Source organism: Bacillus sp. TE9106W (assembly GCF_054062215.1).
Genome location: NZ_JBSSFA010000016.1, coordinates 1 through 57,671, shown reverse-complemented (window position 1 = coordinate 57,671; position 57,671 = coordinate 1). Strand labels below are relative to the sequence as shown.

Here is a 57,671-nt window from a genome sequence, read left to right as displayed (position 1 = left end):
TTTCGAATATAATCCGTTACACTCATCCCAATATACCTTTGAAAAATACGATGAAAATGATACATCGATACTGCACTGTGAGATGCTACTCTTTCTGTTGTAAGCTCCTCATGTAAGTGATTCTCTATATATTCAATAGCTTTTTTTATCATCTCTTTATATTCTTCATGCATTTTAGTCCCTCCTCACAATTTCAATTTACCATATACATACAAATTTTTTTTGATTTAAATTGCGGATTAACCCTTGTAGCTACAGGATAATAATTTATTTTCAACACATACATAATTACATGATTTTGGGAAAAACTTGTATAGAACGAATTTACATAAGGAGGAATTTTCGATGAGAACTCTACTATCAGTTTTATTAACTCTTATGCTAGTACCTGCATTAACGGGATGTAAAGCTCCTGCAAAAGAAGATACAACTTCGAATAAGAAAACGACTGAAGAAGCAAAAAATGAAGCTCCTGCAGATTTAAAACTTAATTTTAATGAATTTAGTTTAGATGCAGACTATCAAGATACGAAGAAAGACTACGAAGCTGATTTTAAAAATGTAGCGGCTGATAAGAAAATGGAAGCAAAAATTGAAGATCATAAAGCAGATGTAAATTTAACAGGAGACGAAGCTATCACAAAATTAAGCCCACTTCTACAAGAATTAAAATTTGATAAAGATACTCCTGACCAAGAAGTAATCGATCAAGTCTTAAACGTGTTCAAACTTGATAAAGACTATCAAAAATTCGAGTTAGAAGTTATCTTCTCTGATGGAACGAAAAAAGAATATAAAAGAGAAATAAAATAAAGAAGTAGGCGGTTGCCTACTTCTTTATTTTTACATATCTTAAATCTGGTTTAGATCCAACATAATATTGAAGTCCAGATACTGATTCTTTTTGTAAATAAGAATCAGAAGGGAATATAATTGGGATTAACGGTGAATCTGTAAACATAATATCTTCTGCTTTATGCAATAAGTCAAAACGTTTATCTTCGTTTTGTTCAACTTCGGCTTCTTTTACTAAAGCATCAAATTCTTTATTATGCCATTTTGCATAGTTATTCGGACCATCACCTGCATATAAATCTAGTTTAGTAATTGGATCTAGTAAAGAACCTCCCCATCCCATATAAGCTAATTGGAAATCACTTTGCTTATATGTATCGATGTAACTCTTCCACTCTTTATTTTCTAACTTAATATCTACGCCAAGATTTTTCTTAAACATTTCTTGCATTGCTTCTGCTACTTTTTTATGTTGTGTATCTGTAGTGAATTTCAATGTTACTGCAGGTAATGTAGACCAACCTTGTTCTTTCATACCCTCTTCTAATAATTTTTTCGCTTCTGCCGGATCGAATTTAACATAATCGCCTTTTTCTTTACGGAAATCACGACCACCTTGTGTTTTTGCTCCTTCTGGAACGAATGCATATGCTTCTTGTGCATTATTCTTATACAGTTTTTCAACGATAAACTTACGATCAACTGCTAATGAAAAGGCTTTACGCACTTTCGCATTTGTGAATGGCTCTTTTTCTACATTAAACGAATAAATATAAGATGAGAATCCTGCAACACGCTTATATTCTTTATTTCCTTTTTCTTTCTCAATCATCTCTTGTGGTAAACCACTTAGTAAATCTAATTCTTTTGATTTGTACAATTGGTACGCTGTTTTAGAGTCTGGAATAATGCGAAACTCAATTTCTTTTAATGTCACCTTTTTATCATAATATTCTTTGTTTTTTTGCACTGTAATAGCTTGGTTATGCTTCCATTCTTTTAACGTGAATGGTCCGTTCGTAATTAACTCTTTTGGATTTGTTTTTAATTTATTATTATCATCAATTGATTTTTTAGATAATGGAATAAATAATGAACTTGCTAGCTTTTGTTTAATAGAAGAAACAGGGTGCTCAAGTGTTATCTTTAATGTTTGAGGATCAACAACTTGAATACCAACTTGGCCTTCTTCACCTTTTCCAGTATTATATGCCTCTGCCCCTTTAATAAAATACATTTCTGTAGCATTCATAGAACCCGTTTTCGGATTTAATAATCGCTTCCATGCAAATTCAAAGTCATTTGCTGTAATAGGAGAACCATCTGACCATTTAATATCTTTCTTTAAATGAATTGTATACTCCGTTCCATCAGCATTTACTTCTTCTTTCTCTGCTAATTCATTTTGATATTTCCCATCGCTATCTTGCGTATATAAGCTTGAGAATAAATGTCCAATTACATAACCTGACGTGCTATCTGTCGAAATAGCAGCATCAAGAGTATATGGATCACTACTAATATTCGTTACTAATCGATCTCCTTCTCCCTTACCAGCACTTGCTTTTTGCGTCTCTTTCTTACCGCAAGCGACAGAAGTAATTGCTAATACGGTCATAATGACAAACAGTAAAAACTTCTTCATCTTACATTCCCCTTTACCCTGAAATTTTTGGTGTTGATGCTAATAATGTTTTTGTATAAGAATGTTGTGGATTACGGAATACTTCGTCCGTATTTCCAAATTCAACAAGTTCTCCCTTATATAAGACAGCCACCTTTTCACACAAGTAGTGAACCATTGGCAAATCATGCGCGATAAATAAATATGTATAGCCTTGTTCCCTTTGAATCTTTTGTAGCAGATGTACAATTTGAATTTGCAATGAAACATCTAACGCTGAAATTGGTTCATCAAGAATCAATACTTCTGGCTCACACAATAACGCTCTTGCAATAGCAATTCGTTGACGTTGTCCTCCGCTAAATTCATGCGGGTAACGATTAATATATCGTCTATCTAATCCAACACGCTCTAGCGCATCACCTGCGACTTTATCTTTCAATCCTTTATCACCGAGTCCGAATGAAATATATCCTTCCGTTACGCTATCGCATACTTTCCAGCGCGGATTTAATGCTGCTGTGGAATCTTGAAAAATAAACTGTACTTTCTGTAAGAAATCACGCTTATGAGCTGCCTTCAACTTGTGAACGACTTGACCGTTATAATCAATTTCACCAGACGTTGGGCTCTCGATCCCAGCTATGAGCTTACCAAGTGTTGTTTTTCCTGAACCACTTTCTCCAATAATGCCAAGCGTTGTTCCTTTCGGGATCGCAAGTGATATGTCTTTTAACGCTGCGATTTCTTTATTTTTACTTCCATACGTTTTCGTTACTTGCTTTACAGTAATTAAATCTGTCGTCATGAGACATTCACCTTCTCTTTTGATTTCGCTCTATCATGCTCTAGAACATGCTGCCAACAATGTGAGCTATGCTCCCCAGAATATGTTGTTCTCTCCGGGAAACGATGAATACATTCTTTTATTGCTACTGGGCAACGATTGACAAAAGGACAACCAAAGATATTTAATGTTTCAATAGAAGGTGTCGTTCCTTCGATTGCACGTAATACTTTTTCGGAATCATCCATATTTGGAATTGCTTGTAATAAGCTTTTCGTATATGGATGTTTAGGAGAACCTATTACTTCCTGTATTGTTCCTTTTTCAACAACACGTCCTCCATACATGACAACTACTCGGTCAGCCACTTCACGTACAAGTGCCAAATCATGTGTAATCAACAAAATACTCGTATTTTGTTTTTCTTTCCGCTCTTTTAATAACCCCATAATTTGTTTCTGAATTGTTACATCTAATGCCGTTGTAGGTTCATCTGCAATAACAAGCTTCGGATGACACGCAAATGCAATCGCTAAACAAATACGCTGCCTCATACCTCCACTTAATTGATGTGGGTACTGTTCAAAACGTTTCTCTGCTTCATGTATCCCTAAAGCATTTAATAAATTAATCGCAATTTCTTTTGCCTCTTTTTTCGATTTCTTTTCGTGCTGCAAAATCACTTCTGTAATTTGCCTTCCCACCTTCATCGTCGGATTTAAAGATGAAAGTGGGTCTTGAAAGATAAACGAAATATCTTTCCCACGAATTTGATTCCATTCTGATTCTTGTAAATTAGTTAAATCCTTTGACTCGAAAGATATATTTCCATCATCAAATTGAATTGATTCTTGATTTAAGCCGATAATAGATTGCGCTGTAACACTTTTTCCTGAGCCACTCTCTCCTACAAGTGCCACTATTTCACCTTCGTTAATAAAAAAGGAAACATGTTTCACAATCGCTTGCTTACTATTCTCTTTTTCAACGGCTAATGTTACGTTTTCTAACGATAAGACTCGCGCCATGTTTTTTCTCCTTTCGATTACGTTTTATGATTTTCGGATCAATTGCATCTTGCAAACCATCACCAATTGCATTAAATGCGAACATGATGAGTGCAATCATGATTGCTGGGAAGAAAAGTTGCCACCATTCTCCGCTTAATAATGTCCCAAGCGCATCATTTGTCATTGTTCCCCAGCTTGCCGCTGGTGATTGTACTCCCAGTCCGATAAAGCTTAAAAATGATTCTGAGAAAATAGCTGCTGGAATTGTAAATGATAAATTTACGATAATAATTCCTGTTAAGTTTGGAATTAAATGTCCATATATAATTTTCATATGAGATGTACCTAATCGTTCTGCTGCAATAACAAATTCTCTTTGTTTCAAAGACAAGACTTGGGCCCGAATGAGACGTGCCATGCCAATCCACCCCGTTAACGCAAGAGCGATTATAATTGTAAAGAGTCCCGGTTTCATAACGATTAATAGTAAAATAACAATTAGTAAATATGGGATGCCATATAACACTTCAATCCCTCTTATAATCCACTCATCAATTAACGTTCCAAGACGATTACGCCCTCTTACATATCCACTAAAACCTCCGATTAGCACACCAAGCCCTATGTCTAGAGCTGCTGCTACTAATCCAACTGTTAGTGAAATTTTCCCGCCAGCCCAAGTACGCGCCCATATATCTCTTCCCAAATCATCTGTTCCGAACCAATGTTCACTACTCGGTGGTAAGTTTGTTGCCTCTTTTACCTGTTCACTCGCAGTAAATGGCGTTAAACTTTCACCAATAAGTGAGAAAACAATAATGAGTAATAACGTCACTGATCCTAAAACTGCGATTGGATTCGATACAAACTTACGAAACACTTCTTTCTTTCGGCTAATCTTTTGCTGATCTTTATTTATCGTTAATTCTTTTTTCTCTTCATTCGTTAATAACTGATTATTAATTTCATAAGCCCCCATCTAAACATCCCCCTCCTTACGTAATAGAACGAATACGCGGATCAACAATACGATGAATAATATCTGTAATAAAAATACATAAGATTAAAAGTGCACTATAAAAAATGGTTGTTCCCATAATCACTGGATAATCTCGATTAAAAATACTATCTACAAAATATTTTCCGAGACCAGGAATTGAAAAAATCTTTTCAATAACGAAAGTACCTGTTAAAAGTCCCGCCATTAACGGCCCAACAAATGTAAGTACTGGAACAATTGCATTTCGAAGAGCGTGTCTTATAATAATCTTCTTAATCGGTATACCCTTTGCTCTCGCTAGCTTAATATAATCACTCTGCAAAACTTCGATCATATTAGAACGAACAAATCTTGTAATAACCGCGATTGGTCCTAGTGCTAATGCAAAGGATGGCAATACCGTATGTTCGAAGGTGCCCCAAGACGCTACTGGTAAAAGTTCAAACTGTATAGCGAATACTTGTATAAATAATGGTGCTAAAATAAAACTTGGAATAGAAATACCGAGAATCGCAAGTAAGCTCACACTATAGTCAATTACTTTCCCATGATATAGAGCAGCAAATGTACCTGCAGCAATTCCGACTAATAATGAAATAATAAGTGCTTGTAAACCAATAATCGCTGATGGACCAAATCCGGTCGTTATAATCTCTGATACACCTTGCCCCGTCGACTGAACGGATTCACCAAAATCAAAATGAACTACACCGTCTAAATAAGCAACATATTGATTCCATAACGGTTCATCAAGGTGATACTTCGCCCTCATGTTTTGGATCACTTCTTCAGGAAAGATTTTTGCATCTGATGAAAATGGATCTCCCGGAATAATATGCATAATTAGAAATGTCACTGTCGTAATAACCCATAGTGTGAACACCATAACCGATAATTTTTTAATTACATACACTTCAATAACCCCCTAAACACATATATTTACTTAGTTTTATAAACGTACTGTTTCCATTACTCCCTTTTCTCTTTTTAGAATACAAAAAGCCTTGATCCTAAAAAATAAGATCAAGGCTTAATAAACAAAGGCCCATCACTTATCTTTCAAGACTTGCTTGCTGGAATTAGCACGGTGTTCATCTTGCAGAACCCGCTGCTGAGGTGTCATAGGGCCAGTCCCTCTACCTCTCTGGATAAGTAAATTGCTATATTATTATTTGGTTCAAATTGTATATTTCGAATTATAATTCTGAAAAAATGAAAAGTCAATCAAATTGGATATATTTAGAAAAATCAGTTTTTTGATAGTATATTTATCTAAATTACAGTTTCTCGCTTATAATAAAAAAAAACGATATTAAAGGAGTTATATGATGGATCCCTTACTTCTAGCAACTATAGGATTACCATTAACAATCGTTATACTTGTTATCATTGGATTTTATAAACTTTTCATTAAAAAGAAAAGCATTACCTCTTTTTACACACCCTTTGATAATATTACCGGACAAACAATTTCCGAATTTCACGAAGAACAGAAGGTATTAGTATCTGAGGATGAAGACGGCGATGGCAAGAAGAAAAAATAACCTTGCACAGGCAAGGTTATTTTTTCGTTTCTGCTTGAAAACGTTTATAGTATGTCGATGCTGTTGAAAAATTAATTTCTATATCCCGAATTAATGATGAGTCTTCTTCTTTAGCTAGTTTCTGTAATTTTTTTATCGCTTGTTCTGCTTCATTCAAGAAACCGACATATAATTCGTGCTCTTGCTCTTTGGATTTCGGTACACGGATTTCTTTACGTATATGATCAATATCCTCTAACATGTTCGTTGTTACCTTTTGCACGTCTTCTTTATATGTAGCATTTGTTATTTCCTTACCGCCCTTTTCTTTTGCTATTTCCCATAACTGTAATGCTTTATTGATTTCTTTATTTATCTTCATATCGTACTTTTCATGTACTTCACGATACACTTTCATCTCTTCTGTTTGCTCAGTAGACTGCTCTACCTTTTCTTTCGGTTCTTTCGTATCTTTACTTCCATTACATCCTGCTAGAAGGATCATACTTCCCATTACAGCAATACCCAAAACCTTCTTCATCTCTTCTTCTCCTTTTATCTACAGCTACTACTCATTATAGTTTCTTTTATCTCCACTTGTTATTATACCGAGAACACCCTACTTTTTACACTTAAGACGACATCGTAATATATATACCAACATGTTTGTCACAGTATCGTCACTTTATACAAATAACTTTTGCATCACCTTACAACACTGTATGAGTTATTTCAAAGAAATGAAAGAAGAGCTGATTCAAAAAATATTTGAATCAGCTCTTCTTTATACATTAAACCTCTAAATCTTGTCTTGCTTGCAGTTCAAACTGCTTTTCACTTCTTCTGGCCATAAATAAATAGCATAGTACCGCACCAATTTCACAAAGGGCTATTACAACACCCATCGGTAATGCGGTGTTGCTTCCACCAATACCTACTAGAGGTGCAACAAGCGCTCCTGAAATGAACTGTAATAAGCCTAATAAAGCTGATGCTGTTCCTGCAGCTTGTTTTTGATTTCTCATCGCTAATGAGAACCCAGTTGTTGAGACAACCCCAACACTTGATACAACAAGGAATAATGAACATAAAACACCAATTAACCCTATTCCTAATAAGATTGTTAGTAGTAAAGATAAACCACCAACAGCTGCAATAACGATACCAGAGACAAATAATGTCTTCTCATTCACTTTCCCTGCTAAACGACCCGTAACCTGACTCGCAATAATAATACCGATACCGTTGATTGCAAAGAATAAACTAAATTGCTGTGGTGATGCTCCGTATATGTTCTGCAACACAAATGGTGAGCCCGAAATGTATGCAAACATTGCCGCCGTTACTAATCCTTGTGACAATGCATATCCCATAAACAAACGATCCTTTAACAGTTTTCCATACGTCGCTAACGTCCCTGACAAACCGCCTGTTTCTCTTTCTTCAGGAGGTAATGTTTCACGTAATACGAAAGTAGCTGATATTAACATAAATACACTTATTGCTCCGAGAACGATAAAGACACCGCGCCACGTTGTGAACTGTAATAATTGTCCCCCTATAATCGGTGCCAAAATAGGTGCTGCTCCGTTTACTAACATAAGCAGTGAGAAGAATTTCGTCATTTCAGAACCTGAATACATGTCACGTACCATTGCACGTGATATAACAATTCCGGCTGATCCTGAAGCTCCTTGTAGGAAGCGTAATAACACTAAAGTCCAAATAGATGGTGCAACAGCACAAAGTAAAGAAGAAGCAACATAAATAATAAGAGCAATAATAAGAGGTTTGCGTCTGCCGTAAATATCACTAATTGAGCCAACAAATAATTGTCCTACTGAAAGCCCAAGCAAACAAGCTGTTAATGTAAGCTGTGCTAGAGATGCACCCGTTTGCAAGTCATCCGTTAACTTCGGTAACGAAGGCAAATACATATCAATAGATAACGGCCCAATTGCCGTAAGTGTCCCTAATACAAGAATCATCCATAACCTGTTTGTCTTTACAGGCTTATATATTTCCTGATTAACTTCATTCACTTTTTTCGTTCACCCTTTCCTATACATACTAAATCGTAACAATTATAGTTACAACATACAAATACGTCAAGTATAGCGCATTTCCCTGTTTAATTTTGTAAAAAAAAGCGATAGAATCTCTATCGCTTTACTTGTTCAAATTACTATTTGTAAATTTAGATACGGAAGACATCGCCTCTCCTGTATCTAAATATGTGATTTGAATTGGATCTCCCACTTCTGTAAACATAGCATATGGGAACTTTTTCGCAGGTATCATAAACACTTTTTGTTCGTTCTCCAACAGTACATAAACAATTGTATTTTCACCTGATTTTTCTTTATATACACGTTGTACAACGCCTTCTTTTTGTGCCTCTTTACCACTTGAAGTTGGTCTAAATGAATCTCCACTTCCGCTCAGCGCATTTTTATAGTTCTCAAGTGCTTCTTTTTGCGTCGAACCTGTTGCAAATATTTTCGCATTGGAAGCATAGATAACAGTATGGGCACGTACTAACCCTCCGTCATCAATAACAGGTACAATCCAAGAAGGTTTACCGTACACGTTATAAATAACCGGCATCGTTCCATGCCACTTTTCTCTCTTAAAGGAATTATCCACGACTTCCGAAGCAGCCGAACCATCCATAATTCCCTTTACTTCTTTTCCATTATAGTAATACAACTTACCTGTACGTGCATCAATGAGTGAGTAACCTAACGCAGAATCTACTCCTTCTTTCGGAGAAGTGAAATCAGTAAAGTAATATAGCGTTCCATCCTTACCGAAGATCGGTGTAACTCCTTCTTTCGTTCCCCACTCAGTCGGAATCTTCATATCAGTTTGCGAGAATTTCGTATTCCAAAATCCGTGAATATATTTACCGAAGTACGTATTTAACGTAGATGCAGTCTCGTGATTTAATACGCCATCAACAAATTTAGGTGCCTTTCCTTTATCGTATCTTTTCACTTCACCTGTTTGTGCATCTACTACTACAACGCCCTCTACATCAAACCCGGATCTTCCTGAAATGAATTCACCGTACGTCATTGTATAATACGGTTTTCCTTTATCATCAACTTCAAATTTAGGTTTCCCTTTAAAGATTAAATTTGGTTCCGCTTGCCTTACCACACGCTCTAAATTATTTCCGAAAAACATGCTTGGCACGTATTTCATTTTATAACCGAGGTGCAGTTTCGCTTCTGCATCAGGATTCGTACCTGACATCGTTACGTACCCTGGAATTGTCTCCGCTTTACGTGCTTTAAAAAAGCCTGAAACTTCAATCGGTGCTACATATAAAGCCTCACCATTTACCATTTGTGGCGTTAATTCTCCTAGCTCAAAATAAGCTACTTTTGGAATATCCCCAAATACTTTTTTCATCTTATTCTCCGCTGTCTTTGGCGGCACTGTAAACGGCTGATCATTTTCAGTAAATGGCTCTGAAATATCTTTCTCTACCTTTACAACAGAATCATATTTCGTTTGCGAGATTACTATATCGTGCAAATAACCAAAGTAGCCGTAACTTGCAAGTAAAACAAACATTAGAAGTCCTTTTAACGTACCTTCTAATTTTCCTATTTGATCTTGTGAAAATAAAACAAGCCCAATTAAAATTGCTACTGCAACAGAATAATGAGTAAGAATTGAATCTGCTCGATCATCGATTAACCAAAAATATTCATAGATTGCGATACCTATCCAAAATAAAACTGGAATAACTAAAATGGATGATTTCTTACCCTTTACAACCTTCTCATCCCCTTTCTTATCCACTGCTCGAAGTTTACTACCGCTTCTTCTTGTCCATGGAATCAAAAACAAAGTGAGAATAGCTAAAATTAAAAATTTCATCAAAGGCAATGTCCCCTTTTCTTTTGTCTTCCCCTTTAGTATAACAAATAAAGGTTATTCAGGTAAAAATGGGAATGGTTATATTTTTTTACTACTTAATACAACTCCACTCACTACATATAAGATAGATGCTATATAAAAAATTGTACCAATCGTAAAGAAGTCTACTAAATATCCCGTTGCAATAATCGCAACTGCTCCACCAATCGATGTCCACACATGATATTTTCCAATCTCATAACCAGCATTTTCTTGTACAACTTTTCGTGCTAACGACGTCTTCTCCGTATTACGCTGCACAGCCCCTAAAACTCCCATTAAAATTTGAAGAATGTATACATGCCATACTTCTGTTGCAATAGGAAAACAAAGCATTAATATTGCCATGGACCAGGCATATATAATTAATAATTTTTGATCGCCTACTCGATCAGACAGTTTTCCTACTAACGGGTATACAAGTGCTGAAGTTAAGGCAAATAAACCATAAGCCCAGCCAAACTGCGAGAAGCTATTTCCAACATTCCGGAGCAATAGAATGTAAAAAGGAAACACCATACTTCCCGCCATCATAATAATGCTCTGTGAAGCTATAAATCTTCTATATGTCATTTCGTATACTCCCTATAAAATAAATTCACAAATCTCTCTTTTGGATCCGCTTCTTTTTTCTTCCCAAGAAATTCTTCTATACGAGGGTATGCTCTCTTTAACTGCTCTTTCGTTGGATAAGGATAATACGGTAAATAATAACTACCGTTATGCTTTAACGTAACATCAATCATCTTCTGAATAACATCCTCTGTTTTCTTTATCTCATTTTCAGAACGTCCTTGATTAATTAAAAGAACCAGTGCAAACATATCATCTTTCGCATAGGATAAAACTGCATTTTCATTCTTTTCCACGTAACGAATCGTAATATTGAGCAAATTAAACTCTTCTTCATTTAATACGTTACGTAAATCATCTATGTATTCCGTAAAAGAATCTATAGGCACAAAATATTCTTGTAACACCTCTGTCCTATTCGGGTTTTCATATTCCATAAAGGCACTATCTGACCTCATAACATTATTTCGCGTCTCATACTTTCCATCTGTACGTTCAAAATAACTTCTTTGTATATCCCAAAACGTATTCTTTCCCCAATCACTGTAGCGTGATAATCCAAGTAAAAATTTCGGCGCTGCTATAATAGTTTCTTCTTTTAGTTCACTATACTCTTCCCTCATATTTTGATTTTGTGCCAATGTATAATCTGTCACATACATTTCTCTTAAGAATGAATTTGGAGCAACAGAAATACGAGCTAAGTGCATACGAACATTAGCATCTTTTTTCACTTTTTCTTTGAAATAAGACGTGTATTCTTTATAATTTAGCATTTTCGTATGCGTTTCATATAATTCATCATTTGTTAACTTTAAAGTCACATCTAAAATGACACCAAATAACCCATAACCGCCAATGACGTAAGGAAATAAATCCGCATTCTCTTCTCTACTTACATTACGTACAGTGCCATCTGCCATTAGTAATCGAAATGATTCGACTGTATCAATCAATGCCTCATGACGAATATCACGACCATGTACATTTACACTTAATGAACCACCAACCGTAAAAATATTTTGCGATTGCATCACCTGAACAGCAAGACCATATGGATTTACTTTCTTCTGAATATCATTCCACGTGACGCCGCTTTGAACTGTAATGCGCTTCTTCTCTGGATCAAATTCCAATATTTTATTATACCCTTTCATATCAAGCATCGTACCATGTGGATAGTATGTCTGTCCGCCTTGGCTATGTTGCATACCAGCAATAGAAATTTTCTCTCCAGAAACATTTGCATCTTGCACTAATTGTATTAACGAGTGCTCATCAGTAGCACTTTCAACACGTTTTATTTTTGTCGGAAGCAATTTACCTACATCACTCATAATAGGATGATCGAGTTGTTTTTTATATGTATGTACAGACGTTGCAAGCAACACTGTATATGCTACAATGACCACCACTATCTTTCCTTTTTTCAAATGACACTCTCCTCTTCTACACCTTTTCCTCTTTATATTGTACCTATTTTCCTATGAATAAAGAATACAAAAAAGGGGGACCTTATTTTAGGTCCCTCCTTATCAAAACTGTTACTTTGCTGCTGGCAATTGTATTGGGTCAAACTTTTCATACGACGTATATTTTGCGTTCGTAATAATGTGTGCTTTATCCTTGCCATTACTACTCATAATCATGTCTATCTTTGCTGATTCATATTTAAAATCTTTTGTAATGATATATTCTGCATCCACTTCTTCTATCTTCGCATTTTGTGCTTGTAACATTTTCTTCTGCGTTTCATCCATGCTAGTTAACATACTTTCTGTTTCTTGCCCTTTTAATGTAAATTTCAGTTTATATTTATCTCCGCTTTTCTCCATCTTCATTTTATCTAAAACTACTTCCGGTACTTCTAACTTATCTATAATATCTTGAGTCGCTTTCATTCCACCAGCGTTTAATTGCTCCTCTGGTACGGTTATAACTTCTCCTGTATTAGGGTTTTTTACCTCACCAGCAACTTTACCATCCACAGTATACACTACAACATCTGTACCGGAAATATTCATTTCAGAACGAGAATTCTTTGTCTTTGGCTCTAATTGCATCTTAGCCTTTACTATATCCATCTCTGTTCCCTCAGCTTTTACCCCTACACCATATGTCATCGTTACATGTTCTTCATTTTTAAAAGCTTCATTCGTTTTCTTGAAAACATCTTTCGCCGTTAATTCCTTTTCTTTTTGAACGGATTCTTTTTTCGGCTCATCCGTCTTTGCTGTTTTCTCATTACTACACCCTACCCCTAGACTGATTGCAAGTACTAAACTTGAAACAAAAATAATTTTTTTCATACTGTTGCCCCCTTTCCCAAAATAATATCACCTCTTTTCCTATGAAATCTATATAATTTTTAATCTATACTCGCTATATAGCGACATGTTTAATAAAGATCTTAAATATGATGTAAATAACGACAACTCATTTCAGGAGGACATTATGAAGGCGATCATTTGCACACAGTATGGACCACCTAACGTTCTTCAGCTTCAAAATATAGAGAAACCTATACCTAAAAAGAACGAAGTATTAGTTAAAATTCACGCAACAAGTGTATCGACTGGAGATTGTAGAATACGCGGATTTAATAGCCCTCTATTATTTTGGATTCCTATGCGACTTATATTAGGACTTAGAAAACCGAGAAACCCTATACTTGGCGTAGAATTAGCAGGAGAGGTAGAAGATATCGGGACAGATGTAACTCAATTTAAAAAAGGGGATCAAATTTTTGCATTAACAGAACTCAATCTTGGTGGTTATGCCGAATACACGTGCGTGCATGAGAGTGGATTAATAACATTAAAACCTACCAATGTAACGTATGAAGAAGCGGCAGTTATTCCTTTTGGTGGAACTTCAGCGTTGCATTTTCTGAGAAAAGGCCGGATAAAAAAGGGGCAACAAGTTCTCATATATGGCGCCTCTGGATCAGTAGGAACAGCTGCCATACAACTTGCTAAATATTTTGGTGCGACCGTTACAGCTGTTTGTAGTAATTCAAATTTTGAACTCGTGCAATCTTTAGGAGCGGATAAAGTAATTGATTATACGAAAGAAGATTTTACTAAGCGGCGCGAGCGTTACGATATTATATTTGATGCAGTTGGGAAGTATAAAAAATCCCTTTGTAAACAAGTATTAGCGCCTAATGGAAAATATGTATCTGTGAATGGAATGATGGCAAAAGTAAGTAAAGAGGATATGATTCTACTAAAAGAACTAACTGAAACAGAACATTTAAAACCTGTTATTGATAGAACTTACCGATTAGAAGAAATTGCTGAAGCTCATATGTATGTGGAAATAGGGCATAAAAAAGGGAACGTTTCGATTACCTTAAAATAAAATATATTCAGAAAATAACATTGACAATTCTTTTTGTAAGATTTACTATTAGTACCATATTAAAAACTACATACACATACTCTTATCAAGAGTGGCGGAGGGACTGGCCCGATGATGCCCGGCAACCGAGCTTATGACGTATAAGCTAAGGTGCTAATTCCTGCAAAACGAGTTTTCGTTTTGGAAGATAAGAGAGGATCCTATTTTGTCTATTTGGCACCTCTCTTATTTTGAGAGGTGCTTTTTATTTTGGAACGTATATGAAGGGGGAACTATAGATGAAAAAAGTATTATTGAGCATTGTAAGTGGAGCTGTATTGTTGTTAGGTGCATGTGGTGCTAACTCTGATAAAGAGGTAAAAACACTAGATGAGAAAAAGATTACTGTCGGTGTAACAGGCGGGCCGCATGAACAAATTTTTGAAAAGGTAAAAGAAGTGGCAGCGAAAGACGGTCTCGAAATTGATGTAAAAGTATTTAATGATTATGTAGCACCGAACGTATCCCTCGATGAAAAAAGCCTTGATGTAAATAGCTATCAAACAAAATCATATTTAGACGTGTTTAAAGCTGAACGTAATATGAAATTAACCGAAGTATTTTCAACAGTAACATTCCCTATGGGCGTATATTCAAAAAGCTTAAAGGATGTAAAAGACTTAAAAGATGGTGATGCAATTGCTGTACCAAATGATCCAACGAATGAACTTCGAGCTTTAAAACTATTTGAAAAAGCAGGAGTTTTAAAAGTGGATCCAAAAGCGACAGAAAAAGCGACTGCGAAAGATGTAATTGAAAATCCAAAAAATTTAAAGATCGTTGAATTAGAGGCATCTCAATTACCAACACAACTAAGTGAAGTAAAAGCAGCTGCAATTAATACAAACTTTGCATTAGGTGCAAAATTAAGCCCTGCGAAAGATTCTATCTTCCGTGAAGGAAAAGATTCACCATATGTAAACTGGGTCGTTGTTCGTACTGAAAATAAAGATGATGCGGTTGTAAATAAATTAAAGAAAGCTTATCAATCTAAAGAAGTAAAAGAATTTATTGAGAAAAAATTTGATGGTTCTGTTTTACCGTCTTGGTAGGAGCTGACGATAATGATTGAATTAAAAAATGTATCCAAAGTATTTACAACAAAAAAGGGGAATGTGGAAGCTCTTAAGTCTACTTCCCTCCAAGTAAAAAAGGGCGAAATATTTGGAATCATTGGATATAGTGGCGCTGGCAAAAGTACATTAATTCGCTGTGTAAATTTATTAGAAAAACCAACGACAGGAAATATTATTGTAAACGAGCAAGATTTAACAACACTGTCTACAAAAGAACTAGCAAAAGCGCGACAAAAAATCGGGATGATTTTTCAAGGATTCAATTTACTTAAAACTGTTACCGTTTATGAAAATATCGCATTACCGTTACGCCTTGCTGGCGTTCCAAAATTAGAAATTGAAAAAAGGGTAGAAAAGTATTTACGTATTGTCAATCTCTTTAATCGAAAAGATGCCTATCCGAGTGAACTTTCTGGTGGTCAGAAACAACGTGTGGCTATCGCCCGTGCACTATCACATGAACCGGAAGTGTTATTAAGCGACGAAGCAACGAGTGCTTTAGATCCAGAAACAACTGATTCTATTCTTGACCTATTATTAAAGATTAATGAGGAAATCGGAATCACAATTTTATTAATTACACATGAAATGAACGTTATCCAGCGTATATGCGACAGAGTTGCTGTTATGGAACATGGAGCAGTAGTCGAAAGCGGGACTGTGAAGGATATATTCACAAACCCACAACATGTAACAACGAAGAAATTTGTAAATAGTGCATTTGCAGCAAAAATCCCAGCTGAAGTACAAAAAGAACTACAAAGAACCGGAGAAATCGTAACTCTTTCTTTTATAGGAAATTCTTCTGGTGAACCAGCATTAGCTGTTGCCACAAAACGATTCCAAGTATATCCAAATATTTTATCCGGTAATATTACTCAATTAAAACATGAGGCATACGGGAAACTTGTCATTCATATGCAAGGGGAACAAAATGAAATCAACCACGCTTTATCATTTTTACAAGAACAAGGTATCATCGTAGAAGGGGGTAGAACAGATTATGGGAAACAAGTCCTTTTTGGATGAATGGGGTAAAGTCATATGGGAAGCAACCATTCAAACATTTCAAATGACATCTATTTCACTATTCATCTCTATCCTTATTGCACTACCACTTGGTGTCACACTTGTTTTAACAAGACCTGGTGGGCAGCACGAAAATAAAATCATTTACCCAATTCTTAATACAATTATTAATATCATTCGCTCTCTTCCATTTATCATTCTATTATTCTTCATTTTACCTTTTACAAAGTTTCTAATGGGAACCTCCATTGGTGTACAAGGCGTAATCGTACCGCTTGTCGTCTTCACTGCTCCCTATATCGCAAGATTGATGGAGACAGCTTTATTAGAAGTCGATCGTGGTGTGATTGAAGCTTACCAAGCGATGGGCGTTTCTACTATACAAATTATTTGGCACGTTATGGTGAAAGAAGCTCGTCCCTCCCTTGTACTTGGATTAACAATTGCAACGATTGGCTTAATCGGCGCTACAGCAATGGCTGGTCTTGTAGGCGCTGGTGGGCTAGGGGACTTAGCATATCGCTTCGGACATTTACGCTATGAACCTGAAGTAATGTATGCAACTGTCTTTATGTTAATTATCCTCGTTCAAGGATTACAGTCTTTAGGGAATGGTATTGCACGAAGGTTGAAGAAAGATTAAAAAAGAAGGTATCTCACCCTGGTGAGATACCTTCTTCTTATCTTTTAAATCCACCTTCTGAATGAATAACTTGTCCCGTAATCCACTCTGCTTCTTCACTTACTAAAAACTTAATGAGTCTTGCTGCATCCTTTGGCTCACCAATTCTGCCAAAAGGAAACATTGGTTTTAATCCTTGCTTTATCTCTTCAGTCATCCAGCCTGTATCAGTTGGACCTGGGTTAATTGCGTTCACTGTTATTCCTAAATGAGCTACCTCGGCTGACAATGAACTAGTAAGAGCATCAATAGCCCCCTTCGTTGTTGCATACGCCAGTTCTCCAACCATAGGCCCTTGAAATTGTCCCGAAGTCATATTCACAATTCTACCACCAGATTTCTTATCAAATCCTCGGGCAAATTGACTACTTAATAATGTAGTCGCACGAATATTGACCATGTAGTGCTTATCTAATTCTTCAGCAGTCAAATTAGAGAAATCATTATTCGTAGAATACGCTGCATTATTAATTAATATATGAGGGTAGCCTAGTTGTTCAGTAACTTTATTTATAAGCTCTTTCGGTGCATCATTCTGAGTTAAATCTAACTCCATACTCGATACTTTCACACCGCTTTTTAGTAACTCTTCTTGTAATTGTATTTGTTCACTTTGATCAACACCCCAAGGCATCTCTTTATCATACTCTGTCCAATACGTAAAAAATATATCGTATCCAGCCTCAGCTAATTCTTTACAAATTGCTGCGCCTATACCATCTAAACGACTTACACCTGTAACTACTGCTACTTTATCTTTTAATTGATTCATCATATACTCCTCCAATTTTAAAGGACGCATATTTTATATAAGAGATATGAATTTCCCCACATAAGTATCTATCCTTACAAAGGGGACGCACAAGCCAAATATGCAGTCCTTGCATGATTTACAGATAGCCAAATAACCCCTCACTTATGAGAGAAAAATTCATCTATCTAATTTCTAATCATTACAAGTTCATCCACATATTGAGTCCTTGTCTCCTTTCCATATACCTCTATTTCTATCATAACAATATGATGTAATATTTCAAATGATAAAAAAATAAAAACCAATATTCCATTCCAAACTTCTATCAAATTTATTATATTATAATATTTAAATAATGGAAATAAATAGAAAAAATACTGGTAAATATTGACTAGCCTTCTTATAATAAAACGTGGGGCTAATATGAGAGTTTAGTTTTAAACAAATAGGGGGAAGAAACATGTCAAAAAAATTACTTTCTTTATTTTCTGCAGTAATCGTAGCAGCTTTTGTAATCACTGGCTGTGGTCAAAGCGATACGACAAATAAAGAACAAAAAGAAAATGCAGCCAAAGAAAACAAAACAGAAAAAACGGATACAACAAAAGAAAATAAACCTGAAGATAAAAAATCCGAAGACAAGAAACCTGAAGATAAAAAGACGGAAGATACCGCTACTAGCTCCAGCGATTATTCTAAACTTATTTCCTACATGGAAAAAGAAACAGGCGGAAAAACAAAAGTTCTTTTTGAAAATAAGGAACCACAAGTCTATAAATCTGAAGATGTTTCAGTATCAATGAATAGTTATACATTAGTTGAATTAAATGGATTCCATACGGACTTTAACATTCCATTTAACCGTCAAACAGAGGGCGGAGTTATTCTTGTGAACTATAGCGTAAAAAATAGTTCAGCTAAAGATATTTATTATATGCCAGCATTGGACATATCGTTTACTGGTGCGCAGAAAGTATATAATAACTATAAAGATTTAATTCCAAAAGAAGATCAACTGCCAACTAAGCTTGCTCCAACGAATGATTACTTAGTAAAAGCAGGAGAAACTATTTCTGGTTATATCGCGTATCCATTCGGAAAAGATGATCTAGAAAAAATTTCAAGTCTCTCAACAGTCTCAGTCACAGTCCCAACTGCACAAGCTAATAAAGGAAAATTCGATGCTCCAATCGGCAGTCCCGGAAGCTTTTCATTAAGTTTAAACAAACAAGGTGCTGAAAAGGTTGCAACAGATAAAGCTTTCTACCAAGATAAAGCTACAGCTAATAACATGGGCGATAAAAAAATGTTAAAAGAGAAATCAAGTATTAATAACAGCCAAGAATTAGGCGCTGTTAATGTTACATTAGATGGATACCAATTTACTCAATTCACACCAAATTCCGTCGAAGCTCCGCGCTTTGCAAATTTCAAAAACGGTATTGTTCTATTAACAGTGAAATTCAAGCTTGATAACAAAGATACTCAAGACGTTTCACTATCTCCTATAAGCTCTACATTGAGAGTGAATGATGGTACACAATATACGATTAATGAAGGTATGCTACTAAATTACGACTATAACGCTTCAGTCAAAACGGGAACATCTGGGGAGTTACTACAAGTGTTTATTTTAGATCAAGAGCAGTATGAGAAGATTTGGAAAGACAAAAGCTTTGAGATTGAGTTAGGACCTATGAGAAATAAAGAAGCTAAAGATATTTCACAAGGTAAAAAAGCTAAGTTTACATTACCTAAATAAATTACTAAATATATAATAGAAAAGGCATATAACATATGATTGTTATATGCCTTTTTTATTTGTATCAAGAACAAAACTTTAATTTAAGTGTATACATTTACTATTACCTATTCGTTGTATAAGTGTAGGGAGGAAAAATGATGGGAAAAGAAAATATATTAACCTCCTATCTTATCAATTTAGGAGAGGAAGTGTTCAAACTATTACTAGCGAAAGGGGCTATAAAAGAAGACGCAGAAGACATCATCCAAAATACTTTCTATAAAGTATATACGTTGCTAGATGACCTAACAGAGAATAACATACGTCCATGGTTTTTTAGGGTTGCATTAAACGAATACATTGACTTGAAGAGAAAAAAAGAGCAACAGAACATCTATTTAACTGAAGAGATTTATTCAAAATTACAATATACAGACCGAGAACTGGATGCTGTTTTAAATAAAGATGAGATTTTCTATCTATTAAAAGATATAAAACTAGAATATAAAGAAGCCTTCTTTTTAAAGTATTATTACGATTTTACATATGAAGAAATTGCACTAATACTAGATATTCGAGTAAATAGCGTCAAACAAAAGTTACATCGTGCACGTAAAACAATTCATTCTACAGTAGGGGGAAAACCTTAATGGATACTTCTTTAAAAAATGCATTAAAAAAAGCGAAAAGGAAACAGTTACTTAAAATCATCATTACTTCTATTCTCGTTGTCATCATACTTATCCCTATCATTTATAAAGTAGGTAATTACTTCGCAGCGAAAGGCTCTATGAGGCTTCACGAACAACTCTTTTTATATAATTCAATTGCAGAACCGAATGTACAAATTGATTCTCAAGTAACGAGTAGCTCCTCTATGTTTGGCGGCAATATTACATCAAATCGTTCTAAAAATATTAATGGTTACGTAGTGAAATGGAATACACTGACAAGCCCTTATAATTGGTTTCGCTCTAACATCGATTACAATGAGGTAATACCAGGAACTCATTGGGGGAGGTCTAATACAGAGTCTTATAATTACGATAAACAAACGAAAAATAAAGTTGCCACATTTTATAATCCAGCTATCAAGGAATATTACGATGGAGTCAAAAATGAATTAAGTGCAGTTTCAAAAATGGAAAACTATGTTGCAGAAGTCGCTATCTCTTTCGATCAACCTTATACATTAAAAGAAATTCAAACAAAAATACCAGACAACTTAAATATCGTATGGCTATATATGGTCTCACCTATTAGAGATGAAAGCGGAGGTCCTGCCGGTATGCCAGTTTATGGATTTGAGCCAGGAACCCCTCTCGAAGAATCGTACAAAGGGTTCTTTGATTCCCTTAAACAATATAATGATGGGTATGACAAGGACATTCAAAAGTTTTTAAAATCAAATGAAAACAAACCATTTGATCAAGTGAAGATTTTAGGTGTTATGCTAACAGGAAAAACGGAAAACTTTAAGGCATTAGAAAACCAAAACTTTATTCGTGGTGCTTCTGTAGGGGTTACTGCACAAATTGTTCCTTATATAAAACCAGAGAAATAATAAGGAACGCCCAGATGAACTTAAAGAACACACCTAAACCTGTTTACTACGGGAGCTATCTGCTACAATAGATAGCTCCCATCTCTCATTTATTGCTTAATTTTCAAAAATAAACTTCACAATATTTTAGGTGCAATTTTATAAATAAAAAATCATATATTTGTTCACATTATATCCATTGTGAATTTTTTCACAATGGATATATAATAAACTTGTAAATACAATATTGGAGGGATTTCAATGGTTATCAATTTTTTAAGAACTGATAAACGTGCTGCTTTCATATTATTATTTTTACGACTTTACATAGGATATACATGGCTCGCTGCTGGAATCGGCAAAGTCTTTGGACAATCTTTTGACGCAAGTGGTTTTCTAAAGGGTGCTATTGCTCAAGCATCAAGTGACCACCCTGCCGTACAAAGTTGGTGGGCAGATTTCCTTCAACACTTTGTTCTTCCAAATGCAGACCTATTTAGCTTTTTAGTTCAATGGGGAGAAATTTTAGTAGGTCTAGGTTTGATTTTAGGCGGATTAACAAAAACAGCTGCATTTTTCGGAATCATAATGAATCTTGCATTTTTATTAAGTGGAACTGTTAGTGTAAACCCAAACCTGCTTATTTTAACTATGTTCATTTTAGTTGCAGGACAGAACGCCGGACGTATTGGATTAGATGGCTATGTTTTCCCAAAACTTTTCCGTAAAAACCGCCACGGAACATATAAATTAAGTAAAACTGCGTAGTAACGGTTTACTCTTAAAATATAAATAAGAAAAAGAGCCTGCGTATAGGCTCTTTTTTGTTTACTCCAAATTTAAACTCTTAACGAGCCACGAAAACCTCTGGCAGCATAATAAGAATCTGCCCCATTGTGATACACGAAAACATGCCCGAAGCGATAATCGCAAAATAGCGCACCACCGAGTTCTCGAATATCTGAAGGTGTTTGTACCCAACTTGATGATTTCATGTCAAAATCTCCAAGTTTTTGCAATTCTCGATATTGTTCTTCTGTTAATAGTTCAATACCCATAGCATTTGCAACATCAATAACGTTATTTTCTGGCTTATGTTTTTTTCTTGATTCTAACGCTTCCAGATCATAACAGAGACTTCTGCGGCCTTTAGGACTCTCCTTTGAACAATCATAGAAAGTATATTCGTCCTTCTCTTCATCATAACCAACAACATCTGGCTCACCGCCTGTTACTTCCATTTCATTAAGTGTCCACAATTTTTCATTATTAGTAGCTAGCTTCGCTTCAACTTTAGCCCATTCAAGACCTTCATGGCGGTTCATGTTTTTCTCAAAACGGGCTTGTAATACTTTTAATAGTTCTTCACGTTGTTCTACAGATAACTCATTTTTATTCTCTGTCATATTCGTCCTCCGAGTTAAGCTTCCTTATAACCACTTAAATCTTCTCAATAATGGTTTACTTGCAGTTTACAACAATCTGGCCCGATTGCACAACGAATAATCCCTGTGCGGATATCCATTATATAGTACTAAAACCCTCCATACTTTCTCCAAGAATATAATGTGAAAACCACATCAAGTTCTGCTTCATAATAGCCACATGAACTCCTGGTTGGTCAGAACTATATGCCATTCCTTTAAATATAATGAGTTCTGTATCAACTTCCATATCCTTTAACCCTTGATGTAATTCATATGCATTTGTAATTGGTATTCTTGCATCCTTTTCGCCATGTTGGATTAAGGTAGGCGTACAGGCTGATTTAATATATGTCATTGGTGATGTTCTCTTATATATATTTGGATCATTCCATGGAGTATTTCCTAAATACATTCTAATAAAGTAAGGGATATCTGTATTTACATAATGGGTACTCCAGTTAGTAATTCCTCCCCCAACTGAAATAGCTTTAAACCTACTACTAAATGTAGAACAGAAAGCTGATATATATCCTCCGTTACTCCATCCCATAACTCCTACTCTATCTTTATCTACCATCCCTTTTTCAATTAGTTCATCCACTCCAGATATAACATCATCGTAATCAGCAAGTCCTTGTTTTCTATAGTTTGCTTTTAAAAATTCATTACCATAACCAGAACTTCCTCTATAGTTTGGCTCTAAAACGACAAAGCCCTTTTCAACAAACTGTTCAATCGGATATTTCTCATTGAAGCAGTCTGAAAATATCGGAAAGGATGCCCAAGCCGGACCACCGTGAATTACTACTAATAAAGGATACTTTTTATTTGCGTCAAACTCTACTGGTGTTGATAAAACACCCTCTATTTCAAGACCATCACTACTTTGCCATGAGATGATTTCCCTGTTACTTTTAAGCTTCCCCTCGAAAAGGCTATTTTCATTCGTTATTTTTTTATCATCCAAATAGATTTCAAAGGTTTCATTTGTTATAGCCTTATTATAGGTTATATGATTTCCATCTCTTGTTATAGAGGCGTCCATTATAAAGCCATCTACTTTTTCGCTTAATGTTTCCACAGTGCCATCTTCAGCTAGCAAACCAATAAGGTAATTCGTTTTGTCCTGCCATCGAATTAAAATTCCTTTAGCTGTCCACTGTAATGGCATAACCGTACTATCAAAATCTGTTAAAGGGACAATTCGTTCTCCAGTATTCAGATCATATATCTCTAATGTACTTTCTTGTATATGGTTTCTATAATACTCCTTCTCTCTTATGCTTGCTGAGTAACATATTTTGTTGCCCTCTGGAGAAAAACAAACGCTCCCGTCCAACAACTTATCTACATTCATCTGTTGTAGTTCCCTGGCTTCGACATCTAATATGTATAGATCACCATTCATATGATCGTTTAGGCTTGGGGTAGCCATACATACAACCTTTTTCCCATTATCTGAAATATCAAATCCATGGATATAAAAATCCTTACCATCAGTTAATTGATAAACACCGTTAATCTCTCGTTCCTCTTTATCATTTTGTATCACTTTTTCTATTTCAATGTAGCATAAACAATTATTCTGATGTTCCTTACCTACATGTTGAAAATCTCCATATAGCTCCTTACGTTTCTTTATTTCCTCACATTCTTTTGACTGTGTAATATAATAAAAACCTTTACCGGTAGGATCCCATCTAAAATTACTGACTCCCTCTTTCTCATCAGTAATTTTAACCTCACTATAGTCGTCTAGTGACTTAACAAAGATCTGATTTTTCATATCCCCGTCACCACCTGAGCTAAGGTAAGCAATGCTCTTAGAATCTGGAGACCATAATGGATGTATACTATCTATATCTCCAGTTGTTAGTGGATAACTCTGCCCTTTACCTTTTTCATATATCCATACATGGTTTCTATATGTATTGTCTTCCCAGTTAACTGTTCTCTTAACAAATGCTACATTTTTGCCATCATCGCTTATATTTGTACTTAATACGGTTGGTAATGAAATAATCTCTTCTATACTTAAATATGTTTTTTCACTCACTTTCATCAATATGCCCCCTTGTAATGTCCATAAATCTCTCGTCTCTTTTTTTCATAATAAAGGAAATTGTTCACGGATACTTAAAATAGTAACGGAAAATTCAGATAAATAAAAGCAGATCCGATAAAGTAAAACTTTAATCTATAGGGTTCTATCCACTCAAATTAAAGATTATGTGGTTTTCATCTAAATGGGAAAAATAAACGCATTTTGATTCATACATTCGTTTAAAGTAAACTTCCATCAGTGGGAGTCTTATAGCCTACGAATTGTGGAATGAAAAATGGACTAAGAATTTAATCTTAGTCCATTTATTATTTTATATCCATTTTGTATGGAATGTACCTTCTTTATCTACTCGTTTATACGTATGCGCTCCAAAATAATCGCGCTGCGCTTGCAACAAGTTTGCAGGTAGTTTGGCAGTACGATAGCTGTCATAATAAGAAATTGCTGCTGAAAATGCAGGTATCGGAATGCCCTGTTGTACCGCCATTGAGATAATTTGGCGTAATCCACCTTGATATGACTCTACAATTTCTTTAAAGTATGGATCAAGTAAAAGGTTCGGTAGGTCAGTGTTAGTCTCATAAGCCTCTTTAATGTTCTGTAAAAAGGCAGCACGGATAATACATCCGCCTCTCCAAAGCATAGAAATGCTGCCAAAATCAAGGTTCCAATCATATTCCTCAGAAGCTGCCTTCAATTGCGTGAATCCTTGTGCATAAGAACAAATTTTGCTCATATATAAAGCTTGGCGCACCGCTTCAATTAATTCGGCTTTTTCAACTCCAATTGCCGTTTTATCTTTAGGGCCAGATAAAACTTTGCTTGCGTTCACACGCTCTTCTTTTAAAGCAGAAATGCAACGTGCAAATACAGATTCCGTGATAATAGGCAGAGAGATACCTAAATCAAGTGCGCTTTGACTTGTCCATTTCCCTGTACCCTTCTGTCCTGCAGTATCAAGAATAACATCCACTAATGGCTTACCAGTTTCTTCATCTTTCTTCTTGAAAATATCGGCTGTAATCTCAATTAGATAGCTATTCAGTTCACCTTTATTCCATTCAGCAAATATTTCATGGAACTCTTCTGCAGTCAAATCTAGTGTTTGTTTCAAGAAGAAATATGCTTCACAAATTAATTGCATATCTCCATACTCAATACCATTGTGAACCATCTTTACATAGTGTCCTGCCCCATTAGGTCCGATATAAGAACAGCAAGGCTCATTATTCACTTTTGCAGAGATGTTTTCAAGCATATCCTTTACTTTTTCGTATGCATCCTTCTGTCCGCCGGGCATAATAGATGGTCCCTTCAATGCACCCTCTTCGCCGCCTGACACACCTGCCCCGATGAAATTGATTCCTTCTTCGGCAAGACGTTTGTTTCGGCGAATTGTATCGACAAAGTATGTATTACCACCGTCAATTAAAATATCACCTTTATCGAGGTGAGGGACTAGAGAATCAATCGCTTTATCTGTAATTTCCCCCGCATTAACCATTAATAAAATCTTTCTAGGTGATTCGAGTGAGTTAACAAACTCTTCAACTATATGAGTACCAACTAAGTTTTTACCACGGTTTTCCTCAATGGTTTCATCAACTTTTTCCTTTGAAATATCATATAGGGCAACAGAATACCCTTTACTCTCAAAGTTAAGTGCGAGGCTTTTTCCCATAACGCCCACACCAACAACTCCAATTTGTAACTTTTCCATATTCTATCGTTCCTTTCCATGTATGTTACTCTGTATTATAGTATATATACCTAAAATAACATTTTAATCAAATAATCCAACTTTTTCATTTCAATAGGCTCTGCCAGTATTCGTGCAAAAGGTTAAAGGGACACGGCACATCACTATCAAGTTAAAAAATAAAGAGAAATTTTCATCCTTATTAATCAATCATGAAAAATAACTGGTTAATTATGAAAAATCACATTAAACAGCTTCCGTATCCCTTTTACTGTTTAGAAAGATCTATACAAATAAACTTAATAATAAAGTAAACCCTAATCCGGCTACAGAAACGATAGTCTCAAGTAAAGTCCATGTTGCAAATGTTTCTTTCATGCTTAAACCAAAGTACTCTTTGAACATCCAGAAACCAGCATCGTTCACGTGTGAAGCAATTAAACTACCAGCCCCTGTTGCAAGGACAACTAAAGCAAGGTTAACATCAGATTGACCTAACATCGGAATCACTAAACCGACAGTTGTTAATGCAGCAACCGTAGCAGACCCCAATGAAATACGTAAGATGGCAGCGATAATCCATGCGAGCAAGATCGGTGATAATGAAGTTCCTTTGAATAATTCGGCTACATAGTTACCAACGCCGCCATCAATTAATACTTGTTTGAAAGCGCCGCCTCCACCAATAATTAAGAGCATCATCCCAATATTCGAGATCGCTGTTGTACAAGATTCCATCACGTTTTTGATTGGAATATTTCTTGCCAATCCCATTGTATAGATCGCAACTAGTAAGGATATCAACATGGCAGTATCCGCATTCCCAATAAACTCGATCGTTGCTAGTAAACTATTATCTTTGAATCCCATTGTTTTTTGCAACAAAGTAATAATTGTAGCGACTGCCATTAAAAGAACAGGCAGTAAAGCGGTAAAAACACTGATTCCAAAACCAGGAGTTTCTTCAAGTTTAAATACTTTCTGCTCACCTAATGATTGGATATTACCGGTTTTTGTGAACGCCTCAGGTACTAGTTTTTTTGCAAGTTTAGTAAATACAGGTCCAGCTAACACAACCGTTGGAACCGCTATCATAAAACCGTAAAGTAATACTTCACCGATGTTTGCATGCAATTCACCAGCGATAGCAGTTGGTCCTGGGTGTGGTGGTAAAAATCCGTGTGTTACAGATAAAGCAGCTGCCATCGAAATACCGAGATATAAGATAGAAACTTTTAATTCTCTTGAAATTGCAAATACAATCGGAATTAATAATACTAATCCTACTTCAAAAAATAATGCAATCCCGATAATAAATGAGGCAGTCACAACAGCCCATTGAATGTTCTTTTCACCAAATTTTTTCACAAGGGTCATGGCAATGCGTTGTGCACCCCCAGAATCTGAAAGCAACTTACCTAACATCGCACCAAGTCCAAAAACGAGTGCTAAGTGCCCAAGTGTTCCGCCTAATCCCGCTTCAATGGTTTTAAAAATCTTTTCTGGTGGCATTCCAAGTGCTAAAGCAACCCCGACGGATACAATGATTAATGAAATAAAGGTATTTAATTTAAAGCGCATAATCAGTAAAAGTAATGCTAAAATCCCAATTGCTACAATGACTAATGGCATCGTAGTTCCCCCCTAATCTTAGCTGTATTTGTATTTATCCCTCTATTCGTGGGCAGTAAGGCCCCCACCTCGAGAGTTATATAGAAGCGAGGCGTGGGAGATTACTGATGAAAGTTTTACTTTATTAAATTTCTTTGATAATTTGCAATGCGTGTATAATCATCTTCTAACGCCCTTGATAGGTTAATAAATATAGGCAGTAATTGTCTGTATTCTTTTGTTGCTTCTTCTTTCGGTGTATGTTTGTAGGTACTACCAACCATTTCGGAAACGATTTCAAAAGAATCAATTTTTCCTGTGGCATAGAGACCTAATATACATGCACCTAGACAAGAGCTTTCGTAGCTCTTTGGAACAACGACTTCAGATGCGAAAATATCGGACATCATCTGTCGCCAAACGTCAGACCTTGCGAAGCCGCCTGTTGCTTGAATACGAGTTACAGGACCATCCATACATTCTGTTAATGCTAAAAATACAGTGTATAAATTATATATAACACCCTCTAAAGCTGCACGAATCATATGTTCCTTCTTATGTGACATCGTTAAACCGAAGAAGGAGCCACGTACATCTGGATTCCATAATGGTGCACGTTCCCCTGCGAGGTATGGATGGAATAATAATCCGTCTGCACCAGGTCTCACGCGTTCTGCTATTTTAGTTAATACATCGTATGGATCAATTCCTAGTCTTTTCGCAGTTTCTACTTCTGATGAAGCAAGTTCATCACGAATCCAGCGAAGGACCATCCCTCCATTGTTTACCGGTCCACCAATTACCCAATGTTTTTCGGTTAAGGCATAACAAAATATTCTTCCTTTTTTATCTGTTTGTGGTTTATCAATGATGGTCCGAATAGCACCACTGGTTCCAATTGTGACAGCAATCTCCCCTTTCCGAATTGCATTCACACCTAGATTAGAAAGCACCCCATCACTAGCACCAATGACAAACGGTATTTTGGAATCGATACCAATCTTTTGGGCTAAATCTGGATTGCAGTTGCTGAATATTTTGGTGGTTGGTACGAGTTTAGATAATTGAGCTGATGTTATACCAGCAATTTTTAAAGCTTCCTCATCCCAATCTAGCGTTTTTAAGTTCATCATACCCATGCACGAGGCGATGGAATGATCAACAACATATTGATCAAAGAATTTTTTGAAGATATATTCTTTGATTCCAATATATTTTTTCGTTCTAATAGCAATTTCCGGATGGGCATTCACAATCCATGTAATTTTACTTAATGGTGACATTGGGTGAATAGGTGTTCCTGTTCGTCTATAAACTGCATGGCCATTCAGTTCATCTTTGATTTTATGCGCCCATGCCTCACTGCGATTATCTGCCCAAGTGATACAAGGTGTCAGCGGCTGATCATTTTCATCCATAGCAATGACACTATGCATAGCACTGCTAAATGAAATAAACGATGGTTTTTTATCTGAATGCTGTTTCGTTATATTTGATATCGCTTGTAAAACAGCTTGGAAAATCTCTTCTGGATCTTGTTCCGCTGTGGATATATCCGGTGTGCGAAGTGGATAACCAATATTCTCGGTTTGAATGACTTCGCCTTTTTCAGTAAATAAAACTGCTTTCGTACTTGTTGTACCGATATCTATACCTAACATATAGCTACTCATGTCCTTGCTCAACTCCTTTAGATAACATTTGTTGTGACATCCAGAGGTCTTCGACTTTCCCTTGAACATCATCAAAGTTTTGATGTAAGGCCTCAATCATGAGGGCTCGATCTTTTGATTCGATTGCTTTTATATAAAGCTCATGATTTTTAATAATCCGTTCAAAGTCTTCGTACTTTTCCTTGAAACGAGTACGCATTGATAAAAGGATTAAGCTTTCCATAACAGGCTTTAAATTATTCCAAATCATCAGGATGTAGGAATGCTCAATGGTTCGAATAATTGTTTCATGGAATAAGAGATCTTGATAAGAAAATTCATCAGAATCATGATATTTAATGGCGATTTTCATCATTTCCATTATTTTATTTAGTTCTCTTACTAAATCATTTGTGTCCATCTTTCCAAGTCGCTCAAAGATAAACGTTTCTATAAGTAAACGAACATCATATATTTCTTCAATTTCTTTCTCGGTTAAACCAATGACAACTGCGCCCATTCTTTCTAAGCGAATAATATTTTCAGAAGCTAGTAATTTTAATGCTTCACGAACGGGTGACCGACTTACAGAAAAATCGGCAGCTATTTTATTTTCTGACAGGATGGTACCGCTTTCAATTGCACCTGCAATAATGCGCATTCTCAATTCGCTCGCAACACGATCACCTGTAGAAGCTTTTGAAAGCCATTTTTCAGGATAAAGAAATTCCATTGATTTCGTCATAAATCCACCTCGTGTTAATCAAGTATACTTGTATACAAGTATTATAACTCGGATTTTTAATTATGCAAGCGCTTTTATTGTTTGCTTTAGTTCTATTAGAGGAAAGACCATAATTATTAAGCTAACAAACAAGTCACCCCAAAACTATTATTGTTGATAAAGAAGATTTAGGGAATGGAAAACTAAACAAGTGGTATGAAAGACAAATAATTATAGAATCTATGTAAAAAGAAGCAGCTACCTTTAAATGGAGAGGTAGCTGTTTTTTTTAGTTGTTCATATTCTGCTGATGCTTTGAAATCAATTTAGACATATAGACAAAATCCTAAATTACGTATTGTCTTGTAACTCCATGAATATCTATTCGCGCTATTGTGTTTATACACTGCTCATTGATAGTTTCCCGATTAATTCTCAATAACATCATGTAACCTCTCAGCAAACTCTTTATGATGCACTGTGTTATAACCCACATGATGTCCTGGAAACTCTGCGAATTCTGTTCCGAGGTGCTCTGCTAAGTTGAATGCGCAATGATAAGGAAAAGTTTCTCGTGAAATACTTCCACCGGCTGGACGTACCTGTATCGATGCAGGGTTTAATAGGGACTTTAATGCATCGATATTTAAAGTATAGCTGAGAATTCCCGGGATTTCATACTCAGTGAAATACATCGAATTGCCAAGTAGTCGCTCTGTTAGCATATCCTTCGATGGTTCGGAATTACTATCATCAATATTCGACAATAACTTCATGACCTCACTTTGATGATTCCCTTTAAGGTCTTCCATGAAATTTATAGCCTGCTTCAACTCATTTTCAGATAAAAGTTGTAATAAAACCGGTTCGTGTGGAATTAGTATCTGTACCTGCTCAGGATGACGTATGCACAAATCAAGTCCGATAACAGCACCAGAACTACTTCCGAATACATAAGCCGGTTCTTTGGTCAGATTAGCTAGCAACCGATGAGCATCTTCGCTATGCGTGTGCACATGGTAATCCTCATTTTTATTGACGAGATTGCTACGGGAATGACCACGACGATCGTAAGTAACAACGGTATACCATTTAGCAAGATGGTCGGCGATATTATGGAACTTGTCGGCATCACCACCCCCACCATGAATCAAAAGAAGAATTGGACCCGAGCCACGCGCCTCATAATAGATGCTCGCTCCAATTACTTGCAATGTTCCGTTTTTTACTATACTCATTTGTACATTCTTCCTTTCTTTTGTCATCTCCCTTAACATTACATGATTGGTGAATGATATAAAATGCAGGAAATAACTAAGAAACAAATTCACCATAAGAAAAAGCAATGTGTGGCTTTAAAATAAAGTTTGATTAAAAATATTGTGTTAAACCGTATTCTATGATGAATAAAAAGAAACCATTTTGAAAAAGTCTAATCAAAATGGTTTCTTATCCAACAGGTTTATGTTTATGTTTTATAAAAAAGTTTGATCATAGCTTATTTACAATTCTTTGATTAAAGAGATAAAGCATCGCACCTTTTTTATAAACTTCTTAACTTTATTTCAAATCCACACTATATGTTGGTTTGGAATAAAGTTTGATTAAAATGATGCTACAAACGTTGATTTTATAATAGAAGAAAAACTCGCATTTTAAAAAAGTTTGTTCAAAATGCGAGAGCTAAACTTTGTTATGAAATTAGTTTTTATAAAAAAGTTTGATCAAAATTTACAATTCTATATAGCTATTTCAACTTCACCAGATATTAAACGTTGTACAATACTGTTATGGATAATTCCTACAAATGTCTTTGCCGTATCTGGAGTTACATTGATTGTTTTATTTGTATCATCAAAAGTAACTCTAAGTGATGAGTCCAGTTTATTAACAGCGTCTTTAATTTGTTCAATAGAATAGTTTGTTTCTGGAGCACCATATTTAGATAATCTTCTTACAGCTCTTGCACTACTATATAATTTTTGTGTTACTCCATTTTCATCTAACCCTAAAAATTTATATTTAGCAGATGAAATCGTATATTCACCTTGGACAAATTTATTAATGGTAGCCTGTGATTTAGCTTTACGATTTTCATTTAGCGTCAACATGCTTTCAAATCTATTAACATCGTAAACAAACAACTTTTTACTTACTCTATCTAGTCGCGCTGTAACAGCTGGCGGAACTTGAATACCTTTTGGAACATCTATCACAGTAGTATCCTCAGTTATTGAAAATGATATTACAGGTTTATTTTTTATTACTGCATTTTTAGCAATGGATAAGAAATACAGAGATTCATTATCTTGTACAATTAAAAACTTTATTCCTTCATTCTCTTCAAAGTTCTTTACTTCCCCTGACATTTTTCCAAATTTGGAAAATTGAACAATTTTATTTGTAGGATTATTGAGTAAAGTTTCGATTTCAACTTTGAAATTATATAAGTAACTATCTTCATCAATTTCTTCTAACTTTATGTAATAAGGAATGTCTTCGATTAAAGCATTACCATTTAATACATCCATTTCACTTTCTCCAGATCTTTTTTTCATTAGATCTAGCTCAAAATAATTAAAAATGCTCTGCTTCTCTTGATCACCTGTTTGCAATAAATAAATTCTATATAAACTAGAATTTTTTGATGTACATACATAAACACGTTCTAACGCCATGACTCATCAATACCTCACTTTTCATACATCGTAATATAAACCTTTGATTTTTCTGGATTTCCTAGTTGATAAACTTTAAAATCTTCAAACTTCTTAGACTTAAAGGTAAAAACATATTTATTATCTTTTGTCTTACACAGGTTTATTCCTAATATAATAAGTGCAATATTTGGGAATATATCTGTACTTTTCATTATTAAAACATAAATCAACATTTGAATTATTATAAAGATAATAATAGCCACACATAAATTCCCTTCTATTATCAGTACGGCCGGCAATATGTTACCTAGTAAAAATGATATTACACTTCCATTTCTTTCTTCCAATTTATCTTCTTCAAAAGTTTTTCTATTAGGTGGTAAAACTTGATTTGTAGAAGAAGCTGTATATTGTTTGATTAATAAAATTCTAAGAATCAATATAAAAAGTATCAAAATGATGAATAATAGTCCACACCACCAATAAATATTCAAATCTATTGTCACTATCTTGATATTCCACTTCATCTTAAAAGGATGTTTAAATTTATCGTCAATTTGCAATAAAAATAGAAAATATGCAGGTGACATTGCTGTTATAAAATATAAAACTTTATAAAACCACTTAGTTCCATAAAACAAACTTAAACACCTCCACCTATTATTTATTGTTATTATAACCAATAATAGTATTTAGAGTGTTATTTTAAAGAGCATGAACTTTATTCATGCTCTTATATATTATATAAACATCTGTTGTATAAAGCCCTTTTTCTGTTGTTGTAAGATTTCGAGTTTCTGTTGTTCTAGTTGAATTTTTTTATCTACCTTAGCAAAAAAATTAGATATCCTTTTTTGTTCGACATAAGAAGGGATTTTTACTTTTATATCTTTTAAAAGAGGGTATTTCAAATTCCACGTATCTGAAGTAAGTCCTTGGGAATATTTTTTAAATTCATATAACATACGATCTGTTTTAAATAAGTATGCAAAAAATAGGCTATCAACATTTTCCTTTGGCTTTAATATTGTATATGCAGGACTTACAATACCAGCATATTTTGAACGCCCACTGGCACCTTGCCACATTCGCATAGAATTATAGGCTATATCTCCTGGTAAAACTCTCTTGTAATTAGATTTATCTTCACTAGACGTATCTTTTTTCATATCTGCACGGTCTGTAACACCGTGTCTAATAGTAACTGCCAATAAATTATATTCTATATAACCTTTTTCAGATCTTTCTTCAAATACATTTTGTAATTTAACTAAGCTCCATGTTGACTGACTTTGTTCAAAGATTTGCTGCATATACCCTTTTTTCTGTTCATTCAGCAAATCAATTTTTTCTTGTTGGAGTTGTAGTTTTTTATCTATTAGCTCTAAGAAATCAGAAATTTTCGCTGCTTCTTCAGTAGAAGGTAACAATTCTTTGAGCTCGATAAATTGCGAATAATGTACTCGTTGCTTCTCAATTAAACTACCAGTAGCAATTGATTTATATTTCCAAATCATTTTGTTAGACTTCAAATAATTAACTAAGAAGAAGTTTTTATAATTCGATATATTTCTAAAAACATTATAATATCCTGATACGGAAACTGCTTTATTTTCAGTAAATAATCCAAGCGCACCTATTGTCATATTCATAGGGTTAAAAACGAAGTCGTTCGGATGAACAATTTTAAAATTCTCATCTTTCTTTACTAAAAAATCTCGTTTATATCTATCTGTCTTTGGAGTAATACCTTCTGCTACAGTCAAACTATATAAAGGATATTTTTCCATATCACCCGTTCTTTCATTTCTTTCTTCAAAAAGTGTTTTAAATAATATTCTCTTCCAATCCCCACTAAATCCCTTAAACCTCAAATTTGGTACATTCACATTTTACACCCCCAATTCTTTGAAGTAGGCTACTAGTTCTTCATCAACTTTTGTAATCTCGCCATCAATTTCTTGTAGACGTTTAGCTACCGCATTTAGATCAACTGGTTCTTCTTCTTCAAAAGTATCAACATAACGTGGGATATTCAGGTTATATTCGTTATCTTTGATTTCATCAAGAGTTGCGGTGTATGAATATTTATCAATTGTCTCACGATTTAAGTATGCTGAAACAATTTTATCAACGTTTTCATTAGATAAATGGTTTTGATTTTTTCCTTTTTCAAATTCATTAGATGCATCAATGAACAATACATTGTCATCATGCTTACGGCATTTTTTGAACACGAGAATACATGTTGGAATACCCGTACCATAGAAAATATTGGCCGGAAGACCAATAATCGCATCTAGATAATTTTTTTCTTCGATTAAATATTTTCGAATAACACCCTCAGCTGCACCACGGAATAGAACACCATGTGGAAGTACAACCGCAAATATACCATTATCCTCCAATTGATGAATATAATGTTGTATAAAAGCAAAGTCAGCTTTAGACTTTGGTGATAATTTTGCATAGGCACTAAAGCGCTCATCATCTTTGAATTTATCATCAGCACTCCATTTTGCACTGTATGGTGGATTCGCTACAATTGCTTCAAAGCGTTCATCTAAGTGTTGTGGTTCTTCTAATGTATCCGCATTTTTAATATCGAAGCGTTGATATGGAATATCGTGTAATAACATGTTCATTCGTGCTAAGTTATACGTTGTCGATACTTTTTCTTGACCGTAATATTTATATACCTTCGCTTCTTTACCAACACGTAATAATAATGAGCCAGATCCACATGTGCCATCGTAAACGCTACGAATTTCTTCTTTTCCAGCTGTTACAATTTTCGCTAAAACGCTTGATACTTGTTGAGGTGTATAGAATTCACCTGCTTTTTTACCTGCATTCGCTGCAAATTGAGAAATCATATATTCGTAGGCATCACCTAAGATATCAATTTCCACATCATCTTGTAAAAATGGAATTTCAGCGATATTCACAATAACTTTTGCAATTAATTTAGAGCGTGCTTCTACTGTACGCCCAAGTTTTGATGAAGATAGATCCATATCATCAAATAAGTTTTGGAAATCTTCTTGGCTTTCTGCACCCATTGTTGATGTTTCGATTGCTTTAACGCCATTTTGCAGCATTTCAACATCAAATTCACCTTTTTCGATTTCTTTTACAAAGTTTGAGAATAAATATTGCGGTTCAATTACATAACCTAACTCCCCAATTAAATATTCTGCTAAATCTTCTTTATACTCCTCATCAGTCCATGCTTCTGCAAACGTCACATTATCTTCTTTAAGTAATTTTTCTGCACGAAATTCCACTTTTTCAGATAGGTAACGATAAAAAATTAACCCTAAAATATAATCTTTAAATTCATATGCATCCATTTGTCCACGTAAATCGTTCGCCATTGCCCAAAGCTTTTTATGTAATTCAGCTTGTTGCTGGCGTTGTTTTTCACTTGTTGTCATAACTAATTATTCCTCCTATTGTTTCGTAAAATTGACTAATTTTTGGTGAATTAATTGTTGCTCTAGCTTATTTTTCTCTTTTAGAAGCTGTTCTTTTTTTCGTTTTAATACAGCTATCTTTCCTAAAATTAGCTGCTTTTCATAGCTAGGTAAAACCAACTCGATATCTTTTATATTCGATAGTTTTAAAGAAGAGATAATACTTCCTTGTGAAAATAGTACAATTTGTTTTTGAATCGTTGGATGTTCATTTATCAACCACTCAATAAAGTGAAGATCTACTCGATCTTTAAATGTGATTTTCACAAAATTATTTGTTAACACAAGGCCACTATACTTTTTAGGAAGTAATGCCACTTTTTGAGAAAGTGTATGCATCACTAAACTATTTGTATCTGTTTTTAGCTCTGGTGTTATTTTTTCATGTTTTACAAACACCGAATGGTCTTTATCTTTCGAAATACGGTAATCAAGCCCTAGTGTTTCATTAAACTCTTTTAATGTAAGTAACTGTACTTGAACGCTACCTTCATTTAGCTTTGATGTTTCAATCCGATTAATAAATGCTCCTTGTGTTACTACTGCATAGTCACTTAGCTTCAAGCATTTCCCTCCCCTCTTCACAATCACCATTCTAAATGATATTTTAAAAAATATCAATATAAAACGATTACTTTTTTGATATTTTTTAAAATAACACAAAAAAGAGAGGCTCCCCCCTCTCTTCTATGAACCATATTTTTCTGTATGTTCTAAAATAAAGTCTTTTATAGCCTTTATCGATTGCTTACGTTTTTTGAATCCACCTGTTAGATGGTCCATAATGACACTTTGTTCAAACAGATTTGAATATTCATAGGTCGCAAGCTGTTCTTTTAACACACCATCTTCAATACCAACTTCATTCGCAAATAAAACGATTTCTTTTTCACCCATTTCGTTTTCAAAATTGGTATAGGCATCTAAAATGGAATCCTTATCTGATAATTGCGGTACAACTTTGTCTAAAAACGTTTTAATCAAGTCTACTTTTAAACGCAACTTGGCATCTGAAGCATGATCTAATTCTTCTTTAATAAGACGAATTTCATTATCTCGCTCTTTTTCATTATCTAATGTTAAATTTGCAATTAGATTCATAATATAACTAACATTAATACGATCTGTATGCATTAACTCCATTTCAAAATCAATGTCTTGAAGAATTGATTCTTTTTGTGTTTCCTCTTTTTTCATACCTTCATAGATTTTAAAATATTTACTTTTATAATCCTCATACGATTGTTCAGAGATATTTAATTCTTTTTCATCAAATTCAAAATCAGAGAATGATTGGAGACGTTGAAGCATCTTTGTTACATTTTTAAATGCAATAATAAACGCTCGCTTGTCCTCTTCCTTTTCCAATTCATCTACTTCTTCTGGAATCACAGCTACCTCTCGTAATTGTTGTAATGCCTCTTTGAATTTAGCCAAATACTCGTCATAACTTTTCATTAAAACATCATCAACAAAATTTGTTTTAGAGAACAAGCGAATTGTTTCATCCGTTTCATTTTTGAGATTACGATAACACACGACATTCCCATAAGGTTTTGTCGCTTTCTCTACACGGTTCGTACGACTATAAGCTTGCAATAAATTATGGTACTTTAAGTTTTTATCCACATATAGAGTATTTAACGGCTTACTATCGAATCCTGTTAAGAACATATTTACAACGATTAGAATATCAATTTGCGCATTTTTCATTTTTTTCGATACGTCAGAGAAGTAGCGATCCCATGTATCGGTTGAAAAATCTGTACCATACATTTTATTGTAATCAGCAATCATACGGTCTAACGCTTCACGTGAATGTTCTTCTGTACCATCGCTTTCTTCATTCGCGCCGAACGAATAAATCCCAGCGATTTTTAAATTATGATTTTTCTTTTTGAAAATGTCATAGTATTTAATTAGTGTTTGAATCGAATCAACTGTAAATAACCCACAATATCCTTTACTTTTTGCACGTCGATTATGATTGTCTAAAATATGATCCGCAATCATTCCCAAGCGTGTTGAATGATGCAACACTTCATCTGTATCAATGCCCTGCACTTTCGTATTATCACTATTATCTACATTCGATTTAAATGTACTGATATATTCTACAGAGAAGCCCAGTACGTTACCATCACGGATCGCATCTTTAATCAAATAGTGATGTAAACATTTTTCAAATAAATCTGCTGTTGTACGTCCATCTTGGCTTTTATTTTCCTCAAAACGAGGTGTTCCTGTAAAACCAAAGTACTGTGCATTTTGGAAATGATGGTCAATATCTTTACGCATATCACCAAACTGACTACGGTGGCATTCATCAATAATAAATACCACATGATCTTCTTTATACGGCTCCATAATTTTCGCATAACGAGGATTTTTCACCGCATTACTCATCTTCTGAATTGTTGTTACAATGAAGCTTTTCATTGGATTTTTGATTTGCTTAATTAATTCATCCGTCTTATCTGTTCGGTCTACAGAACCTTTCTCAAACTTATTGAACTCCGCAATTGTTTGGCTATCTAAATCTTGTCGGTCTACAAGGAAAAATACCTTTTTTATACTCTCTTCATTCGCCAAAATTTGTCCGGCTTTAAACGAAGTTAATGTTTTACCTGAACCAGTCGTATGCCAAATATATCCATTGTTATTCGTTTCAGTTGCTCGTTTTACTAATGCTTCCACTGCATACACTTGATAAGGACGCATTACCATTAAGGCTTTATCTGTATCGTTAATGATCATATATCGACTAATCATTTTTGCTAAATGACATGGTTGTAAAAATGATTTTGTAAATTCTTGTAGGTTCGTAATAATATTGTTTTCTTCATCTGACCAGAAGAATGTAAATCCAAATTGAATTGCATAGTCTGAGTTAGAGAAATACTTTGTATCCACACCATTACTAACGACAAAAACTTGTAGAAAATGATATAATCCCTGGAATGAATGACGACGATAACGCTGAATTTGATTAAATGCTTCTTTAAAATCTAGACCTCTACGTTTTAATTCAATTTGAACGAGTGGTAATCCATTGATTAAAATAGTCACATCATAGCGGTTCTCATATTTTCCTACAGCCGTTGTCTGTGTTGTCACTTGGAATAAATTTTTACACCAGTCTTTTGTATTTAAGAGCTCAACATATAACTCTGATCCATCTTCACGCTCAATTAGTAATTTATCACGTAGGATTTTTGCAGAATCATAAATACTTTTCCCTTCAATTGCTGTTAAGATTCTTCTAAATTCTTTATCTGTAAGAGACTGCCCTGCTAATTTATGTTTATTAAACTCATTTAATTGGTTTCTAAGGTTTGCTAGTAGCGCATTGTAGTCAGGAATCTTCACTGCTGTATAGCCTTGATTCACTAATTGACTATGTAGATTTTTTTCTAACTGTGCTTCTGATTGGTATGCCATTTAAACTCCTCCATAACCCACATATCTACTTTTATATATTCAGAATATATTTATCTATAATCATACCACCAAAAACAATTTCTGTATTAATATTCCACGAAGTAAATTTCTAATTTTTTTTATGGAGAAGTATATAATTTGTCAAACTAGCTTTTCAAATAACAATTTAGCTTTATGTATAACGCTTTTCTTACTGTGTTTAGCTTTTTTTACAACAATACCTTCTCTTTCTATCCCCATAATCATTTCCTTGGCCCAAACACCACTTTTATCCACTAAGCCCGACAACATGTCTTGAATAATCGAAGACCATTCCACACTGATAGTTACGGACAATATCAACATAGATAAAGAACGACTTTCTCGTTCTATTTCCAAAACTTTGTACTGTCTCCCATTAAATAATTCTATACTAGCTACTATGTACTTACGATTTGTAATTCCGTCATCTAAGTAACTAAATTTTCGCTTTTCACTCCCTGTTGGTAATATACCTGTAGCTACATTAATTGCTTTAACTTCCGGATAACCTTCTAAAACCTTAAGCAAATTAATAAAATCCAATAATTCACCTTGTGCCTGTATCTCATATAAAGATTTATTTTCTATTCCTCTTGCAAGCTGATTACCGCCAACATCAGCCGTAGATCTTCGTCCATTATCCTCAATGAAATAACGTTTTGTATTTTCATCTTCTTGTGTTCGTTGCTTATTAGAATTTCTACGAACTTTTGTTACCTTTGGAATTTTTTCATATTCATGAATTTGATTATCCATTTCTATTAAATCAAAATCACCAGTTGTTCCATCAGCTTTTTCATCTAACTCCATTCCAGACTCATCAGTACTATCATTCTGCTTTGGGTGAACCGTATATTTTTTAGCTTCGCTTGACCTTTCATTTTGCACTATCTCTGGATGAGTAAATGAAATCTCTTTATAAGGAATCTTTTTATTTTTAACACTCTTTATTCGAAGGATAGTTCCTCCCACTACACTTGATTTCACAACAGCAGTAACGGTAATAGGTTGCTTGAATAACCAATCAAATCGTAAGACTCCTGTATTAATAAAGGTATAAGCTGTATTTTCGAACACTTGTCTTAGATCTGAATTTGTTAAAAGCCATACTAGCTGGAATAAGTAGGAGTCTTTCGTATACTTACGATGATATTGTGATGAAAAATCTAGATGTAGCTTATTGGGCTCGTATTGCTCAATAAAATATTGCGGAAAAGAATTCGTTTCAAATAAACGATATAATAAGAATCGATTTGGCGCTAAAATACTACGCACAACTTCAATAAGGGGCAAGATATATTTTTTATTTCGGTATGAAACAGTGAAACTACGTGAAACATCTTTATCATTTGTACCAAATATGCTCCAAGCTCTTTCTGAATAGGTCACAGTGTTTGGATAAATTGTAATTTCGACTTCTTCTATACCTGACGGAGGAATACTTTGACTAATGTCGCCGTTCATGTAGTAATGCTGAATAGCTAAAGCTGGCAATGTTCCCCAATCAACTACTAATTTTTCAGTCCTATCATTCACTCTAAAATAAGCCTGGATCATCGTTTTTTTATCTTGCAAAAAAGGAGAGCTAATCCAAGTTAATTGAGCTTGCTCTCCTTCATCAAATGGCCAATTATTCAGTTTAACCTGTTGTTTTCTCATCGTTACTCACATCCTGTTTCTTTTTTAAATATTCTTCTAACTTTGGTTTTATTTCATGAAAATGATGCGTTTTTACTGCTGCTATACGCTGTACTTTCCATAGTATAACTGGTTCATCCATCGTTATCATTTGGTCAATCACTTTACAACATCTACGAATTTGAAATTGCTCGACTGACTCAGTTATTTCTTCTAATAGTTCCTTCGTCTGCGATAGTTTATCTACATGACGCTCCAAGTTCGCTAATATTCCTAATCGTTTACCTATCGCTGAAACCGTTATTCGAATAGGTCTTTCTTTTGCTAATAACTCTTTATAGAGCACTTTTATTTTTGCAACATATTCTCTATCTCGTTTATTCCAGTCTGCTGTTTTAGTTGAATCTAGCTTTTGTTGTTTTATAGGCAAATTCTTCATCAACCATTCTTTATCATGCCGATATAAGAACATATATTGCTTTTTAAAACGTTCTCTCAAAGCTGTACGAGATAAATTAGGGAGTTTCTGTATACCTTCTATCAGCTCGTTTCTATACTGTTCAAATAACACTTTATTCTCTATTTTTGCTTGGTTACTTACTACCTCATGTCTCTCTAAATACTTTTTAACTGTCTTGGAATCGACTCCTAATTCTCTCGCAATTGCTCTTGTACCAAGTCCTTTCTTAGACAATTGTTTAAGTTTTGACTCCCACACTTCACCAAATACTTTTACTCTTCCTATGCGAAATCGATCTTCTAAAGACATATCAGGACCTTTTCTTGTATAGACAAAGCCACACGAGCAACTAAATGTACCAATTGGAACTTTTAATTTAGAGTCTCTTTTAATTTCAACACTAGGAATGACAAATTCTCTATAGTGTTCTGCTGCTTTATTCAAACAAGGCCACGGCCCCGTACCAAACCGCCCTACATCAGCCTCTTGATTCACAAAGTCATCTATATCTTGTTCTAAGAAATAAAGCATTAACAAATGCCTAAAAGGATGTACATGGCGCTTGGTATTACGAGTAATCACCTTTAACCAGTTATACTCATCCGCTATATTTAGAGTACTCTCATACTTTTCTAAAAAGCCTTTAGGGAACTTATTTTTAAACGCTTGATACAATTCTTTTTGACGTACTCGATTCGAAACTGTAATCAGATTTAATTCAAACAATGACGCACGGTATTTCAGCTTAATATCTTCACGTGAAAATTTATGCAATGGTAATTGCAATAATTTATATGCTTGTTTTGATAAGTGAATTGAAATTTTTGCAAAAGGGTCAGCCTTATAAATAGAAGATAGATTCATATTTTTTAACTCAAAACGAATGTATTCAATACGGCTAGCTGTATCTACTGGGTATTTTCTCAATTGCACCTCATGGTGTGGACAGTAATCAATGCCTTGTAGCTGATGCTCCCGATGTATATATGGCTCTCCAAATTGCCCTACATCAAATTTCGTACATTCCGCACAATAATAGAGTCCTTTTTTCTTACAAATGCTACCTGCAATCATACCGAGTCTTGTATAAAGTGCTTGTCCATTACTAGCAACATCTCGTAGAATTTCTTGCTGACGCTGCTTTGTTAAAAATATTGCATAATAAGGATAAATTGTATGATTAGCCAATATAGTCTCAACAGAATAGTTAGAGCCTAGTTGCTCAGCTAATATAGCAAAATGGCTACCAATCTCCACACTCGGAATCACAGAACGACTTTGAAACACTTCTTCTAATGTGTCTTTACAATCAAGATTGCCACTATAAAAGTGATAACGTGCAATCGCTGAATACATCAATTCATCTGGATATGGATTAGTGAAGAATGTTAACATTTTTACATCCCCCTAGTAAAATTCCTCTAATGGATTTTTCATATAGCCATTAGCTGCCAACAGTTCATATGAATGTTTCTTTTTCTGTATAGCTTGTTCTCGCGACTTTAATAATGGTAATAATTTTACATTTCTAATGCTGTTCTTAGACTTTTGTTCTTTCTTCTTTTCATTTAATACTAGCACTTGCTGAATAGACTCTAACTTCAAAGTATTGTAGTCACTATCAATAGGTTTATTCTCTACAACTTTTGTTATGAGCTTCCGAATATCATTAGCATCCAATGCATCAAAAATCCCTAGTGAAGCAACTTCAATGCTTAAACTTTCAATCGTATCTTGCCTCTTATATTGCAACGTATTTTGACGTTCTTTCATCGCGGCTTTGATTTTTCCCTCGTACTCTGTATTTTGCTTATGGTTTATCATCAAATCATCCAAATTAATCATAATATCTTCATACTTATACATTGCCTTCAAATCATTTTTACGAATGGCATTAAGCATCGGCTGAATAATTTTCATATCCTCTTTAGCTGTTTTCTTTAGCACGCGAGAAGTAATAACCTCATTTTCATTTGATTCATCAAATAGCGCTCGCTCCTGCGCTAGAATAAACAAATTTACAGCCACCGAAGTAATTCCTTGGCATTCTTCATAAAACGTCTTTTTAATTTCGTCAGTAAGCTCCGAACGGGTTTTTAAACATTGTAATTCCCATAATGTTTCTAAAAAGAACTCCCATTCCTCACTGTCCTCAGCCATACGATCCCAAATAATTGCGCCATCACTTGCTGCGCGACGAGCTTGACGAAAGTTTCCTTTAAATAACTGTTGTGCCTTCGAAGTACCAATTAACACGGTAGGGATACCGACTGTATTTGATAATGTAACAAAAAAGTTCAACATCTCTTCTTGGTCATTTTTTGAATGTAGTAAATGCTGAATTTCATCAATAACTAACACACCGATACCATACATACTGGCTAAAGAAGTCATGTGTAACAGCATTGTTGACGTAACACGATTTAAATAACCATACTTCTCTAAATAACGAGTACCGAGTAGATCATCAATCGCCTTGAAGAATCCTTTACACATTGTAGATAAACTACCATCATACGGACAATCAATTTTAAGCCAAACAATTTGTGTACGATTAAACGGTTGGCTTTTGTAAGCTTCATGTTTAATAACTTGCGGATACATAAGTAGCAAACGCTCAATTGCTGTGGTTTTCCCAATACCTGAAATGCCAATAATCGATAAACTATCTGCTGTGGAACGAATATAATTTAATCGCTCATCAATATATTTATGTGCTTCCTCTTCATCTTCTCTTAGCTGGTGTAAAACCCGAATACGCTCTAGAAATGTTTTATCTAATGGATTACGTGCTAAATATCCTCGGCGAATTAAAGTCGATAGGCGACGCTCTACTTCAAAATGGATAGGCAAAGGTTGAATGAAGTTTTTCACACGCTTCAACACATGATAGCGAATGTTCGTTTCACTTTGTTTATCTTGCTTTGTAATACGTGGCGTTACCATAAATCTTTCTAGCACATCATCCTCATCAAAAATTGATGGAAGAACTTCAATAAAGGGATTATTATGATACTCAGATAAATCCTGCGCTTTATAATGCGCTTTCTCAAAATCACCTTTAAGAACAAGATTATTCGTCTTTTCCAAACTTCTCATCTCGCTTTTTCTTTAATTTTTCCATTAGGCGAGAGCTAGACTTTTTAGATAGCTCACTTTGTACCTTTTCTTTTGTAGAAAAATCAATTACTTCTGCTTTCTCACTAACAGCCGCTGGTGACAAATCAAACTTTTCTTGCTGTCTATTTAACTGCTTTTCCGTACTTTTATTTTCTCTAATAGATGAAATTTTTTCTCTTTTGCTAGTAGATGCGTTTAAAAATTGATGTTTTTTGTTCTTTGCCTTTTTAATAATTTCATCCATCTTTGCATCTGTATTAATCGTTAGTTGTATTTGATTGGAACGTTCGGTCTCTTCCAATTCACTTCGTAATTGTTGTTGGAAAATAATTTCTTCTAAGAGGTCGTTGCGATATTGTTGACTTGGCTCAAGTAAAATACAAGACTCGAAATCCATCCCATTATCATGCGGAATATAAATTTTCTCTATGTTACGTGGATCGTAAACTATTTCGATACTCGTATTTCTTAGTTTTAGGTACCATTGCTCTTCAACAGCTTGTTTTGAACCATATAATAGATTTTTAAATTTAATACCAGCTCTAGAAATGGTAGCGTTTCCTCGTGGCAAAACATTTAGCCTTAGAATATTTCTATCAACAGCTCTTAGTCTTCCTTTACGATTTTGAATCCCCCAGTTCCATAATTTGATTGGAGTTGGTACTAAGCCATCTGTAATCATTTCTTTTTCCATTGGGTATTTATCAATAATTTTATGATTATGATGAAGCACCAGCGTAATAATTATTGCTGTAAATTCTTTAAGGCTTAGAGTCGCATCCAAGCGATAATCTCTATCTCCACGTTCACGGTATTCTTTTTGAATAGCACCTGGCGCCTTTTGTTTCACCTTGCCATTCAATGTACGAAATTTACGTTCTACAATCCCCTTTAAATCCCCTCGATAAGCGGTTGTATTTTCAATTTTGATATTTAAATTATTGATTAAGTTTTCGACAGAGTAGCCTTCAAACTCACCTCGATCGGCAATAATGATTTCAGGTAAATGTTTTGTAGGCCACTGTTCTTCTGTAATATCAATTCCATATTCTTTACAAAACTCAACTTTATTTGCCACCATATTATCTAGAGTCATCATCGCACCTAACCATGACGGACCTTCCAAACCCACATATAATCCAGTAATGGTTCGTGAATACACATCAATTAAAGCGTAAATAACTGGGCGACCAATCACTTTATTCACATCAAACGAACTGACTAAGTAAATATCCGCAATTGTCGCATCAATTTGAAAGCGAGTTCCCGGACCATTTGTCTCAGATTTAGAATCACTTAAAATTGGTCGATGCTTTAGTTCAAATTCTTTCGCACTTTTACGGAATTGAATATCTTTTTTCGGGTCTTCCAATTTTTTAAACCAATAATAAAACTGATGATAAGACGGTATTCGATTTGTTTCCCATACTAGATACTGTATTTCACCATTTTCTTTATAGCGATCTGAATAAAAGTCACGCAGAATAAAATGATATACGTCTTTTAATGAATAGTTATTTATCTTGCGGTAGTACTTATTAATGGCATGCTCGAACTGTAACTTCACTTCACCTGTTATATTGATACCAGTTTGATAATTCCCGCTGATATTTACCCTTCTCGGACGGCCTACCTTATTATTTGTTAAAGCTTTCGTTCTTCCTTTACCACCTGAATTTGCATAGTCTGGTAGCATAGCATTTTTATTCATACCACGCTGCCAATATCGACTGATGAGCTTTTTCACCTTAGTAGGAGTTACATTTAACTCTTCTGCAATTTCCTTTATTTTTGTCTCTCTTCCACGTTTTTTCAGCAGTATATCTATATGTTTCAAACAGTATTTTTGAATAGTATCCCAATCATCTTCACGCTTTTGAATTTGCACTTCTGTTAAGTCACTATTGACTACAACTCTTGCGAAAGGATCTGCTATCACCAATAATTCCTTTTGTTCGATTTCTGTAACTAATGTGGTATATAACTCTTTTTTAGGCATAGATGTATGTGCATCAATATCCACAATAAAAACATACGAACCTTCTATTTCAACAACACGGATTCGCTTAAAATCCTTTACATATTGAAGTACTTGATTAATATAAATCATCCATACTTCACCTTCTTCATCTTACTTTCATCAATTGACTTAATATCAACAGGCTCTTCTAAATTTAGTGGTTTAAGCATATCTATCACAATAATTTTCCGTGCAAGTAAATGATAAAAAAGGGTCACACTACTACCAAAAGGCAAATGTGTATCTGCATCAAATTCACTTGTAATAGTACGGACACTACGTGAATCATTTAGTAATCTTTGCATCAATGATAAAGATAAATCCTCGATAAGCTGTGAACTCATTTCCTGAAATGCATCGTAATCTCGAATATCGTAATAATCATGAATATAGCTAATATTCCGTGCCATTATTTTATGAATCTCTTCCTCTGTAACAATACCCCAATCAATGTCTCGTCTCTGCCAATACTCACGCTCAATCTCAAATTTTTCAAGTACACGCTCCTTCAATAATTCATCCTTCATTTTGACTGTACGAGCCACCTCAAACACACCTTGTCCTTTATCCACTGTTAATAAAAAATCCGTTGTCATCACAATCGATTCACCAGTTTTAGGGTCAGTAGGATGCTTAATACCTAACTCATCTGCAATGACAATTGTTTCTTCCAACGGTAGTAAAGGAAATTGCTCCCGAATATCAATAATAAAATCGGAATGTTCAGTTAAATAAAAGTAGTTTCGTTCTAAATCCGATAAAAATTCATGTTGCCTACTCGTTTTTATTCCTTTTAAACGAGTTGAACGACCTTCAGAAGATACATCTTGAATCTTTAGCCACGGTTTATAATCTGCGCCTATCCCTGAACCTCGACCTTGTTTAATCCACTTTTCAATTTCAGATGTTCTTTTTCTTTTGGACATAAAAACACCCCTTTAGACAATCATATCTAAAGGGGTAAAACGGTGCAACTTTTTTATAAACGGTATAACTTTATTCAAAACGGTACATCTTTTTTATAAACGGTACGACTTTATTTCAAATCTACACTATATTTACTAACCTACTAATCTCCTACTCAACCGTAACAGACTTAGCTAAGTTACGTGGCTTATCAACGTCACACTCGCGGTGAAGTGCTGCGTAGTATGAGATAAGTTGTAATGGAATAACTGCTACTAACGGTGCTAGGGCTTCATGTACAGCTGGTAATACGAAGCTGTCACCTTCCATTTCTAAGCCTTTCATTGAGATGATACATGGGTTAGCTCCGCGTGCTACTACTTCTTTCACGTTACCACGAATTCCAAGGTTTACGTGTTCTTGTGTAGCAAGTGCGATAACTGGTGTACCGTTTTCGATTAAGGCGATTGTACCGTGTTTTAATTCTCCTCCAGCAAATCCTTCTGCTTGGATGTAAGAGATTTCTTTTAGCTTTAACGCGCCTTCTAATCCTACGTAGAAGTCTACGCTACGTCCGATGAAGAAACAGTTACGAGTTGTTGCTAAAAATTGTTTTGCTAATGCGTCCATTTCTTCTTTTTGATCGCAAAGTTGTACCATTGCATTTGCTACAAGTCCTAATTCGTGTGTTAAATCGAAATTAAGAACTTCACCTTTTGCTTTAGCAATATCCGCTGCTAAAATTGAAAGTACTGCAAGCTGTGCTGTGTAAGCTTTCGTTGATGCAACTGCGATTTCTGGTCCCGCGTATAACGGAAGTGTATAATCAGCTTCACGAGAAAGCGTAGAACCAGGTACGTTTGTAATCGTTAATGCTTTATGACCCATTTCATTCGTTTGTACAAGTACTGCACGGCTATCAGCTGTTTCACCACTTTGTGAAATGTAAATGAAGAATGGTCTTTCTGTTAATAATGGCATGTTATAAGAGAATTCACTTGCTACGTGCACTTCAACTGGCATTTTTGCAAACTTCTCGATAAATTGTTTTCCAACAAGACCTGCATGATAACTTGTTCCACATGCAATAATGTAAATACGATCGCTATCTAAAATCGCATTGCGAATGTCTTGATCTAATTCAATTTCGCCATTTTCATCTTGATACTTTTGAATTATATTACGGATTACAAGTGGTTGCTCATCGATTTCTTTAAGCATGAAATGAGGATATGTTCCTTTTTCAATATCACTTGCGTCTAATTCCGCTGTAAACGGTGCACGTTCAATCGTTTCACCTTGTAAGTTTTTAATTGTAATACTTTCTTTCGTTACAATTACGATTTCTTTATCCATCAATTCAATAAATTGATCTGTAACTTGTAACATCGCCATAGCGTCGCTCGCCACAACATTAAAGTTGTCACCAACACCTACTAATAGCGGGCTTTTGTTTTTAGCAACATAAATCATGTTTGGATTTTCAGCATCAAGTAATCCGATTGCATAAGAGCCATGTAAAAGAGATAGCGTATTACGGAACGCTTCTTCTACACTTAGTCCTGTGCTCACTTGTTGTTCCATAAGCTGTACGATAATCTCTGTATCCGTTTCACTTACGAACGTTACATCTTGTAAATATTCCTTTTTCACTAATTCATAGTTCTCAATTACACCGTTATGAACTAGTGTAAAACGTTTTGATGTACTTTGATGCGGATGCGCGTTTACTTTGCTTGGAACACCATGTGTAGCCCAGCGTGTGTGACCGATTCCCACGCTTGCTGCTACGTTCTCATCTACGATTTCGCGAAGTTTTGCAATACGGCCTTTTTCTTTGTATACAACAACACCGTTCTCTGCTTGTACTGCAATACCTGCTGAATCATATCCACGATATTCTAGCTTTTCTAAACCTTTTAATAAAATTTCCTTTGCATCTTGCTCTCCAATAAATCCTACGATTCCACACATGTTTAGTCGCCGTTACAAATGCTTACACTGCTCTGCGAACATGTAACGACATAGTCCGATACCATTTTTATTTATACTAAAAAACGGATTACATATTGCTAGCCCTGTAAGCTTGTAACGGCTTTCACCTTCCTCTCGATTGGGTTTAAGTCCGTATATACTTATACAGCTAGTTTGTATCCGTTCCTTTTCTCTCATCACACTTTCACCTTTGTCCACTAAGTCACCTTAATGATTTAAGTAAAAGCTTGCGGTTGTGATGAACAACCGGGAGTCATCCGCCGAAATCTCGATAAACCCCACCTCGTCAACTACACTACTTGTAGTTCTGGCGCTTCTATAATTTACAATATTTCCTTTGAGAAAAAGAACAAGACCATCTTATAACAAACATAGATAAACCGTCAATGAAATTTTTTTCATCATCTATAAAACATATGAAAAAGGAGCACTTCTTGTGCTCCTTTTTCAATAAATTTATCAAATTATTCAGCGCCAACTTCCGCTTTCACAACTTCTACAATGCGATGTACATATGCATCACAAACTTCTTGTGTTGGTGCTTCTGCCATTACACGAATAAGTGGTTCTGTTCCAGATGGACGAACAAGAATGCGGCCATCACCGTTCATTTCTTCCTCTACAACACGAATAATTTCTTTAATTTTTTCGTTTTCTAATGCTAGTTTTTTATCTGTTACACGAACGTTTACTAGTAATTGTGGGAATTTTGTCATTTCTCCTGCAAGCTCAGATAATGGTTTTTTCGTCATTTTCATGATGTTTACAAGTTGAAGTGCACTTAACATTCCATCACCAGTTGTAATGTAATCAAGTAAGATAATGTGACCTGATTGTTCTCCGCCTAGGTTATATCCCCCGCGTTTCATCTCTTCCATTACGTAGCGGTCACCAACTGCTGTTTTATCACTTGTAATACCGTTAGCTTCAAGTGCTTTGTAGAAACCTAAGTTACTCATAACTGTTGAAACAACTGTATTGTGCTTTAGTTGACCAGTTTCTTTCATGTACTTTGCACAAATAAACATAATTTGATCGCCATCAACGATGTTTCCTTTTTCATCTACAGCGATTAAACGGTCACCATCACCATCGAAAGCAAGACCAATATCAGCACCTTTTTCTTTTACTAATTCAGCTAATACTTCTGGATGTGTAGAACCTACTCCATCGTTAATGTTCATACCGTTTGGTGAAGTTCCCATTGTTGAGATATCAGCTTCTAAATCAGCAAATAAGTACGGAGCTAAAGAAGACGTAGCACCATGCGCACAATCTAAAGCGATATGTAAACCAGAGAAATCTTCCTCTACAGTTTGTTTAATGTATTGTAAATATTTTTGTCCACCTTCAAAATAATCACTCACTTGTCCAAGGTTAGTACCCGTTGGACGTGGTAATTCATCAACTTCTTTGTCTAATAAAGTTTCAATTTCTGCTTCCTGCTCATCTGTTAATTTGAAACCGTCTGAACCGAAGAATTTAATTCCGTTATCTTGTACTGGATTATGAGATGCAGAAATCATAACACCTGCTTGTGCATCTAACGCTTTTGTTAAATAAGCAACACCTGGTGTAGAAATAACACCAAGACGCATTACTTCTGCTCCAGTTGATAATAGACCTGCTACTAAAGCTCCTTCTAGCATATGTCCTGATATACGTGTATCACGGCCAATAATTACTTTTGGACGATCTGTATCTTTTGTTAATACATAACCACCGAAACGTCCAATTTTGAACGCTAATTCAGGTGTTAACTCCTTATTCGCAACCCCGCGTACTCCATCTGTACCAAAATATTTACCCATTATGATTCGCTCCTTTTTCTGGCTCTTTTTGATTATCTACTGTTGGCTCTTGGCTAGTTTCTTTATCTTTATTTTGTTCCGGTTCCTTCTCCTTTTCCGGATCAGGATCAGGATTAGGTTCTGGTTCAGGATTTTTTGGTTTTTCAGTTTGATTATCTTGATTATTATTTGAATTTGGTTGTTCACCATTACCCTGTACTTCTTTATCGGGATTTTCTTTCTTCACAATTGTGACTTTAGCACTTTTTTGTTTTGGCTCTATTGAAATATTACTAGGGCCACTCACTTGAATGGCAACATCCTTCGTCCCAGGAGACACATTTTGTAGATTAATCACTGCTGTTATTTGATTAGCTGTTATTTTATCTACTATACTTGTTTCTCCTGAAATATCAACGCTTATCTTCCCATCTTGCGGCGAAAGTAACTGAGCCGTAACGTCTTTCGAAAGTCCATTTTTTTGAATTGATATACCATCAATCGTTCTTGTTTTCGTTTGTTTTGTTTTTTGTACGCCTACTGAAACCTTCACTTGATTTGGTTTCGCACTTGTTACACCCTTTGGTAATAAAACAGAGGTATCGAATGTTGTAGACTCTGTCAATTGACTAAGATCTACTTCGACCCCCTCTATCGATTGTATATTATCCAATATATCTTTTGGACCTGCTATCGTTACTTCTCTCGGCTCAACGCTAATATTTGTAACGGCCAATCCTTCCGGTAAACTCCCCTTTTTCGTATATGCTATAGGAACAGTTTTTTCAGTATTATTGGCCGTAGCTTGCGTCGCCACATTCAACGTTACACTAATCTTAGATGGACTCGTTCTTACATTTAAACGTTTTCCTTCTTTATTGTATAATGTAACTTCGGGCGTTTTTGTAACAGTTTTATTAACACCTTTTAAATCAACATACGCTTTGGCAGATGAAATACTTTCAATTTCTTCTTTCGTCCCAACTACCTCAACAGTATCCGGTTTAAGGCTTGATTTTTCGAGAGTAGCCCCCGCTGGCATCTGATCCTCATTTGATAATTTCAGATCTACATGAACATATTTTCTCGCCTTTTCATGAAGAGTAACTTTAATTGTTGATGGCTGAACTGTTCCTTTCACATCATCTGGAAGTCCGTTCGTTTTCAAAGAAACTTCATAAGTTCCTTTTTCGCTATCTCTCAAATCAACTGGTATATCAAATTGTTTTTTTGCCTTTGCTGTAGCAACTGCTGCTTTTGGACCCTCTAACTTCACCTTAACGCCCTCTGCCGGAATACCACTTACAATATATTTCTCTTCATCATACTTAACGTTAATAGCATAATTAGTTAGTGTTTCTTTCGCATCATTTGCAAAAGGTAGTATCCCCGATGTCGTATTTTTTTCAGTTAAAGTCGCTGACATAAAAAGCATACACGCCAATAGTAATGAGATTCCTTTTAAAAACCAATGATTCTCCATTAACTTATCCATGACGCTTTCTCCTCCAATTCCATAAAGACGAAGAAGTCGTTTTTTCGTTCGCACTAAATTCAGCTAACAACATATCTTTCAGTTGTTCTGTCTTCAAATCACGATGCAACTTACCATTTTTCGTTAGAGAAATTTGGCCTGTTTCTTCCGACACAACTACTGTAATACTATCAGTAACTTCACTAACCCCCATTGCAGCGCGATGCCTAGTTCCTAACTCTTTAGAAATAAATGGACTTTCCGACAACGGAAGGTAACAAGCTGCTGCTTTAATCGTACTTCCTTGCATAATTACTGCTCCATCATGAAGAGGTGTATTTGGAATGAAAATATTAATGAGTAATTCCGATGATACGTTTGCATTTAGCGGAATACCCGTTTCTACATAATCCCCCATACCTGTCTCTTTTGACAAAGTAATTAACGCACCAATTCTACGTTTACCCATATATTCCGTTGCTTTCGCTATCGCTGTTGCAACCATTTCAGGCTCATCATCCTCATGAGTTCCAGTACGCGAAAATAAACTCCCGCGTCCTAACTGCTCAAGTGCTCTTCGCAATTCTGGCTGGAAAATAATAATAACGGCTAAAAATCCCCACGTTAATACTTGTTCAGTTAGCCAATATAGCGTTCGCAATTCAAGGAAAATACTGATCATCCGAACGACAATAATAACTGTAATCCCTTTTAAAAGTTGAACAGCTTTCGTCCCTCGGATTATGAGAATTAGCTTATATATAATAAACCATACAACGGCAATATCTAATGCCGTACTAAGATATTTCAAAATGGTCGTATCTTCAAAAGGCATGCTAACCCTTCCTCCTACTTACGAGCAATTCTATCCATATATTGAAATATTGTTTTATGCTCTATCTGTATGTATTTCCAACAACTAGTTAATTATACCATACATGAAACAAACGACAATTACAAACAACCCCCTTTAGTCTAAATTGGTAAGATGTCAAACATTCTTATCGTACAGTATAATATAAATCATTATTATACGCCTATTTTCAAATAAAAAAAGCAACTTCTCAGTTGCTTTTCTTACATTTATTTTAGTTTTTCACCGAATAAAGAACCCATTAAAGCAACCGCTGTTGTTGCCGTTCTATTTCGCTCATCTAAAATCGTATTTACCTCAACAAACTCCGCAGATGTAACAATATCAGCTTCCGCTAACATCTCCATTGCTAAATGGCTCTCACGATAAGATAGGCCACCAATTACAGGTGTTCCAACTCCTGGTGCATCATGAGGATCAAGACCATCTAAATCTAATGATAAATGCACACCGTCAGTATGAGATAAATATGCAATTGTTTCTTCCATAACAGCCGTCATACCCATACGATCAATCTCGTGCATTGTGAATACTTTAATACCTTCATTGCGAATAAAGTCTTTTTCTCCTTCATCTAACGCACGTGCACCGATAATGACAACATTCTCTTTTTTCACCTTTGGATATGCCCCGTATAAATCTACAAGCGTGGGATGTCCATACCCTAAACTTGCTGCAAGTGACATACCGTGAATATTCCCAGATGGTGAAGTTTCTTCTGTATTTAAATCACCATGTGCATCGTACCAAATAACACCTAGGTTTTTATAATGTTTCGCCACACCAGCTAATGTACCAATAGCGATACTATGATCGCCACCTAATACAAGTGGAAAACGCCCTTCTTCTATAATATGATCTACCTTACTTGCTAATTCGTTACATACAGTTGCAACTTGTGTAAGGTTTCTTAAGCTTGTATTTACATCTACTTCTTTTTCTCTCTCTATACATATATCTCCCATATCTTTAACGTCATATCCAATTTCTTCAATTCTTTCAATTACACCTGCATAACGGATTGCGCTCGGTCCCATATCAACTCCACGACGCATCTGCCCTAAATCCATTGGAACTCCAATAACCGAAATTTCTTTTTTCATAGATAGTATCCCCCTTCTGTGCCTTCACTAAATATTTTAAATCTTTTATATAGTCTGACTCAACTCGACATTTTTCTGTATGGATATACAAATTATTCACTTATATCCGCTTAAAAATCCAAATGTTAAGACTATTCTATGTATAAAGTTAACTTAATGAAGCAACTACCATCATTATTATTAAATAATAATAAAAAACACTCCCCCATTTAGAAGTGTTTTTCTGATGCTATTTTCCACACTGCTGCAATATTCTTCGCTGTCATTTCGATATTCTCTTCTGCTACTTTATATGCCTCCTCTAATGTCATCGGACTTGTTGTAATACTAAATACTGCGTCAATTCCTTTTTCATGAACAGCGGTGTAATTCGGAGATACAGATCCTCCAATAGCAATGACAGGAATGTGAAAATGCTTTGCACGCTCCGCAACACCTACTGGGGCCTTTCCATATGCTGTTTGTTCATCTATTCTTCCTTCACCAGTTATAATTAAATCTGCACCTTCTATATGCTTATCAAAATTTGTATAATCTAATACAATTTCAATTCCTCTACGCAAGTTTCCCTTTAGCACTGCAATAACAGCTGCTCCCATACCTCCCGCAGCTCCTGCACCAGGTATTTTAGATACGTCGCAATATAGGTATTGTTTAAGAATATGCGCATAATGCTTTAAATTCTCATCCAGCTCTTTCATCATCTCTTCATCCGCACCCTTTTGTCGCCCAAACACGAAAGATGCTCCCCTTATTCCAACTAACGGATTATCTACATCACATGCTGCTTCTATCTTTATATGCTTTAAGCGTGAATCCATTTGTGAAAAATCAATAGAGACAATCGAATGTAGCGTTCCACCAGATGGCTCTATTACTTCTCCTTTTCCATTTATAAACCTGACTCCTAAAGCTGACAACATCCCCGCTCCTCCATCATTTGTAGCACTTCCTCCAAGTCCTAAAATGATATGCTCAGCGCCTTCGTCTAGCGCATGTAGTATAAGTTCTCCTGTTCCTTTCGTCGTTGTAACAAGTGGATTTCGTTTTTTAACCGGAACATGTTGTAATCCTGATGCTGCTGCCATTTCAATAAACGCTGTCTTTTTATCTTTAGACATACCGTAAAAGGCTTGTACACGTTCTCTAAGCGGCCCTGTTACATGAAGTGATATAATTCTCCCCCTTGCGGCATCAACAAGTGAATCAACCGTTCCTTCTCCTCCATCTCCAATTGGTATTTTTACATACTCTGCTTTAGGGAAAATTGCTTCAAAACCTCTTTCAATAGCCTCACATACTTCTATAGCTTTTAAGCTTTCTTTATATGAATCAGATGCAATAACAACTTTCATAATTATCTCCATCCTTTATTTTCACGTCTTCTCCATTTTAAATGACAAGTATGAAAGTTGTCTTTTTAAACACAAAAAAAGCTTACATCATATGATGTAAGCTTTCTCTATTAGATGGAGCCTAGCGGGATCGAACCGCTGACCTCCTGCGTGCAAGGCAGGCGCTCTCCCAGCTGAGCTAAGGCCCCTTAGTAATTAAGCGGAAGACGGGATTCGAACCCGCGACCCCAACCTTGGCAAGGTTGTATTCTACCACTGAACTACTTCCGCGAAAATGGTGAGCCATGAAGGACTCGAACCTTCGACCCTCTGATTAAAAGTCAGATGCTCTACCAACTGAGCTAATGGCTCGTAAATGGCTGGGCTAGCTGGATTCGAACCAGCGCATGACGGAGTCAAAGTCCGTTGCCTTACCGCTTGGCTATAGCCCATTAATATTTACTAGTATGGTTATCTTTTCAAAAAAATAAACCCTCTCAGGTTATTTTAAAGAAAATGGTGGAGGGGGGCAGATTCGAACTGCCGAACCCGAAGGAGCGGATTTACAGTCCGCCGCGTTTAGCCACTTCGCTACCCCTCCGACATTTTAAATATATATGGTGGAGGATGACGGGATCGAACCGCCGACCCCCTGCTTGTAAGGCAGGTGCTCTCCCAGCTGAGCTAATCCTCCAAAAGTGGTGACCCG

47 protein-coding genes, 6 tRNA genes, 1 pseudogene and 2 riboswitches (1 of these 56 running past the window's edge) are annotated in these 57,671 nt (G+C 35.3%); of the genes and pseudogenes, 10 read left to right on the top strand and 44 right to left on the bottom strand.

Features of this window, described 5'->3' with window-relative positions; genetic code table 11:
- A pseudogene (locus ACVWY7_RS22915) lies at positions 1–173 on the bottom strand (helix-turn-helix transcriptional regulator) (it extends 727 nt beyond the left edge of the window).
- A 172-nt stretch (positions 174–345) separates the two neighbouring features.
- Between ACVWY7_RS22915 and ACVWY7_RS22910 the strand changes: the two are divergent.
- Positions 346–813 carry a YusW family protein gene (locus ACVWY7_RS22910; protein WP_144508119.1) on the top strand — a complete coding sequence of 156 codons (468 nt, stop codon included), beginning with the start codon at positions 346–348 and terminating at the stop codon, positions 811–813.
- A 16-nt stretch (positions 814–829) separates the two neighbouring features.
- Here the strand turns inward: ACVWY7_RS22910 and ACVWY7_RS22905 are convergent, their stop codons facing one another.
- The 5 genes from ACVWY7_RS22905 to ACVWY7_RS22885 are packed head-to-tail and all read right to left on the bottom strand — an operon-like array spanning position 830 to position 6,129.
- Positions 830–2,440 carry a peptide ABC transporter substrate-binding protein gene (locus ACVWY7_RS22905; RefSeq protein ID WP_000714120.1) on the bottom strand — a complete coding sequence of 537 codons (1,611 nt, stop codon included), beginning with the start codon at positions 2,438–2,440 and terminating at the stop codon, positions 830–832.
- Positions 2,441–2,453: 13 nt separating this feature from the next.
- The gene (locus tag ACVWY7_RS22900; protein WP_000205662.1) at positions 2,454–3,227 is read right to left on the bottom strand and encodes an ABC transporter ATP-binding protein; all 774 of its coding nucleotides are present in this window, start codon (positions 3,225–3,227) and stop codon (positions 2,454–2,456) included.
- Positions 3,224–4,234 (bottom strand): ABC transporter ATP-binding protein, encoded by a 1,011-nt coding sequence (locus ACVWY7_RS22895; protein WP_144508121.1) that lies wholly within the window; start codon positions 4,232–4,234, stop codon positions 3,224–3,226. Before ACVWY7_RS22895 ends, ACVWY7_RS22900 begins: the two co-directional genes overlap by 4 nt.
- On the bottom strand, positions 4,191–5,195 hold the full coding sequence (locus ACVWY7_RS22890; RefSeq protein ID WP_000501552.1) for an ABC transporter permease: 1,005 nt from the start codon (positions 5,193–5,195) through the stop codon (positions 4,191–4,193). The genes ACVWY7_RS22895 and ACVWY7_RS22890 overlap by 44 nt, the downstream gene beginning before the upstream one ends.
- A gap of 16 nt (positions 5,196–5,211) precedes the next feature.
- Positions 5,212–6,129 (bottom strand): ABC transporter permease, encoded by a 918-nt coding sequence (locus tag ACVWY7_RS22885; protein WP_000289314.1) that lies wholly within the window; start codon positions 6,127–6,129, stop codon positions 5,212–5,214.
- 136 nt (positions 6,130–6,265) lie between these two features.
- Positions 6,266–6,371: riboswitch (SAM riboswitch) on the bottom strand.
- A 173-nt stretch (positions 6,372–6,544) separates the two neighbouring features.
- On the opposite strand from ACVWY7_RS22885, the gene ACVWY7_RS22880 reads away from it, so the two are divergent.
- The gene (locus ACVWY7_RS22880; RefSeq protein WP_000371390.1) at positions 6,545–6,760 is read left to right on the top strand and encodes a DUF3951 domain-containing protein; all 216 of its coding nucleotides are present in this window, start codon (positions 6,545–6,547) and stop codon (positions 6,758–6,760) included.
- Positions 6,761–6,776: 16 nt separating this feature from the next.
- On the opposite strand, the gene ACVWY7_RS22875 is transcribed toward ACVWY7_RS22880, so the two are convergent.
- The 6 genes from ACVWY7_RS22875 to ACVWY7_RS22850 form a co-directional block, all read right to left on the bottom strand.
- Positions 6,777–7,280 (bottom strand): hypothetical protein, encoded by a 504-nt coding sequence (locus ACVWY7_RS22875; RefSeq protein ID WP_000756539.1) that lies wholly within the window; start codon positions 7,278–7,280, stop codon positions 6,777–6,779.
- Positions 7,281–7,530: 250 nt separating this feature from the next.
- Positions 7,531–8,781: a multidrug effflux MFS transporter gene (locus tag ACVWY7_RS22870; protein ID WP_001006753.1), complete on the bottom strand. Its 1,251-nt coding sequence runs from the start codon at positions 8,779–8,781 to the stop codon at positions 7,531–7,533.
- Positions 8,782–8,908: 127 nt separating this feature from the next.
- The gene (locus tag ACVWY7_RS22865) at positions 8,909–10,630 is read right to left on the bottom strand and encodes a DUF3981 domain-containing protein (RefSeq protein WP_144508127.1); all 1,722 of its coding nucleotides are present in this window, start codon (positions 10,628–10,630) and stop codon (positions 8,909–8,911) included.
- A gap of 78 nt (positions 10,631–10,708) precedes the next feature.
- Entirely contained in the window at positions 10,709–11,242 is a 534-nt protein-coding gene (locus ACVWY7_RS22860; RefSeq protein ID WP_000222345.1) for an MFS transporter, read from the bottom strand.
- Complete coding sequence (locus ACVWY7_RS22855) at positions 11,239–12,675, bottom strand: FAD-binding oxidoreductase (RefSeq protein ID WP_456523991.1); 1,437 nt, start codon at positions 12,673–12,675, stop codon at positions 11,239–11,241. The genes ACVWY7_RS22860 and ACVWY7_RS22855 overlap by 4 nt, the downstream gene beginning before the upstream one ends.
- 111 nt (positions 12,676–12,786) lie before the next feature.
- Positions 12,787–13,551, bottom strand: coding sequence for a DUF6612 family protein (locus tag ACVWY7_RS22850; protein ID WP_000720102.1), 765 nt, complete (start codon positions 13,549–13,551; stop codon positions 12,787–12,789).
- A 145-nt stretch (positions 13,552–13,696) separates the two neighbouring features.
- Between ACVWY7_RS22850 and ACVWY7_RS22845 the strand changes: the two genes are divergently transcribed.
- From ACVWY7_RS22845 to ACVWY7_RS22830, 4 genes are all read left to right on the top strand, one after another.
- Positions 13,697–14,605, top strand: a complete 909-nt coding sequence (locus tag ACVWY7_RS22845; protein WP_000643883.1) for an NAD(P)-dependent alcohol dehydrogenase — start codon at positions 13,697–13,699, stop codon at positions 14,603–14,605.
- A gap of 79 nt (positions 14,606–14,684) precedes the next feature.
- A riboswitch (SAM riboswitch) is annotated at positions 14,685–14,799 on the top strand.
- Positions 14,800–14,883: 84 nt separating this feature from the next.
- Positions 14,884–15,696, top strand: coding sequence for a MetQ/NlpA family ABC transporter substrate-binding protein (locus tag ACVWY7_RS22840; protein ID WP_456523990.1), 813 nt, complete (start codon positions 14,884–14,886; stop codon positions 15,694–15,696).
- A gap of 12 nt (positions 15,697–15,708) precedes the next feature.
- The gene (locus tag ACVWY7_RS22835; protein WP_456523989.1) at positions 15,709–16,749 is read left to right on the top strand and encodes a methionine ABC transporter ATP-binding protein; all 1,041 of its coding nucleotides are present in this window, start codon (positions 15,709–15,711) and stop codon (positions 16,747–16,749) included.
- The gene (locus tag ACVWY7_RS22830) at positions 16,724–17,392 is read left to right on the top strand and encodes a methionine ABC transporter permease (RefSeq protein ID WP_000527139.1); all 669 of its coding nucleotides are present in this window, start codon (positions 16,724–16,726) and stop codon (positions 17,390–17,392) included. The genes ACVWY7_RS22835 and ACVWY7_RS22830 overlap by 26 nt, the downstream gene beginning before the upstream one ends.
- A gap of 37 nt (positions 17,393–17,429) precedes the next feature.
- Here ACVWY7_RS22830 and ACVWY7_RS22825 read toward each other — a convergent pair whose 3' ends face one another.
- Positions 17,430–18,206 carry an SDR family oxidoreductase gene (locus tag ACVWY7_RS22825; protein WP_033682593.1) on the bottom strand — a complete coding sequence of 259 codons (777 nt, stop codon included), beginning with the start codon at positions 18,204–18,206 and terminating at the stop codon, positions 17,430–17,432.
- A 439-nt stretch (positions 18,207–18,645) separates the two neighbouring features.
- Between ACVWY7_RS22825 and ACVWY7_RS22820 the strand changes: the two genes are divergently transcribed.
- The 4 genes from ACVWY7_RS22820 (at position 18,646) to ACVWY7_RS22805 (ending at position 22,240) form a co-directional block, all read left to right on the top strand.
- Positions 18,646–19,947: a DUF5068 domain-containing protein gene (locus ACVWY7_RS22820; protein WP_000038585.1), complete on the top strand. Its 1,302-nt coding sequence runs from the start codon at positions 18,646–18,648 to the stop codon at positions 19,945–19,947.
- 140 nt (positions 19,948–20,087) lie between these two features.
- The gene (locus tag ACVWY7_RS22815; protein WP_000514137.1) at positions 20,088–20,579 is read left to right on the top strand and encodes an RNA polymerase sigma factor; all 492 of its coding nucleotides are present in this window, start codon (positions 20,088–20,090) and stop codon (positions 20,577–20,579) included.
- A complete protein-coding gene (locus tag ACVWY7_RS22810) occupies positions 20,579–21,493 on the top strand; it encodes a sigma factor regulator N-terminal domain-containing protein (RefSeq protein ID WP_000381497.1) in 915 nt (304 codons plus the stop codon). The genes ACVWY7_RS22815 and ACVWY7_RS22810 overlap by 1 nt, the downstream gene beginning before the upstream one ends.
- Before the next feature lie 240 nt (positions 21,494–21,733).
- Positions 21,734–22,240 carry a DoxX family membrane protein gene (locus ACVWY7_RS22805; protein WP_144508125.1) on the top strand — a complete coding sequence of 169 codons (507 nt, stop codon included), beginning with the start codon at positions 21,734–21,736 and terminating at the stop codon, positions 22,238–22,240.
- A 71-nt stretch (positions 22,241–22,311) separates the two neighbouring features.
- Here the strand turns inward: ACVWY7_RS22805 and ACVWY7_RS22800 are convergent, their stop codons facing one another.
- From ACVWY7_RS22800 to ACVWY7_RS22650, 31 genes are all read right to left on the bottom strand, one after another.
- Complete coding sequence (locus ACVWY7_RS22800; RefSeq protein WP_000138383.1) at positions 22,312–22,878, bottom strand: DUF4256 domain-containing protein; 567 nt, start codon at positions 22,876–22,878, stop codon at positions 22,312–22,314.
- A gap of 118 nt (positions 22,879–22,996) precedes the next feature.
- Positions 22,997–24,961: a prolyl oligopeptidase family serine peptidase gene (locus ACVWY7_RS22795; RefSeq protein WP_456523988.1), complete on the bottom strand. Its 1,965-nt coding sequence runs from the start codon at positions 24,959–24,961 to the stop codon at positions 22,997–22,999.
- A 313-nt stretch (positions 24,962–25,274) separates the two neighbouring features.
- Positions 25,275–26,684, bottom strand: coding sequence for an NADP-dependent phosphogluconate dehydrogenase (gene gndA, locus ACVWY7_RS22790; protein ID WP_000413557.1), 1,410 nt, complete (start codon positions 26,682–26,684; stop codon positions 25,275–25,277).
- A 264-nt stretch (positions 26,685–26,948) separates the two neighbouring features.
- Positions 26,949–28,295 (bottom strand): gluconate permease GntP, encoded by a 1,347-nt coding sequence (gene gntP / locus ACVWY7_RS22785; RefSeq protein WP_001131723.1) that lies wholly within the window; start codon positions 28,293–28,295, stop codon positions 26,949–26,951.
- Between the two features lie 116 nt (positions 28,296–28,411).
- Entirely contained in the window at positions 28,412–29,947 is a 1,536-nt protein-coding gene (gene gntK, locus ACVWY7_RS22780) for a gluconokinase (protein ID WP_001984847.1), read from the bottom strand.
- Positions 29,940–30,671: a gluconate operon transcriptional repressor GntR gene (gntR, locus tag ACVWY7_RS22775; RefSeq protein WP_000167470.1), complete on the bottom strand. Its 732-nt coding sequence runs from the start codon at positions 30,669–30,671 to the stop codon at positions 29,940–29,942. The genes gntK and gntR overlap by 8 nt, the downstream gene beginning before the upstream one ends.
- Before the next feature lie 407 nt (positions 30,672–31,078).
- On the bottom strand, positions 31,079–31,888 hold the full coding sequence (locus ACVWY7_RS22770; RefSeq protein ID WP_456523987.1) for an alpha/beta fold hydrolase: 810 nt from the start codon (positions 31,886–31,888) through the stop codon (positions 31,079–31,081).
- 501 nt (positions 31,889–32,389) lie between these two features.
- The gene (locus ACVWY7_RS22765) at positions 32,390–33,328 is read right to left on the bottom strand and encodes a hypothetical protein (RefSeq protein WP_061685164.1); all 939 of its coding nucleotides are present in this window, start codon (positions 33,326–33,328) and stop codon (positions 32,390–32,392) included.
- 14 nt (positions 33,329–33,342) lie between these two features.
- Positions 33,343–33,951 carry an antibiotic resistance protein VanZ gene (locus tag ACVWY7_RS22760; protein ID WP_229136836.1) on the bottom strand — a complete coding sequence of 203 codons (609 nt, stop codon included), beginning with the start codon at positions 33,949–33,951 and terminating at the stop codon, positions 33,343–33,345.
- Positions 33,952–34,050: 99 nt separating this feature from the next.
- On the bottom strand, positions 34,051–35,199 hold the full coding sequence (locus ACVWY7_RS22755; RefSeq protein ID WP_061685165.1) for a restriction endonuclease subunit S: 1,149 nt from the start codon (positions 35,197–35,199) through the stop codon (positions 34,051–34,053).
- 3 nt (positions 35,200–35,202) lie between these two features.
- Positions 35,203–36,747 (bottom strand): type I restriction-modification system subunit M, encoded by a 1,545-nt coding sequence (locus ACVWY7_RS22750; protein WP_061685166.1) that lies wholly within the window; start codon positions 36,745–36,747, stop codon positions 35,203–35,205.
- Between the two features lie 15 nt (positions 36,748–36,762).
- Positions 36,763–37,350: a restriction endonuclease subunit S domain-containing protein gene (locus tag ACVWY7_RS22745; protein ID WP_061685167.1), complete on the bottom strand. Its 588-nt coding sequence runs from the start codon at positions 37,348–37,350 to the stop codon at positions 36,763–36,765.
- 123 nt (positions 37,351–37,473) lie between these two features.
- Positions 37,474–40,227: a type I restriction endonuclease subunit R gene (locus ACVWY7_RS22740; RefSeq protein ID WP_061685168.1), complete on the bottom strand. Its 2,754-nt coding sequence runs from the start codon at positions 40,225–40,227 to the stop codon at positions 37,474–37,476.
- A gap of 141 nt (positions 40,228–40,368) precedes the next feature.
- On the bottom strand, positions 40,369–41,907 hold the full coding sequence (locus ACVWY7_RS22735) for a Tn7-like element transposition protein TnsE (RefSeq protein ID WP_061685169.1): 1,539 nt from the start codon (positions 41,905–41,907) through the stop codon (positions 40,369–40,371).
- Positions 41,888–43,741, bottom strand: a complete 1,854-nt coding sequence (locus ACVWY7_RS22730; RefSeq protein WP_061685170.1) for a TnsD family Tn7-like transposition protein — start codon at positions 43,739–43,741, stop codon at positions 41,888–41,890. The genes ACVWY7_RS22735 and ACVWY7_RS22730 overlap by 20 nt, the downstream gene beginning before the upstream one ends.
- Positions 43,742–43,753: 12 nt before the next feature.
- Complete coding sequence (locus ACVWY7_RS22725) at positions 43,754–45,445, bottom strand: ATP-binding protein (RefSeq protein ID WP_061685171.1); 1,692 nt, start codon at positions 45,443–45,445, stop codon at positions 43,754–43,756.
- Entirely contained in the window at positions 45,420–47,576 is a 2,157-nt protein-coding gene (locus ACVWY7_RS22720; RefSeq protein WP_061685172.1) for a Mu transposase C-terminal domain-containing protein, read from the bottom strand. Before ACVWY7_RS22720 ends, ACVWY7_RS22725 begins: the two co-directional genes overlap by 26 nt.
- On the bottom strand, positions 47,573–48,412 hold the full coding sequence (locus ACVWY7_RS22715; RefSeq protein WP_061685173.1) for a heteromeric transposase endonuclease subunit TnsA: 840 nt from the start codon (positions 48,410–48,412) through the stop codon (positions 47,573–47,575). Before ACVWY7_RS22715 ends, ACVWY7_RS22720 begins: the two co-directional genes overlap by 4 nt.
- Before the next feature lie 151 nt (positions 48,413–48,563).
- Positions 48,564–50,366, bottom strand: coding sequence for a glutamine--fructose-6-phosphate transaminase (isomerizing) (glmS, locus tag ACVWY7_RS22710; protein WP_000334149.1), 1,803 nt, complete (start codon positions 50,364–50,366; stop codon positions 48,564–48,566).
- 12 nt (positions 50,367–50,378) lie between these two features.
- The gene (locus ACVWY7_RS22705) at positions 50,379–50,564 is read right to left on the bottom strand and encodes a hypothetical protein (protein WP_001208183.1); all 186 of its coding nucleotides are present in this window, start codon (positions 50,562–50,564) and stop codon (positions 50,379–50,381) included.
- Positions 50,565–50,851: 287 nt separating this feature from the next.
- Complete coding sequence (gene glmM / locus ACVWY7_RS22700; RefSeq protein ID WP_105989758.1) at positions 50,852–52,198, bottom strand: phosphoglucosamine mutase; 1,347 nt, start codon at positions 52,196–52,198, stop codon at positions 50,852–50,854.
- A complete protein-coding gene (locus tag ACVWY7_RS22695; RefSeq protein WP_000359573.1) occupies positions 52,191–53,672 on the bottom strand; it encodes a CdaR family protein in 1,482 nt (493 codons plus the stop codon). Before ACVWY7_RS22695 ends, glmM begins: the two co-directional genes overlap by 8 nt.
- Entirely contained in the window at positions 53,665–54,486 is an 822-nt protein-coding gene (cdaA, locus tag ACVWY7_RS22690; protein ID WP_001115700.1) for a diadenylate cyclase CdaA, read from the bottom strand. The genes ACVWY7_RS22695 and cdaA overlap by 8 nt, the downstream gene beginning before the upstream one ends.
- Positions 54,487–54,734: 248 nt before the next feature.
- Positions 54,735–55,628, bottom strand: a complete 894-nt coding sequence (rocF, locus tag ACVWY7_RS22685) for an arginase (protein ID WP_000711570.1) — start codon at positions 55,626–55,628, stop codon at positions 54,735–54,737.
- Between the two features lie 209 nt (positions 55,629–55,837).
- Positions 55,838–56,983, bottom strand: coding sequence for a glycerate kinase (locus ACVWY7_RS22680; protein WP_456523986.1), 1,146 nt, complete (start codon positions 56,981–56,983; stop codon positions 55,838–55,840).
- Between the two features lie 115 nt (positions 56,984–57,098).
- Positions 57,099–57,171, bottom strand: a tRNA-Ala gene (locus tag ACVWY7_RS22675).
- 10 nt (positions 57,172–57,181) lie between these two features.
- Positions 57,182–57,253 (bottom strand) — tRNA-Gly (locus ACVWY7_RS22670).
- Between the two features lie 5 nt (positions 57,254–57,258).
- Positions 57,259–57,334: transfer RNA gene (locus tag ACVWY7_RS22665), tRNA-Lys, on the bottom strand.
- Between the two features lie 5 nt (positions 57,335–57,339).
- Positions 57,340–57,414, bottom strand: a tRNA-Gln gene (locus tag ACVWY7_RS22660).
- Between the two features lie 65 nt (positions 57,415–57,479).
- Positions 57,480–57,563 (bottom strand) — tRNA-Tyr (locus ACVWY7_RS22655).
- 17 nt (positions 57,564–57,580) lie between these two features.
- Positions 57,581–57,656 (bottom strand) — tRNA-Val (locus ACVWY7_RS22650).
- Positions 57,657–57,671 lie beyond the last annotated feature (15 nt).

What these genes read in the sequence shown, in the direction of transcription:
- ACVWY7_RS22910 (WP_144508119.1), top strand. Translation starts at nt 346, where the DNA reads ATGAGAACTCTACTATCAGTTTTATTAACTCTTATGCTAGTACCTGCA.
- ACVWY7_RS22905 (WP_000714120.1), bottom strand. Translation starts at nt 2,440, where the DNA reads ATGAAGAAGTTTTTACTGTTTGTCATTATGACCGTATTAGCAATTACT.
- ACVWY7_RS22900 (WP_000205662.1), bottom strand. Translation starts at nt 3,227, where the DNA reads ATGACGACAGATTTAATTACTGTAAAGCAAGTAACGAAAACGTATGGA.
- ACVWY7_RS22895 (WP_144508121.1), bottom strand. Translation starts at nt 4,234, where the DNA reads ATGGCGCGAGTCTTATCGTTAGAAAACGTAACATTAGCCGTTGAAAAA.
- ACVWY7_RS22890 (WP_000501552.1), bottom strand. Translation starts at nt 5,195, where the DNA reads ATGGGGGCTTATGAAATTAATAATCAGTTATTAACGAATGAAGAGAAA.
- ACVWY7_RS22880 (WP_000371390.1), top strand. Translation starts at nt 6,545, where the DNA reads ATGGATCCCTTACTTCTAGCAACTATAGGATTACCATTAACAATCGTT.
- ACVWY7_RS22875 (WP_000756539.1), bottom strand. Translation starts at nt 7,280, where the DNA reads ATGAAGAAGGTTTTGGGTATTGCTGTAATGGGAAGTATGATCCTTCTA.
- ACVWY7_RS22865 (WP_144508127.1), bottom strand. Translation starts at nt 10,630, where the DNA reads ATGAAATTTTTAATTTTAGCTATTCTCACTTTGTTTTTGATTCCATGG.
- ACVWY7_RS22860 (WP_000222345.1), bottom strand. Translation starts at nt 11,242, where the DNA reads ATGACATATAGAAGATTTATAGCTTCACAGAGCATTATTATGATGGCG.
- ACVWY7_RS22850 (WP_000720102.1), bottom strand. Translation starts at nt 13,551, where the DNA reads ATGAAAAAAATTATTTTTGTTTCAAGTTTAGTACTTGCAATCAGTCTA.
- ACVWY7_RS22845 (WP_000643883.1), top strand. Translation starts at nt 13,697, where the DNA reads ATGAAGGCGATCATTTGCACACAGTATGGACCACCTAACGTTCTTCAG.
- ACVWY7_RS22840 (WP_456523990.1), top strand. Translation starts at nt 14,884, where the DNA reads ATGAAAAAAGTATTATTGAGCATTGTAAGTGGAGCTGTATTGTTGTTA.
- ACVWY7_RS22835 (WP_456523989.1), top strand. Translation starts at nt 15,709, where the DNA reads ATGATTGAATTAAAAAATGTATCCAAAGTATTTACAACAAAAAAGGGG.
- ACVWY7_RS22830 (WP_000527139.1), top strand. Translation starts at nt 16,724, where the DNA reads ATGGGAAACAAGTCCTTTTTGGATGAATGGGGTAAAGTCATATGGGAA.
- ACVWY7_RS22825 (WP_033682593.1), bottom strand. Translation starts at nt 18,206, where the DNA reads ATGATGAATCAATTAAAAGATAAAGTAGCAGTAGTTACAGGTGTAAGT.
- ACVWY7_RS22820 (WP_000038585.1), top strand. Translation starts at nt 18,646, where the DNA reads ATGTCAAAAAAATTACTTTCTTTATTTTCTGCAGTAATCGTAGCAGCT.
- ACVWY7_RS22815 (WP_000514137.1), top strand. Translation starts at nt 20,088, where the DNA reads ATGGGAAAAGAAAATATATTAACCTCCTATCTTATCAATTTAGGAGAG.
- ACVWY7_RS22810 (WP_000381497.1), top strand. Translation starts at nt 20,579, where the DNA reads ATGGATACTTCTTTAAAAAATGCATTAAAAAAAGCGAAAAGGAAACAG.
- ACVWY7_RS22805 (WP_144508125.1), top strand. Translation starts at nt 21,734, where the DNA reads ATGGTTATCAATTTTTTAAGAACTGATAAACGTGCTGCTTTCATATTA.
- ACVWY7_RS22800 (WP_000138383.1), bottom strand. Translation starts at nt 22,878, where the DNA reads ATGACAGAGAATAAAAATGAGTTATCTGTAGAACAACGTGAAGAACTA.
- ACVWY7_RS22795 (WP_456523988.1), bottom strand. Translation starts at nt 24,961, where the DNA reads ATGAAAGTGAGTGAAAAAACATATTTAAGTATAGAAGAGATTATTTCA.
- gndA (WP_000413557.1), bottom strand. Translation starts at nt 26,684, where the DNA reads ATGGAAAAGTTACAAATTGGAGTTGTTGGTGTGGGCGTTATGGGAAAA.
- gntP (WP_001131723.1), bottom strand. Translation starts at nt 28,295, where the DNA reads ATGCCATTAGTCATTGTAGCAATTGGGATTTTAGCATTACTTTTACTG.
- gntK (WP_001984847.1), bottom strand. Translation starts at nt 29,947, where the DNA reads ATGAGTAGCTATATGTTAGGTATAGATATCGGTACAACAAGTACGAAA.
- gntR (WP_000167470.1), bottom strand. Translation starts at nt 30,671, where the DNA reads ATGACGAAATCAATGGAATTTCTTTATCCTGAAAAATGGCTTTCAAAA.
- ACVWY7_RS22770 (WP_456523987.1), bottom strand. Translation starts at nt 31,888, where the DNA reads ATGAGTATAGTAAAAAACGGAACATTGCAAGTAATTGGAGCGAGCATC.
- ACVWY7_RS22765 (WP_061685164.1), bottom strand. Translation starts at nt 33,328, where the DNA reads ATGGCGTTAGAACGTGTTTATGTATGTACATCAAAAAATTCTAGTTTA.
- ACVWY7_RS22750 (WP_061685166.1), bottom strand. Translation starts at nt 36,747, where the DNA reads ATGACAACAAGTGAAAAACAACGCCAGCAACAAGCTGAATTACATAAA.
- ACVWY7_RS22740 (WP_061685168.1), bottom strand. Translation starts at nt 40,227, where the DNA reads ATGGCATACCAATCAGAAGCACAGTTAGAAAAAAATCTACATAGTCAA.
- ACVWY7_RS22735 (WP_061685169.1), bottom strand. Translation starts at nt 41,907, where the DNA reads ATGAGAAAACAACAGGTTAAACTGAATAATTGGCCATTTGATGAAGGA.
- ACVWY7_RS22730 (WP_061685170.1), bottom strand. Translation starts at nt 43,741, where the DNA reads ATGTTAACATTCTTCACTAATCCATATCCAGATGAATTGATGTATTCA.
- ACVWY7_RS22725 (WP_061685171.1), bottom strand. Translation starts at nt 45,445, where the DNA reads ATGAGAAGTTTGGAAAAGACGAATAATCTTGTTCTTAAAGGTGATTTT.
- ACVWY7_RS22720 (WP_061685172.1), bottom strand. Translation starts at nt 47,576, where the DNA reads ATGATTTATATTAATCAAGTACTTCAATATGTAAAGGATTTTAAGCGA.
- ACVWY7_RS22715 (WP_061685173.1), bottom strand. Translation starts at nt 48,412, where the DNA reads ATGTCCAAAAGAAAAAGAACATCTGAAATTGAAAAGTGGATTAAACAA.
- glmS (WP_000334149.1), bottom strand. Translation starts at nt 50,366, where the DNA reads ATGTGTGGAATCGTAGGATTTATTGGAGAGCAAGATGCAAAGGAAATT.
- ACVWY7_RS22705 (WP_001208183.1), bottom strand. Translation starts at nt 50,564, where the DNA reads ATGAGAGAAAAGGAACGGATACAAACTAGCTGTATAAGTATATACGGA.
- glmM (WP_105989758.1), bottom strand. Translation starts at nt 52,198, where the DNA reads ATGGGTAAATATTTTGGTACAGATGGAGTACGCGGGGTTGCGAATAAG.
- ACVWY7_RS22695 (WP_000359573.1), bottom strand. Translation starts at nt 53,672, where the DNA reads ATGGATAAGTTAATGGAGAATCATTGGTTTTTAAAAGGAATCTCATTA.
- cdaA (WP_001115700.1), bottom strand. Translation starts at nt 54,486, where the DNA reads ATGCCTTTTGAAGATACGACCATTTTGAAATATCTTAGTACGGCATTA.
- rocF (WP_000711570.1), bottom strand. Translation starts at nt 55,628, where the DNA reads ATGAAAAAAGAAATTTCGGTTATTGGAGTTCCAATGGATTTAGGGCAG.
- ACVWY7_RS22680 (WP_456523986.1), bottom strand. Translation starts at nt 56,983, where the DNA reads ATGAAAGTTGTTATTGCATCTGATTCATATAAAGAAAGCTTAAAAGCT.